This is a genomic window from Pseudomonas fluorescens (assembly GCF_000967965.1).
Lineage (GTDB): Bacteria > Pseudomonadota > Gammaproteobacteria > Pseudomonadales > Pseudomonadaceae > Aquipseudomonas > Aquipseudomonas grandcourensis.
Window position 1 is genome coordinate 58,862 of sequence record NZ_LACC01000016.1, and the last position, 57,263, is coordinate 116,124.

A 57,263-nucleotide genomic window follows, 5' to 3' on the forward strand; every position below is an offset into this window, starting at 1 on the left:
CCTTCCCTTCAAACGTGTCATCAGTCTGTTCGCCGCACCGGCCCTGGCGGGGCTGCTGGCTTTCACGGTCAACGCCGATGAGCTCAAGGAAATCCGCATCGCCGTGCCGGACCTGAGTGCGGGGACCCAGCACAGTGGTGGCGGTGTCGTGGATGTACTGCGTGATCAACAGATCTTCGAAAAGGCTTTCGCTGATCAAGGCATCAAAATTCAGTGGAGCTTCTTCAAGGGCGCAGGCCCGGTGATCAACGAGGCGTTCGCCAACGGTCAGGTTGACCTGGCCTACCTCGGCGATCTGGCGGCCATCATCGGCAAGTCCAATGGCCTGGATACGCGACTGCTCAGCGCCTCGGCGCGCGGGGTGAAGCATTACCTCGGCGTAGTGCCGGGTTCGGGGATCAAGACCCTGCAGGACCTCAAGGGCAAACGCGTGGCCATCTTCCGTGGCACCGCCAGCCAGTTGTCCTTCGATGCGGCGCTGGCCAGCCAGGGGTTGAGCGAGAAGGATGTGAAAGTCATCAACCTCGACTTCAACGCGGCGGTCGCGGCGCTGGCGGCGAAGCAGATCGACGCCTCGTGGGGCGGTTCCGGGCTGACGGCGTTGCAAGCCAAGGGGCTGGCCGAGTTGCCGCTCAATACCAAGGACCTGGGCGGCGCCGGCAGCGTGCAGGCGGTGCTGATAGGGACCGGGAAGTTTGTCGATGCGCATCCGGAGGCGGTGGCGAAACTGCTCAAGGCCCAACAGCAGGCCGTGGAGTGGCTGACCCGGGACAGCAACAAGGACGCCTACATTCAGTTGGTGTCGGGGCTGGCGAGTTATCCACCGGTAATTCTTTCTCAGGATTTGAAGGATCAGAAACTGAGTGAGGTTTTCCCCTCGACGCTTGACCCGGTGTTCCTTGGCAAATTGCAGGATGCCGTGGACCTGGCGTCGCAGCAGAGGCTGATTCGCAAGTCGTTCAAGGTGAGCGATTGGGTGGCGCCGGAGTTAGCTGCTGCCGGCCTTTAAATTATTACCTGTGGCGAGGGAGCTTGGTCCCGCTGACCGCCGAAGCGGTCCCAATCCTTGTATGCATTCAACTGAGTTCAGTTGACTGGATTGCGACTGCTGCGCAGCCGAGCGGGAGCAAGCTCCCTCGCCACAAAGACATCAAACGGCCACGGCCATCTGCTGCCTGTCCACCGCCACCAACGTCTCGATCATCGCCCGCGCCGCCGGTGACAAGCGGAACCCGGTGCGGCTGACGATCCCGCACCGTGCATTCATGCTCTCGATGTTCTGCGGCAGGTTGCGCCAATGCAGTAACGCCAGTGAACCCTGGGCGATGTCTTCAACAAACGCTTCTTCAGTTCCCACACCAATCGCATTCGATTGCAGCACCACTTTCACCAGCGCCGGGAAATGTTCGGTCTCGATGCTCGGTGAAAAATCCACCCGCCCACTGAGGTTCGCCAGCAGCTTTCGAATGCCTGGCGGGATCATCGTGGTCGCCAGCGGGTAATCGAACATGTCGTTGGTCGACAGGCTCTCCTTGGCCAGCAGCGGGTGCTCGGGGCGGCAGAAAAACACACCGCGCTTGGGCGTCAGGGCCTGGGTCTGGAAGTTCGGGTCGGATTCGAAATGGCGGATGTCGGCGATGAAGAATTCGATCTCCTCACGGCTCAGCGCACGGCTGAGTTTTTCCCAGTTATCCACCTCGAAACAGGTGCGCACTTTCGGGTGCGCGTTGATGAATTGCGCCACCGCATCCGGCACCAGTTTCACCGCAGGTGCCGGGCCGCAACCAAAGCGCAGTTCGCCGGCATCTAGCTTGGTCATCTGCGTCACTTCGGCATTCAAGAGGGCCGCGCCTTGCACCAGGCTGCGGGCATGTTGCAGCACCACCAGGCCTTCGGGGGTGGGGCGCAGATCCTTGTTGCCACGGTCCACCAGGACGCAGCCGAACTCGTGTTCGAGCCCCTGAATGCTGCGGCTGAAGGCAGGCTGGGTAATGCCCATGGCCTCGGCCGCACGCACGAAACTGCGGTGTTCGTCGAGGGCGATGAAGTAACGCAACTGGCGAAGATCCATATGCTTTTCCGGCATCCTAAAAATAGCTCGAAGGCATTTGCGACGAGGGTTGACTGAGGTTTTAAATGCAACCTCTTATTCCGTCAACGAAGCATGTAGATATCTATTAGATCCAAATAGAATATAGATAGAGCAGTGTTTCGCGGCCGGTTCAACCGCAAGCAGTCTGATGAGGGTCTACCCATGAGCAATGCCGCTTTCGCAGTACAACCCGCTGTTCACGCGCTTGAAATCCATCCGGTGGCCGGTCGCATCGGTGCTGAAATCCGTGGCGTACAGCTTTCCGGCGAGCTGGATGCCGCCACTGTTGAAGCCATTCAACAGGCACTGCTGCAATACAAAGTGATCTTCTTCCGCGAGCAGACCCAGCTCGACGATCAACGCCAGGAGGCGTTCGCCCACCTGCTCGGCGAACCGGTGGCGCACCCGACCGTACCGGTGCGCGAAGGCACGCGTTTTCTGCTGGAGCTGGACGGTGCCGAGGGCCAGCGAGCCAGCTCCTGGCACACTGACGTGACCTTCGTCGAGGCCTACCCAAAAGCCTCGATCCTGCGCTCGGTGGTGGCCCCGGCTTTCGGCGGCGACACCCTGTGGGCCAACACTGCCACCGCCTATGACGGGTTGTCGACGGAGCTGCGTGAACTGGCCGACAAACTGGTCGCCGTGCACAGCAACGAATACGACTACGCCGGCACCCGGCCTGACGTCTCGGCCGAGAAGCTGGAGCGCTATCGCAAGATCTTCACCTCGACCGTGTACGAGACCGAGCACCCAGTGGTCCGCGTGCACCCGATCAGCGGTGAGAAGAGCCTGTTGCTGGGGCATTTCGTCAAACGCATCAAGGGCTATTCCCAGGCCGATTCGGCGCACCTGTTCGGTCTGTTGCAGAGCCATGTGATCCGCCAGGAAAACATCGTGCGCTGGCGCTGGAAGGCTGGCGATGTGGCGATCTGGGACAACCGCTCCACCCAGCATTACGCGGTGGATGACTACGGGACCCAGGACCGCATCGTGCGCCGGGTGACGCTCAAGGGCGAGGTAGCGGTAGGTGTGAATGGGCAGGTCAGCCAGACGGTGAAAGGGCCGGATATCGACGGCGTCTGACCTGACGCTATCGCGAGCAGGCTCGCTCCCACACTGACCGTGTGAACACTGGAGATCCCCTGTGGGAGCGAGCTTGCCCGCGATGGCGGCCTGGCAAGCAACAAAGAATATACTTTGATCGGGAACCCCGCCTTATGAGTCCGTTGCACGTCGCTTCAACCTCTTCACCCCAACGGCTCAAACGCCTGCCACTGGCCTTGTTGCTGGCAGGCAGCGCCAGTTGGACCCAAGGCTATGCGGCCGAAAGCGCTACCCCTGAATCCACACCTGCCAAGACCGCCACGGCCGACAGTGCACAATTGGAAACCGTGACGGTCACCACTCGTCGCCGCGAAGAAAGTTCGCAGGATGTGCCGACGCCGATGAGCGTGGTCAGCGGCCAGACCCTGGAAACCCAGCGGGTCTATCGCATCCAGGATCTGCAGCAGCTGGTGCCCAGCGTCAACGTCGCCTACATGCATGCGCGCCAGTCCAGCGTGTCGATCCGTGGCCTGGGCAACAACCCGGCCAGCGATGGCCTGGAAGGCAGTGTCGGCCTGTACATCGACAACGTTTACCTTGGCCGTCCCGGCATGGCCGTATTCGACCTGATGGACATCGAGCAGCTCGAAGTACTGCGTGGTCCGCAGGGCACCTTGTTCGGCAAGAACACCACGGCCGGCGTGATCAACATCAGCACCCGCGCACCGACCTTTACCCCGGAACGCAGCATCGAATCGTCGGTGGGCGAGGATGGATACTTCCAGACCAAGGGCACGATTTCCGGCCCACTGAATGACGAACTCGCCGGACGCTTTTCCGCGTATCGCACCCGCAGCGATGGCGATATCAAGAACGAATTCGATGGTCACAATTTGAACGGCGGCTCGCGCGATGGCTTCCGTGGCCAGTTGCTGTTCAAGCCCAACGAGTCATTCAACCTGCGCTGGATCGGCGACTACAACGAGGAAGACTCAAGCGCCGGCACCCGGGTGTTGTTCAACACCGGGCCGACCATCAATGGTTTCAATCTCTATCAATCGCGGGCCAATGCGGCGGGTGCGACACTGGTTGACGGCACGCACCGCAAGGTCAACCTGAACAACGACCAGCACGTCACCGTGCATCAGGGCGGCACGTCGGTCGAGGCCAACTGGACGCTGCCAAGCGACTTCACCCTGACCTCCATCAGCTCCTATCGTTGGTGGAATTTCACCCCGCGCAACGATGACGGCCTGAACGTAACCGCCTTCCGCAACGCCGGCGTTTCGGTGGAGGATAAGCAGTATTCTCAGGAGTTTCGCCTGGCGTCGCCTGCCGGTGGATTCTTCGATTACGTGCTCGGCGCCTATTACTTCGGTTCCGATCTGGACAACAAATCCTTCACCTTTTACGGCCCGCAAGCGGACATCTGGAACGGCACGCCAAACGGTGCTTTGAACAACATCGACAGTGTTGGCAACGGACATATCGAAACCAACAGCTTCGCGCTGTTCGCCCAAGGCACCTGGCACCTGACTGAGCGTCTGGATTTCACCGCCGGGCTGCGTGGCACCTATGAAGAGAAAAACGCCAGGGTCACCCGTGATGCACCGGCCGGTGGTGCAGCGGTCACCGGTGCGGCGGCTGCGGCTCGACGTGCTCGCGCCGGCGTCTTCGATTCCGGCGATCTGAACCAGTACAGCTCCAGTCCCTCGGGCCTGTTGAACCTCAGCTACCGCCTCACCGACGACCTGCTCACTTACGCCACGTTGTCCCACGGCGAAAAATCCGGCGGGGTCAACCTGGCCGTCGGCACTGCACCGGTGGCCGGTGCCGATTCGCTGCTGATCGGCACCGAGCGCGCCAACAACGCCGAGCTCGGTTTCAAGAGCACCCTGTGGGACCGTCGACTGCAACTCAACGCCAACCTTTTCTGGACCCAGGTCAACGGCTACCAGACCAACGCCTACGACGACGTCAACCGCGTGCAGTTCCTGACCAACGCCGGCTCGGTGCGCTCTCGTGGCGTGGAGTTCGAAAGCACCCTGATCCCGCTGCGCGGCCTGACGCTGAACATCAATGGTTCGTACAACGACGTCAGTTACCTCTCCTACAAGGATGCGCCGTGCCCGCCGGAAGTCAGCCTGGCGCCGGGTGCTCCAGCGTCCTGCGACCTCAGCGGCCATCAAGTAGTCGGTGCTTCGAAATGGATCGGCAACGCCAACGGCGAATACAAATGGAACCTGAGCAACGGCTTCGAAGAGTACGTCACCGCCAGCTATGCGTTTCGCTCCAAAGCGGTGGGCACGGTGGAGGATTCCGACTTTGGGCAGATCCCGAGTTATGCGGTGGTCAACCTGTCCACCGGCCTTCGCGGCGACTTCAACCAGGGGCAGTGGGACGTTTCGTTGTGGCTGAAAAACGCCTTCGACAAAACCTACTACACGACGCTGTGGACGGCCGCCAATGGTGGTTATGAAGGCTTGCTCGGCACACCGCGAACGCTGGGCGTGACCGGTCGATACGACTTCTGACGGCGAAAAACCATGCCTTGGATGAATACTTTCAATGCGGGAAAGGCATCGGTTTTTTTCCACTACGCCGGAGCCCTTGAACGGCGGGCTCTGGCGGTGGGTTGATGGTTTTATATATTCGCTTAAGGTCTAAACATAAGTTTAAACATTACTTTAAGAACTAAGTGTTCCACCCAATGATTGCTCTACCAGGACGTCGTCGGGGGATGTTCAGTACGACGTTCCGGTAAATCGCAAAGAGACCGCAGGGAGTTAAACAATGGGCAATGTCCAGATCGCCGCCAGTGCACATGAGGTGCTGTGGCGCCAGGCACCCGGTGGTGAGTTGGTCGACCTCGGCCGACCGCACCGGGTGCCCTTGGGCCAGTTGCGTTTGCAGCGCGCGCCCAAGGGCGTCCTTCGCCGACGGGAAGCGATCGTGCTGGGCGTGCTGGCGTTGCTGGTGCATGGCGCGGTGATCTACTGGGTCAATCAACAGCCGACCACCGTGCTGCCCATCGTGCCGCCGGAGATTCCGCCGATGACCATCGAGTTCTCGCGTCCGGCGCCACCGGTGGTCGAGCCGCCGCCACCGCAACCTGTCCAGCCTGTGGTGGAGCCGCCTGCTCCCGTGGAAGACGAACTGGCGGTGAAACCACCTCCACCGAAGCCGGTTCCCAAGCCCAAACCTGCCGCCAAACCGGTAGCGAAGCCGGCGCCAAAAGCCGTTGAACAACCACCTGCGCCGCCACAACCGGCAGCGCCTGTCGCGGCCCCGGCGCCACCTGCACCGCCTGCGCCCGCACCTGTGACACCGGCCTCGGCCACCGCCGGTTACTTGAAAAACCCGGCGCCGGAATACCCCTCGCTGGCCCAGCGTAAAGGCTGGGAAGGCACGGTGTTGTTGCGCGTGCATGTGCTGGCCAGCGGCAAGCCCGGCGAGATCCAGCTGCAGAAAAGCAGCGGTCGCGATGCACTCGACGAAGCCGCGCTGAACGCGGTGAAACGCTGGAGTTTCGTGCCGGCCAAGCAAGGTGATGTCGCCCAGGACGGCTGGGTCAGCGTGCCCATCGATTTCAAGATTCATTAAACCGAAACCAAATTCGCGCGAAACGTTTACACGAGGAATACACCATGACGTTACTGGCATCTCCACTTGAATCCATCGAAAGCGCGGTGATCTGGCTGCTGGTGGTTTTTTCCGTCGCGACCTGGGGGCTGGCATTGACCAAGGGCGTGCAGTTCGCTCGCCTCAAGGCACAGGATCGAAAGTTTCATCAACTGTTCTGGGCCGCTTCGAGCCTCGACTCGGCGGCGGAACTGAGCGAAACCCGGCCCGGCGCGGCAGCCCGGGTTGCACAGGCCGGTTATGCGGCAATCCAGGTGGGCGAGACGCCACAGGCGGCGGACTTGAGCCAGGCGATCAACCATCAGGATCGTCTGGAGCGTGCCTTGCGTCAGCAGATCGTGCGTGAGCGCCGGTCGCTGGAAACCGGGTTGGCGGTGGTCGCGAGTATTGGCAGCACCTCGCCGTTCATTGGTTTGTTCGGCACGGTGTGGGGAATCATGGAAGCGTTGAAAGGCATCAGCGCGGCGGGCTCGGCAAGCCTTGAAACGGTCGCTGGGCCGATTGGCGCGGCACTGGTCGCCACCGGCGTAGGGATCGCCGTCGCGGTGCCGGCGGTGCTGGTTTACAACTATTTTTTGCGTCGTTTGAAACTGACGGCGGCGGACCTGGATGACTTCGCCCACGACTTCTACAGCCTGGCGCAGAAGAGTTCGTTCCGTGTGCTGATCCACCCGACGGTGCACAAGGCGACAGCCCAGGGCAATGCGCAGAAAGTGAAGGAGGCGTCCTGATATGGCCTTCTCCACGCAAGACACTGATGAGGTGCTCAGCGAGATCAACGTGACGCCGCTGGTGGATGTGATGCTGGTGTTGCTGGTGGTGTTCATCGTCACCGCACCGCTGCTGACCAACGCCATTCCGATCAACCTGCCAAAGACCGAAGCGGTGGCGCCGGTGGAGCAGAAAGACCCGTTGGTGGTGAGCATCGACGGTGCCGGCAAACTGTTTATCAACAAGGACGAGATACAAGCGGACTTGCTGGAGTTCAACCTCAAGTCGGCGAAGGCCAAGGACCCCGAGGTGCGTGTGCAGTTGCAGGCGGACGATGGGGTGAATTACGGCGAAGTGGCGCGGGCCATGGCGTCGATCGAGCGAGCAGGGATTACCAAGTTGTCGGTGATTACTGCGCGTTAACAGATTTTCGTTTTCCGGGGCCGTCTCCTTGGCAGGGTGCGGCCCTTTTTTTGCCTCGATTTCAGCAGCACCACTAATCCAGCAGGTTATGCGTTATATATTCAATATAGGTCTTAATAAATAGCTTCTTATTCCTTAACGAATATAAATCCTCTCCCTATACTCGACCGGGAACAGACACGCAGCAGGAGAGCTCCCCCCATGCGCAACGAATCAATTCGCTACCTGATTGTGCCGGGCTGGCAAGGATCGCCAGAAGATCATTGGCAAAGCCACTGGCAGAACAGCCTGCCGAACAGCGCACGGGTGGAACAGGCCGACTGGCTGACGCCGCGCCGTGAAGACTGGGTCGCGGCGCTGGCCGAGGCGATTGCCGCCGACAGCACGCCGGTGATTCTCATTGCCCACAGCCTGGGTTGCATCACCGTCGCCCATTGGGCAGCGAGCGCCCCGGTGCAGTTTTTGCGTCAAGTGCGCGGCGCCTTGCTCGTCGCGCCGGCAGACGTCGAACGCCCGGCCTGCGCGCCGGCTTTGCGCAACTTCGCGCCGATTCCGACGGATCTGCTGCCATTCCCCAGCCAGATCGTCAGCTCCGACAACGACAGCGCCGTCAGTGCACCGCGGGCCCTGGAGCTGGCGCGTAACTGGGGCGCCGAGGCGGGGATTCTGGCGGGGGCAGGGCATATCAACGTGAAGTCCGGTCATCAGCGTTGGGAGCAGGGTTTTGCCTATCTCTATCGCCTGCAAAACCGCATGGAACACCACGCCCTGCGCCGCGCTTGAACACTTTTTTTATTTAACGCCCCCGTCTCCCGGCGGTTTTGGGCGGGAGTCTGCCATGAGCTTTGAAACCTTCGGCCAGCCACTGCTGACCTTTCCCGATGCCGAAAAAAGTCCCCTGAGCATTCGCGCCAAGGCGCTGGTGTTTGTCGATCCACGGTCACGGCAATTACGTGAAGACCTCGAACAACTGGCCACGCGTTCAGTGTCAGTGCTTATCCGTGGCGAAACCGGCACCGGCAAGGAATTGTTGGCCCGCCATATCCACCGCGCCAGTGATCGCGGCGGGTTGTTCGTGTCGGTCAACTGCGGCGCCATCAGCCCGACCTACGCCGACGCCGAGTTGTTTGGCTATGCGGCGGGCAGCTACAGCGGCTCGGCGAGCAGCCGCGCCGGGTGGTTCGGTTCGGCCAACGGCGGCACGCTGTACCTGGACGAAATCGGCGATTTGCCGCTGCCGATCCAGATCAAATTGCTCGCCGCGCTGGAAAACCACGAAGTCACCCGCGTCGGTGCCCAGCAGCCGAGCCCGGTGGATGTGCGTCTTGTGGCGGCCACCAGCATCGATCTGGCCCAGGCGGTTGCCGCCGGAAAATTCAATGAACGGCTCTATCACTACCTCAGCGAAGGCCAGCTCGAACTGCCGGCACTGCGCGAACGCACGGGTGACATCCTGTCGCTGGCCGAATACTTCCTCGGGATCTACAGCCAGCGCCTCGACTTGCCAGTGCCGCTGATCAGCGAAGCGGCGCAGCTTGTACTGGAACGCCACAGTTGGCCGGGCAATACCCGGGAACTGGAAAACATCATTCACTTTGCGCTGCTGGTGAGTACGGGCGACGAGATTTTGCCGGAGCATCTGAACCTGGCGGAGCCCTCGATTTCACTCGAAAAAATCGAGCAACACATTGTTTATACAAGCAAAAATGGTACTGCCAGCGAGCGTTCGGCACTGAAACGCCTGCTGGAAAGCCTGACGCAGACGCTTTAACGCGCTGTATGAACAAAATGGAATATGAAGCTGAATAAACGTTATTGTTCGGGAATAAAAAATCCCGGTATTGTCCGCTTCACGCCAGCGATAGCACTTCACTGGCACTCTCATATTCAAGCCGTCGCCACAAGCGACTGTGATTTTCGATAAGGACACTGCATGAAAAAGGTTCTGTTGTTCACCGCACTGGCGGCTGCCCTGACCACGGGCCTGGCCCAGGCTGGCGAGAAACTGGTGGTTGCCGCGACCCCGGTGCCACACGCCGAGATTCTCGAGCTGATCAAGCCAACCCTCGCCAAAGAAGGCGTGGACCTGGAAATCAAAGTGTTCACCGACTACGTTCAACCGAACGTTCAGGTCGACCAGAAGCGTCTGGACGCCAACTACTTCCAGACCCTGCCGTACCTGAAGAGCTTCAACGAAGGCAAAGGCACTCACTTGGAAACCGTGATCGGTGTTCACGTTGAACCCTTCGGTGGCTACTCGAAGAAAGTCAAAACCCTGGCTGAGCTGAAAGACGGCGCGACCATCGCCATCCCGAACGAAGGCAGCAACAGCGGCCGTGCCCTGATCCTGCTGCAGAAGGCTGGCCTGATCGAGTTGAAAGACCCGAAAAACGCCCTGGCCACGCCGAAAGACATCGCCAAGAACCCGCACAACTTCAAGTTCAAGGAACTTGAGTCCGCGATGTTGCCGCGCGTGCTGGATCAGGTCGACCTGGACATGATCAACACCAACTACGCGCTGGAAGCGGGTTTGAACCCGGCTAAAGACGCTCTGGTGATCGAAGGTGCCGATTCGCCTTACGTGAACTTCCTGGTGGCCCGTCCGGACAACAAGGACAGCGTAGCCATCCAGAAACTGGCCAAGGCCCTGACCAGCCCGGAAGTGAAAGCCTTCATCGAGAAAAAGTACAGCGGCGCGGTACTGCCTGCGTTCTGATTCGCGAAGTAAACCCCTTCAAGGTTTCAAACGCCGACGGCTGATTTAGCGTCGGCGTTTTTTTATGTGTATCCCTGCGGCGAGGGCGCTTTTGTGGCGAGGGAGCTCGCTCCCGTTCGGCTACGCAGCAGTCGCAAATACCGGCAAAGCGGTGTGTCTGGAAGAGTCTGATCGCAGGTTTTGGGGTTGCTCCGCAACCCAGCGGGAGCAAGCTCCCTCGCCACAAAAAAACAATCCAGAGCCTGCTGAAAACCTTCAGGCCGGCTTGGCCTTCAAGGCCTTGCGCAACGCCATCAAGATTTTCAGAATTTCCTGCGGATCCAGCCGTTGCGGCGGTTGTACGTCTGTCATGTTCTCGTCCTTGTGAGGTTTGGCCGGGAGTCTGGCCAAAAGTGGTTCGTCCTTGGAGCGGCGTTTTGAAAAAAAGATCCTTCCTGCGGCGCAATGGAAAGTAGCTGTCCTCTCTTGTCTGGGCAAACCCGGGCGTCAGTTTTCTCTCGGCACTAACAGTTCTGCTAGGTGCCGACGCATTCAAGCGGGTGCAAACTGCTTCCCTCGCCGGGAGTTGACCCTCATGAGCGCATTGACTCGCCCCCTCAATCGCTACCGCTATGATGCCCTTGACCGGCTGGTCGAGTTGGAGCCGTTGGAGCTGGAAAAGCTGACCCGGTTCTATCGCGGCGAACATCTGGTGACGCAACTGAAAGGTCAGGATGGGTACTGTGTGCTTCAACACGACAGGCAACTGCTGGCAGTGCAATCGTTTGACGGCGCCGAGCGCAACAGCCAGTTGCTGGTCACCGATCAGCAACGTTCGGCATTGCAGATGGCCGGACCTGACGGAGTTGTGCTTCAGGTCTACGCGCCCTACGGTCATCGGCGGGTCGAAAGTGGTACCGGCGGTTTGCTCGGATTCACCGGCGAAGTGGTCGATCCGGCCACCGGCCATTACCTGCTGGGCAACGGGCATCGGGCGTTCAACCCGGTGCTGATGCGCTTCAACAGCCCGGACAGTTTGAGCCCGTTTGGTCGGGGTGGGTTGAATCCGTATGCGTATTGTTTAGGCGATCCGGTGAACTTCAGTGATCCGACGGGGCGGTTCGTCAATGTGCTCAAAATATTCACCAGCACAGGAGGCCTGTTCAGCTCGCTCCTCACTTTGAAGCCTTCTGTGTCTTTTAAAGTCGCCAACAAGGCTTTGGCGAATGGAGCCGTATTTCGAGCAAGTCCTAAGCAAATCGTTGGTGCAATGGCCTCCGCTACCGGCGGAATCATGGGTGTAGGAGTGGCTGCGACAGGCTTGGCGAGTACCATCATTGCCGCGGTTGATCCTGAATCTCCGTTGATCACACCGTTGGCTTTTGTATCTGCAGCACTGGTGACCGGTGCTGTTCTGGGCAAGGCAGGTTCGGCCTGGGTTGCGCTCGATCCAAAAGCCATCGCTGGGTTAAAAGCACTGGGTGAAAAACAATCAGGTGTGAAAGGTATCGCCGTATCCAGGAGCTCAAGGCCCTCGAACATTTTGTTGCCGCGAAATTATGAGCCATCAGCACCGGATCCATCACAGTTCACACCAGCGGCTAACGCGCCGCCACTGGACTTGTTTGATGAAAGACCTTTTAACTGGATGACACCAGAGATCGATGCTGCGTTGAGAAATCTTGGTGGTGAAGCATCATTATTTAAGTTCGGTTCGTCGCGGCGTAGTTCTATAAGCAGTATTCGCAGCACTTAGCTCTGTAAATCCTGCTTGCGGAGGTTTGCTTGACTTCACTCCGGCCAATACCAAGCCGGCTCATCCAGCATCCGCTGTCCGACAATCCCGGTCTGCCCGAGATTCCTCTCCAACACGATGCAATTGCACTCCGGGTCTTCCTGCAACGCCGAAATCAAGCGCCGGGCATGGGACACCACCCACACCTGGCACTGCTCGGACGCGCGGATGATCAAGCGCGCCAGCGCCGGCAGCAGATCCGGGTGAAGGCTGGTTTCCGGTTCGTTCAGCACCATCAGCGTCGGCGGCCGTGGCGTCAGCAGCGCCGCGACCAACAGCAGGTAACGCAAGGTTCCGTCCGACAACTCGGCGGCCGACAGCGGCCGCAACAAACCTTCCTGAAAGAACTCGATGGCGAAACGTCCACCCGGCAGTGGTTCGATGTTCAGTCGTGCGCCGGGGAAGGCATCACTGATCGCCGCCCACAATGCCTCGGGGTCGCCAATTTCGATGATCGTCTGCAAGGCTGCCGCCAGGTCGCGCCCGTCGTGGTGCAGCACCGGCGTGCGGGTGCCCAGTTGAGGTTGCCGCACCGGGGCGTCGGCATCGCTGCGAAAGTGATCGTAGAAGCGCCAGCGGCGGATGAACTCGCGCATCTCCAGTACTTCCGGCGAACCGCGCAGGCTGCCGACCTGATCGAACAGGCTGTCGAAAGTCGGTGTGTGCTGCGCCAATACATCCCACTTGCGATCGGCGCGGGCACGGATCATCGGACCGTCACGATCGACCAGCAGACTGGCCGGGCGATAGAACGCTCCGGCCCACAGGCATTCGCGCTTGATCTGCGGGTCGAGGCTGAAATAAGACGGGATGGGCGAGCTGCGCCCGGGCAGCATGAAATGGCCATTGGAGTCGGGCAGGCCGAGGCTGATCGAGTAACCGAAGTCGTCACTGGCAAACCCCAATCGCAGGCGTTTGACGCCCTGGCGCACGGTGGGCTCGATGGCGACTTCGCCGGTGCGCATGCGCCGGGAGATGTTTTCCGGCCCGGCCCAGAAGGTCGAGTCCAGGCCACCTTCACGGGCCAGGGCATTGACCACGCCGCCGTGGGCAGTTTCCGCCAGCAGGCGCAGCGCACGGTACAGGTTGGACTTGCCGCTGCCGTTGGGACCCGTGATCAGATTCAGCCGGCCCAGCGGGATCACCAGTTTGTTGATCGAGCGGTAATTGGCCACGGCGAGAGTCTGGAGCATGTGAATTCCTGAAGCGGTATGAAACGAGTCGGCCATTGTCGGGTACGTGAAGGCGTCTATGGCAAGTGTTTTAGGCTGAACCCGCTTCGAATTTTTTCTTCATAAGACGCTCGTGCAAGGTTCCCATCCTGTTCTAAGCTCTCTGTCGTGTTGTACATGAAAAAGGCCAAGGAGTTTGCATGGTGGTTCCGGGATTGAAAGTAGTAATGGCCTTGAGTGTCGTCACCCTGCTGACGGCTTGCGACGAGAAAAAACCCGTGCAGGAATACCTGCCACGGGTGTTCGTGCAAGTCGTCAAACCGGCGGATTACGCGGCTTCGGTCACCCTCACCGGTGATATCCAGGCGCGGATACAGACGGAGCTGTCTTTTCGTGTGGGTGGCAAGATCATCCAGCGTTCGGTTGACGTCGGTGATCGAGTGACAGCCAAGCAAGTGCTGGCCCGGCTCGACCCGAAGGATTTGCAGACCAGTGTCGATTCGGCCCAGGCGCAAGTCGTCGCCGAACAGGCGCGGGTGACCCAGAGTGCGGCGGCGTTCGTGCGTCAGCAAAAATTGCTGCCCAAGGGTTACACCAGCCAGAGTGAATACGACTCGGCCCAGGCAGCCTTGCACAGTAGTCAGAGTGCCTTGAGCGCTGCCCAGGCGCAGTTGGCCAATGCCAAGGATCAGCTGAGCTATACGGCACTGATCGCCGATGCACCGGGAATCATTACCGAGCGTCAGGCCGAAGTCGGCCAGGTGGTGCAGGCGACCATGCCGGTCTTCAGCCTGGCCCGTGACGGCGACCGGGATGCGGTGTTCAACGTCTATGAATCACTGCTGGCCGAGAAGCCGAAAGATCAAACCATCGTCCTGAGCCTGCTCGACAACCCGGCGATCAAGACCACTGGCACCGTGCGCGAAGTCACCCCCTCGGTGTCGGCGCAATCCGGAACCGTGCAGGTCAAGGTCGGCCTCGACAAACTGCCCGACGGCATGCAGTTGGGATCGGTGGTGAGTGCCACGGCCAGGGGATCGGGCAAGTCGGCCATCGAGTTGCCGTGGTCGGCGCTGACCAAAAACATCAGTGAGCCTGCTGTGTGGATTGTCGACGACAAGGGCAAGGCCCAATTGCATTCGGTCACGGTCAGCCGCTACCTGACCGGCAAGGTCATCATCAGCGACGGGTTGAAGGACGGGGACAAAGTCATCATCGCGGGCGGACAACTCTTGCACCCGGACATGGAAGTCGAAATTGCCGAAAATACTTACAAGGATCTGACGTGGGGAGCCAAGCCATGAAGCCTTTATGGGCGTTGTCCATCGGGCTGGTGCTGAGCGCCTGTTCCAAAAGCGAACCGCCGCCAGCGCCGGTACGGCCGGTGCTGTCGATCAAGGTCCAGACCTTGAACGAAGAGGACCTGGGCCGCTTCGCCGGCAGCATCCAGGCGCGCTATGAAACCGATACCGGCTTCCGTGTGGGCGGGCGAATCGCCAGCCGTAACGTCGATGTCGGCACCGAGGTGGAGAAGGGTACGCTGCTTGCCACCCTCGATCCTTCCGACCAGCAGAACCAATTGCGCTCGGCCCAGGGCGATCTGTCGAAAATCCAGGCGCAACTGATCAACGCCAAGGCCACGGCCCAGCGTCAGCAAGCCTTGTTTGACCGCGGGGTTGGCGCGCAAGCGCAACTCGACGAGGCCAACACCGACCTGAAAACCACCCAGGCCTCACTCGATCAGGCCCGGGCGGCCGTCAACCAGAGCAAGGACCAACTGGGCTACACCGAGCTGCGCGCCGACCATAAAGCCGTGGTCACCCAGTGGAGCGCCGAGGCCGGGCAAGTGGTGTCGGCCGGTCAGCAAGTGGTGACCCTGGCGCAACCGGACATCAAGGAAGCGGTGATCGACCTGCCCGATACGCTGGTCGATCAACTGCCCAGCGATGTGGTGTTCCTGGTCGCTGCGCAACTTGATCCAAGCATCAACACCACCGCCATCATCCGTGAGATCGAGCCCAAGGCTCAAAGCGCCACACGCACCCGTCGCGCCCGCTTGACCCTGGCCGAAACGCCGCCCGGCTTTCGCTTGGGTACGGCCATCAGCGTCTCCCTGAGCTCGGCGATCAAGCCGCGTATCGAGTTGCCGGTCACCGCGCTGCAGGAGGTCGATGGCAAGCCACGCATCTGGGTGATTGATGCACAAAGTAAAACCGTCTCCCCCCGTGACGTCACCGTGATCAGCCGCACCGACAGCACTGTGGTGCTGGCCGACGGCGTGAAGAACGGCGAGCGGGTGGTCAGTGCCGGTGTGAACAGCCTCAAACCGGGGCAACAAGTGAAAATCGACGAGGACAGTCAATGAAAGGGCCTTTCAACCTCTCGGAATGGGCCCTCAAGCATCAGTCGTTCATCTGGTATCTGATGTTCGTCGCATTGCTGATGGGTGTGTTCTCGTACTTCAACCTGGGGCGCGAAGAAGACCCTTCGTTCACCATCAAAACCATGGTGATCCAGAGCAAATGGCCGGGGGCGACCCAGGAGGAAACCCTCAAGCAGATCACCGACCGGATCGAGAAAAAGCTCGAAGAGCTCGACTCCCTCGACTATGTAAAAAGCTACACGCGCCCCGGTGAATCCACGGTGTACGTGTACCTGCGCGACACCACCAGCTCCAAGGACATCCCGGAGATCTGGTATCAGGTACGCAAGAAGATCAACGACATCAAATACCAGTTCCCGCAAGGCATACAGGGGCCGTCGTTCAACGACGAGTTCGGCGACGTCTTCGGCTCGATCTACGCTTTCACCGCCGACGGCTTGACCCTGCGTCAGTTGCGCGACTACGTGGAACAGGCGCGCATGGAAATTCGCGGCGTGCCGGGGTTAGGCAAGATCGAGATGGTTGGCCAGCAGGACGAAGTGCTGTACCTGAACTTCTCCACACGCAAACTCGCAGCGCTGGGCATCGATGAGCGTCAGGTGGTGCAGAGCCTGCAATCTCAGAACGCCGTGACCCCGGCGGGTGTGATCGAGGCCGGGCCGGAGCGGATTTCGGTGCGCACTTCAGGGAAGTTCGCTTCGGAGAAAGACCTGGCCGAGGTCAACCTCAAGCTCAACGACCGCTACTATCGTCTGGCCGACATTGCCGAAATCAGTCGCGGTTATGTCGATCCGGCCTCGCCGGAATTCCGCTACAACGGCAAGCAGGCCATCGGCCTGGCGATTGCCATGCAGACGGGTGGCAACGTCCAGGCATTCGGCAAGGCCTTGCACGCCCGTATGGACCAGTTGACCGCCGACCTGCCGGTGGGTGTCGGCATTTACAACGTCTCCGACCAGGCCGTGGTGGTGGAAGAGGCCGTCGGCGGCTTTACCAGTGCCTTGTTCGAGGCGGTGGTGATCGTGCTGCTGGTCAGCTTCGTCAGCCTTGGCGTGCGCGCCGGGCTGGTGGTGGCGTGCTCGATCCCGTTGGTGCTGGCGATGGTGTTCGTGTTCATGGAATACAGCGGCATCACCATGCAGCGGATTTCCCTAGGTGCACTGATCATCGCCCTCGGCCTGCTGGTGGACGATGCGATGATCACCGTTGAGATGATGGTCACGCGCCTGGAGTTGGGCGAGACCAAGGAGCAGGCGGCGACCTTCGCCTACACCTCCACGGCGTTCCCGATGCTCACCGGTACGCTGGTGACGGTAGCGGGCTTCGTGCCGATCGGCTTGAACGCCAGCTCCGCCGGTGAGTACACCTACACCCTGTTTGCGGTGATCGCCTGCGCGATGCTGGTGTCATGGGTGGTGGCGGTTCTGTTTGCGCCGGTGATCGGCGTGCACATTCTCAGTGCCAACGTGAAACCCCATGAAGGCGAACCCGGGCGCATCGGCAAGGCGTTCAACGGCGGGCTGCTGTGGTGCATGCGCAATCGCTGGTGGGCCATCGGCATTACGGTGCTGTGTTTTGTGCTGGCGCTGTTCAGCATGCGCTACGTGCAGAACCAGTTCTTCCCGTCTTCGGATCGCCCGGAAATCCTGGTCGACCTGAACCTGCCGCAAAACTCCTCGCTCGACGAAACCCGCCGGGCCGTCGATCGCCTCGAAGCCACGCTCAAGGACGATCCGGACATCGTGCGCTGGAGCACCTACGTCGGTCAGGGCGCGATCCGTTTCTACCTGCCACTGGACCAACAACTGCAAAACCCGTTCTACGCGCAGTTGGTGATCGTCAGCAAAGGCCATACCCGTGAAGCCATGATGCAGAAGCTTCGCGAGCGCTTGCGCAACGACTTCGTCGGCATCGGCGGCTATGTCCAGGCACTGGAAATGGGCCCGCCGGTAGGGCGTCCGATCCAGTACCGGGTCAGCGGCAAGGACATCGACCAGGTGCGCCGACATGCCATCGACCTGGCCACGGAGCTGGACAAGAACCCGCACATTGGCGAGATCATCTACGACTGGAACGAGCCGGGCAAAGTCCTGCGCATCGACATCGCCCAAGACAAGGCGCGGCAACTGGGGCTGTCTTCCGAGGATGTGGCCAACCTGATGAACGGCATCGTCAGCGGCCAGACGGTGACCCAGGTCGATGACGACATTTACCTGATCAACGTGGTCGGTCGCGCGGTGGATTCCGAACGCGGAACGCCGGAAACCCTGCAGAACCTGCAAATCGTCACGCCTAGCGGCACGTCGATTCCATTGCTGGCGTTTGCCACCGTGCGTTACGAACTGGAGCAGCCGTTGGTATGGCGTAGGGATCGCTTGCCGACCATCACCATCAAAGCAGCGATTCGTGACGAGATCCAGCCGACGGACCTGGTGAAAATCCTCAAGCCGTCCATCGACGCTTTCGCTGCCAAGTTGCCGGCGGGCTACAAGGTCGCCACCGGTGGTACGGTGGAGGAAAGCGGCAAGGCCCAGGGGCCGATTGCCAAGGTTGTGCCGCTGATGCTGTTCATGATGGCGACCTTCCTGATGATCCAGCTGCACAGCGTGCAGAAGCTGTTCCTGGTGGCCAGCGTTGCGCCGTTGGGGCTGATCGGCGTGGTGATCGCGCTGGTGCCGACGGGCACGCCTATGGGCTTCGTGGCGATCCTCGGGATTCTGGCGCTGATCGGTATCATCATCCGTAACTCGGTGATCCTGGTGACCCAGATCGAAGAGTACGAGCAGAAGGGCTACGCGCCGTGGGATGCGGTGGTGCAGGCCACCGAGCATCGACGTCGGCCGATCCTGCTGACCGCTGCGGCGGCGAGCATGGGGATGATCCCAATTGCCCGGGAAGTGTTCTGGGGGCCGATGGCCTACGCGATGATCGGCGGGATCGTCATCGCCACCTTGCTGACGCTGCTGTTTTTGCCGGCGCTGTATGTGGCCTGGTACAAGATTCGCGAGCCGAAGAAAGAGGCGCAGTAAGGGCGAGCGCTTCGCGCTCTATTCGCGGGCAAGCCCGCTCCCACAGGTTGACCGAGTTGTTCAGGAAAACTCGGTTCCCTGTAGGAGCGGGCTTGCCCGCGAAGGCGTCGGAACTGGCTACACAGCTTTACGCCAAACACTCGCCAACCAAGGCTGCTGCTCCCGCGGCAGCCCGGCCGGCCGGTAGTAATGCTCCAGCTCCACAAACCCCGCCTCGATCAACAAATGCTGCCAGGCCGCCAGGTCGTGATACGACCCATAACGCGGCCCGTTCCAGCCTTCCTGATTCTCGCCACGGGGATTGGAACTGAACAACACCCCGCCTGGCTTCAGCGTTCCCCACAATTGCTTCAACACCCGTGGTAATTCCTGACGCGGAACATGAAACAGCACCGCGTTGGCAAAGATCCCGTCGAAACGCTCGGCCAGCAGATCAAGCTTCAGGAAGTCCTGCTGCCACACCTCGCAACCGCTGTCCTCACGGGCCATCTGCGCGAACTTTTCCGAACCGTCGAGGCCGACTGCCTTGTGGCCCATATGGGTGAACGTCTGCAGATCGCGTCCAGGCCCGCAGCCAAAATCGAGAATGTCGAAAGGTGCCTCGCCCTGAATGTGCCGCAGCAGGGCATCGATGTTCTGGCTGACGTCGTGATCGCGCGTGCCTTCTCGGAAACTTTCGGCCGTCGAGTTGTAGTGGCCCAGGGTCGTGGTGGTGATCTGTTCGAGGTCGTCGGGTGTTTGCTTCATGGTCGGCTGCGCAGGCAATTTGGATTCACCGAATATACGCCATGGCGTCGGGGGCTGCTGCGCAGCCCATCGCGAGCAGGCTCGCTCCTACAATGATTCGCGTCGTGCATAAATATTGTGTGCACTGAGGATCAACTGTAGGAGCGAGCCTGCTCGCGAAGGCGATATCACTGAAAACAGAAGATTCAGCCCTTTTTCATCCCCAAACACTCAATGGAGTGATCCACCATCGCCTTGGCAATTTCCAGCAAATGCCAGATCGAGTACACCATCGCACGGTCGGCGCCCTTGAGTTGATCGCCACACTGATACGCCGTGACCGAAGCACAGCGCAGCAGGTCGGCGACATAGAGTTGGGTGTCTTCAAAACTCACGTCCTTGCTGACGTTGTAGAAGCGCATTTCATCGGGTGGTGTGGGTTGTTTGCCGGTGAGGTGGAAATCAATGGCGCGGTAAAGCGCGGAACGATCTCTGAGCAAATCATCGGTGACGGTTTCGTTGGTGGGATTTTCGGGAGGCGGATCGGGAACGGATTTTTTCATGAGTGTTGCTCCTATTGCTGCATGGGAGCCATCACTTATCGCCTACTAAACGATTGGGTGGCGGCTGTACGCAGGTTAGTAGGCCGGTCAATAGGAAAACCGGTGCACCCGAAGGTGCCCCACGCACAGCCACCATATTCTGCATGCGGCAAAATTTGCCGGACATGAGCATGGAATCGCTATGCGCCTATTGTTCCGGGCTACTAAACCCGATCACTGATGAGCAGTGACGGACCGAGACTAGCCACCGGATTTGGCAGGCGCAAGCGAGCGAAATGATCTAGGAAATGTCCTGCAAAGGAAAGGGAACAGGCCTGCGGAACGGCTGATTTCCCTGTACGAAAACTTCCCTCTGGAAGTATGTGATCACCTGTGGCGAGGGAGCTTGCTCCCGCTCGATTGCGCAGCAATCGTAAAATCTGTCCCCCGAATTTCACTGACACACCGCACTGAATGGTTTGGGGCTGCTTCGCAGCCCAGCGGGAGCAAGCTCCCTCGCCACAAAAGCATGGTGACCTTCAGCTCGTCAGCGCTTGTTCAACCCCCGCGCCAACCGGTCCCCACCCAACTGAATCACCGCCACCACCGCCACCAGCAACACAATCACCGTCAGCATGATCTGGCTATCAAAGCGCTGATACCCATACCGATAGGCAATGTCCCCCAACCCACCCGCGCCAATCGCCCCGGCCATGGCCGATGAGTTGATCATGGTGACCAAGGTGATGGTGAACCCGCCGACAATCCCTGGCAGCGCTTCCGGCAACAACACATGCCAAACGATGTGCCAACGCCGGCAACCCATGGCTTGCGCTGCTTCTATCAGTCCATGATCGACCTCGCGCAAGCTGACCTCGGCAATGCGTGCAAAGAACGGCGTGGCCGCGATGGTCAGCGGCACTACGGCCGCCCACACGCCGTAGGTGGTGCCGACGATCAATCGGGTGAACGGAATCAGCGCCACCATCAAAATCAGGAACGGAATCGAGCGAAACAGGTTCACGAACGCGCCCAGTGCGCGGTTCAACGCCGGGGCTTCGTAGATGCCGCCCTTGGAGCTGGTGACCAGGATCACCGCCAGCGGAATGCCCGCCAACAGCGCGATCAACGACGACACGCCGACCATCAAGAATGTGTCGATAAAACCCTGCAGCAAGCGATCAAACCACATAGCCCAGTACCTCCACCTGTTGCGCCCAATGGGAGGCGCGTTGACGCAACTCTTCGGCACCGAGAGTCGAGCCGGTCACCGCCAGTAGCAGTTGCCCGAGGGCATGGCCCTGAATCCGTTCCACGCCGCCTTGCAGCAATCGCACACGGCCTCCGAGGGCACTGAACAATGCCGCCAGGTCCGGTTCGTCGCGTTGGCTGCCGGTGAACTGCAAGCGCAGGACCACGGCGGCGTCCGATGACTTTGGCTGCGGCTGCAAACGGCTTTGCAGCTCTTTCGGCAGTGCGTATTGCAACGGTGCCAGCAATGTCTTGCTGACCTCATGCTGCGGATTGCCGAACACTTCCCACACCGGCCCTTGCTCGACGATGCGCCCGTGTTCCAGGACAACCACGCGATCACAGATCTCACGGATCACCGCCATCTCGTGGGTGATTAGCACAATGGTCAGGCCCAGGCGCTGATTGATCTCGCGCAGCAGGCCGAGGATCGACTGCGTGGTCTCCGGGTCCAGCGCTGAAGTGGCTTCGTCGCACAGCAGAATTTCCGGGTCATGCACCAACGCCCTGGCAATGCCCACGCGCTGTTTCTGCCCGCCGGACAACTGCGCCGGGTAAGCCTTGTGCTTGGCCTGCAAACCCACCAGTTCCAGCAGTTCACGGACCTTCTGCTCGCGTTGTTCCTTCGGCACGCCAGCGACTTTCAACGGCAACTCGACGTTCTGCCAAACGGTCTTGGCCGACATCAGGTTGAAGTGCTGGAATATCATGCCGATGCGCCGACGTAGCGCCACAAGGCGGTCTTCGTCGAACTCGCCGATGTCCACTTGATCGATCAGCACCCGACCGCTGCTCGGCTGTTCCAGTCGATTGATGGTGCGGATCAACGACGACTTGCCAGCGCCGCTACGACCGATGATGCCGAACACTTCGCCGCGCTGGATCGCCAGGTCGATGCCGTGCAACGCGGCCACCGGGCCTTGCTGGCCGTTGTAGGTTTTGCCCAGGCCGATGAAGCGAACATGGGCATGGTTCAGTTCGGGATGCAGTTCAGTGTGCTCGGCGCTTTGCGGCTCTGGAATCTCCAGTCGCCGTTGGATGGCGGCGGTCATGTTCAGCTTTCCCAACCGGCTTGATAGAGCTTGCCGTGAGCTTTATCCAGTGCGGCGCGCACAGCGGGTGAGTGCTGGTAGATGTCGACGAACTTGATCAGGCGCGGATCGGTTTTGCTCTTGGGCTGGATCACGAACTGAATCACGTACTCCTTGTGATCGAGGCCGTCGAACAGCAATGCGGCGCCGGCATCGAAGGTTTTCGACAAGCGAATGTAGGCCGGGTAGCCCTGCACCAGATCGGCATCGTCATAGGCGCGTACCAGTTGCACGGCTTCGACCTGGAGGATCTTGATCTTCTTCGGGTTGGCGATGATGTCTTCTTCGGTGGCCTTGTAGCCGACGCCGGGCTTGAGGGTGATCAGGCCGGCCTTGGCCAGCAGCTGCAAGCCACGACCACTGTTGATCGGATCGTTGGCGATGGCCACGCTGGCGCCTTGCGGCAGTTCGTCGAAGCTTTTGTATTTCTTCGAGTAGAGGCCGACGTTGTTGATGATGCCCGGTGCGAACGGCACCAGGTCGAAACCCGACGCAGCCTTGGCGTTTTCCAGGAACGGGATGTGCTGGAAGTAGTTCACGTCGATGTCGCCTGAAGCCAGGCTTACGTTCGGCGCGATCCAGTCGCTGAACTCCACCAGTTCGACTTTCAGGCCTTGTTTGCCAGCTTCTTCAACCGCCGCTTCCAAAGGAATGGCGAAGGCGGCGGTGGTGCCGATTTTCAGCGGTGCGTCGGCGGCGAAGGTCACCGAGCTGAAGAGGCCGAGGGCCAGGGCCAGTGCTTTGACTGGGTGGGAGAAGTAGTTCTTTTTCATGATGAGTTATCCAGTCAATTATCAGTATTGGGTTCACATTTGTGGCGAGGGAGCTTGCTCCCGCTGGGCTGCGAAGCAGCCCTGAAGCATCCGATAAGGTGCGACAGATAAATCGGATCAGCAGATTTTCGACTGCTGCGCAGTCGAGCGGGAGCAAGCTCCCTCGCCACAGGGTTTAGTGTCGGTAGTGCGAGCCGGTGTGCTGTTCAGGCAAAAACGCCTCCTCGCGGAACAGCTTTTCTCGCAAGGTGCCGCTGTCATACGCCGTCTTGTACGAGCCCCGCCGTTGCAACTCGGGAATCACCAGCTCGATGAAATCCTCATAGCTTTCCGGCGTGACAATCCGCGTCAGGTTGAAACCATCGAGACCGGTTTCGGCAATCCAGGATTCCAGTTCATCCGCCACCTGCTGCGGTGAGCCGACCACGGTGATGTAACGCCCGCCGAGGGCGTGTTGGTCCAGCAGTTTGCGTCGTGTCCAATCATTGTTCTGAAGGTGTTTGGTGGCAGACTGGATCGCGTTGCTCTTCACGTACTGGATCGGCTCGTCGATTTCATATTGGGAAAAATCGATCCCGGTGGACGCCGAGAAGTGCGCAACGCCGGCTTCGGCACTGGCGTAGCTCAGGTATTCGGCGTGCTTGGCCCAGGCCAGCTCTTCGGTGGCGCCAACGATCACGTTCAGCCCCATGAACACCTTGATGTCCTCGGGATTGCGCCCGGCTTCGACGGCGCTGGCGCGCACCTTGTCCACCTGCGCCTTGGTCGATGCCTTGGTCTGGCCACTGATGAATACGCACTCGGCATGTCGCCCGGCGAACAGCAAGCCGCGATCCGAACTGCCGGCCTGGAACAGCACCGGCGTGCGCTGCGGCGAGGGTTCACACAGGTGATAACCCTCGACCTGATAGAACTCGCCCTTGTGCTCGACCTTGTGCACTTTGTCCGGCTGCGCGTAGATCCGCTGCTGCGGATCGTTCAGCACCGCGCCGTTTTCCCAACTGCCCTCCAGGAGTTTGTAGAGCACTTCCAGGTACTCGTCGGCCTGGTCATAGCGGCGGTCATGCTCGACCTGTTCACTCAGGCCCATGGCCTTGGCGGCGCTGTCGAGATAGCCGGTGACGATGTTCCAGCCAACCCGCCCACGGCTCAGGTGATCCAGCGTCGACAGGCGTCGGGCGAACAGATACGGCGCTTCGTAAGTGAGGTTGGCGGTCAGGCCGAAGCCAAGGTTTTTGGTCACCGCCGCCATCGCGGAGACCAGCAACAACGGATCGTTGACCGGCAACTGGATCGACTCTTTCAACGGCACGTCCACCGAGTTCTGGTAGACGTCGTAGACCCCGACGATGTCGGCGATGAACAGGCCGTCGAACAGCCCGCGCTCCAGCAGCTGCGCCAGTTCGGTCCAGTATTCGATCGTGTTGTAGCGGGTGGACGTGTCGCGCGGGTGTGTCCACAAGCCATGGTTGATGTGCCCGATGCAGTTCATGTTGAACGCGTTGAGCAGGATCTTTTTCTTGGCCATTCAGATGGTCCCCCGCAGTGGCGGGTTTTCATCGTTGAGGTAGTAATTGCCCACTGCGTGATACTTCCAGCGCACCGGGTCGTGCAGGGTGTGCACCCGGGCGTTGCGCCAGTGGCGGTCGAGGCCGTGTTCGATCAAGGTTGCCTGGCTGCCGGCCAGTTCGAACAGCGTGCTGCCGGCGGCCAGGGAGATTTCGGTGCTGAGGGCGCGGGCTTCGGCGACGGCAATCGACGCGGCGGCGACCGTCTCGGCCTGGGTGTCGTCCTGGGCCTTGTCGAGGTATTCACCGGCACGCTCCAACAGTGCTTCGGCGGCGTGCAGGCGAATGCTCAGGTGGCCGAAGCTCTTGAGGGTCAGTGGATCGTCCGTGGCTTTTTCGTGGGTGGCGTCGATCCACGGCCGGGTTTTGGTGCGCACGAAATGCAGCGCATCTTCATAGGCAGCGCGGGCGATGCCGGTGTCGATGGCGGCATGGAGAATCTGCGCCAGCGGGCCGACCGGGGTCGGGCGTTCGAAAGCGCTCTGAAAGGGGATGACATCTTCGGCAGCGACGTAGACATCTTCGAACACCACCGAACCGCTGCCGGTGGTGCGCTGGCCGAAGCCGCTCCAGTCGTCGATCACACTCAGGCCCTTGCTGTCGCGTGGGACGAACGCCAGTTGCTGCACGCCGTTTTCATCCACCACCGAGGTGGGAATGCGCTGGGCGTAGATCGCGCCCGTGGCGTAGAACTTGCGACCATTGATGCGATAGCCGCTGCCGTCACGAGTCAGGCTGGTGACGCGATCGTGTGCGGTTTTGGTGCCGAGTTCGGCCAACGCATTGCCGAAGCGCTGGCCGGCCAAGACTTCGGCGTACAGGCGTTGCTTCTGCTCGTGGCTGCCGTTCACCCGCAGTACTTCGAGGGCATAGAAATGGTTCTGCGGAATCTGCCCCAGGGAGCCGTCGGCCCGGGCGATCAAGGCGATGACCTTGGCCAGGGTGACGTTGGAAACACCGGCGCCGCCGTATTCCTTTGGCACGCTGATGCCCCACAGGCCCGAGCGGGAAAACACTTCCAGTTCCGGGTGTGGCAAACGGCGCTCGCGGTCGCGTGTGGCGCTGTCGCGTTTGAAGTCTTCGGCAAGGTCGCTGGCGACGATCAGGGCTTGCTCATCGCTGGTGATGACAGCGACGTGGTGAGAACTTGTCATGTGTTTCTCCAGAGCTCTGGCAAAAAGTGTTCTGGTCGTCAGATCCAGGAATGGCGATTAGGCAGCGTGCCGTTGAGGCGATAGGCGCCGACCGCGTGATACTTCCAGCGCACCGGGTCGTGCAGGGTGTGTACCCGGGCGTTGCGCCAGTGGCGGTCGAGGTTGAATTCGGCGAGGGTCGCGCGGCTGCCGGCCAGTTCGAACAGTTTTTCGCTGGCCAGCAACGAAATCTCGGTGGTCAGCACTTTGGCTTCGGCCACCGCAATCGAGGCGCGGGCGGCAGACTCGGCGGTGAGTGGTGCGGCGCTGACTTCATCGAGCACTTGTCCGGCCTTGCGCAGCAGCGCTTCGGCGGCGTGCAATTCGATTTTCAACTTGCCGATATCGGCGATCACGTACAGGTCATCGCTGGCCCGTTCGGCCTTGGCGTCGATCCACGGCCGGGCGCGGGTTTTCACGAAGTCGATGGCGTCGTCGATGGCGCCTCGGGCGATACCGGCGTCGATGGCCGCTTGAATCAGCTGCGAGACAGCACCCTGGATGTTCGGCGTGTCGTTGATCCGCCAGTTATCCACCACCAGTTCGGGATCGGCCTGCACGTTGTTGAGCAAAATCGTGCCGCTGGCGGTGGTGCGCTGACCAAACCCGGACCAGTCATCGACGATGCGCAATCCCGGTGTGCCGCGCCGGATGAACGCCAACACTTGCTTGCCATCATCGTTCAACGCTTTGACCGCGACCCAATGGGCGAACAGTGCGCCAGTGGAATAAAACTTCTGGCCATTGAGGACGCCGTCAGCGGTGATGCGTGCCTTCAGTTCCAGGGTGTTTTTGCTGCCGCGTTCCGGCCCGGCATTGCCGATGCGCCAGCCATCCAGGACGCTTTTGAACAGCTGTTTTTTTTGCGCTTCGGTGGCGCTGCCGAGCACCAGGTTAAGAATGCCGAACTGGTTTTGCGGGATCTGCCCAAGCGCCGGGTCTGCCGCGGAAATGATCGCGAAGACCTCGGCCAGGGTAACGAACGAAACCTGCGGGCCACCGTACTCGCGGGGGATGGAAATGCTGCCCAGGCCGCTGCGGGTGAACTGTTCTATTTCCGCCCACGGCAGCTTGCGCTGACGGTCCCGTTTGGCCGCTTGCAGGCTGGCGACTTGCGCCAGTTCGTGGGCCGCCTTGATGGCTTGAGCGTCATTGCGCAAGACTTTTGCGGGCAACAACAGGGGGGCGATGTCCAGGTCACTCTGGACGTTTGCATCTGCCAGACTGGACATCAGTGCCGCTCCTTGGCTGCACGCAATGCCCTGGCGATCTGCACTGGGGTGATTGTGTTCCGGACCATACCTACCTCACATCTTATGGAAGCGCCGCTTGTGGCCGCGCATGAAAACAAGGATGTCCGGTGGTCCGGTGTATATACCCTAAACGTGTATAAATATTTTATGAACTAACTTTTAGGAATATACATAGAAGGATGATCCCCCACAGAGGCTTCTTCATCGTCTACGGGGTTCAGCAGCCTTGAGGGGCTGTTTCTTCGGGACTTTCAGATAGGTATTTGCACACCCGATCTTCAGCGTACGGGCTGGCGCCCAGCGGGAGTTATTACCCACCCGGTCGAGAATGCAGTACGTCACTTCCAGCCGCAGGTCTTCGCCGGCTTCGAGGATGATGGCCGGCGGTATCCAGACCTGAACCGGCTGACCCACATCGGCGGACTTGAGCCGTGGCAGATCCATGCGCACATCGCCCCAGCGCAAGGTGATTTCGTCGTCGACGGCCATGTTCAGGTACGGTTCGATGGTCAAGGGAACACCGCGTTTGACCTGGCTCGGATTGACCCCCTGACGGCGAATCGCCTCGGGAATGCCCACCGGTGCCAGGCACTGGTTTTCATCGCCGCACAACGCGGAGGGTTGGCCGCCGGGGCAGTCGAGTTTGATCTGCACGTTTCGGCCGGCCGAAACCACCGGGTCTCGACCAACCTGCATGACCCGGTAGTGAATGTGCGAGGTACCGTTGGCGACAAAACTTTCAGGCACCCGCAGTTGCACCGGTTGGCCGGCATCGCTGGCCGTCAGCACGCGGGAGGCTACGTAGCAGTTGTCCCAGAACAGTTCGATCAGGTCGCCTTCGTCCATGGCGGGGTAGGGCGCCACATCGATGAGCAGGTGCGCCGCGCAAGTGACGTTGATGCCGGTCTTGTTGGATTGCGCCAGGGTCGGGGCCACAAGCCCGGATTTGTTCGAGGTGCTTTTCATGAAGTCTCCTTGAAGTCTTGCAACGAAGTCCGTTTCTGGGAATTCAAAAACTAAATATCGAGCAGCAAAACCATTCATTATTTTTAATTGAAATAATGGACTGGGCGTGATGAGTGATGTAGGTCGGAGACTAGATAAGAGTCAGGGTGGGCAAGTGTCAATGAGATTTGTTAGTTATGGCTGAAGTGTGATGTTATTCAGAAAGTTCCTACGGTGCTAAGTAAGTAAACCATGCCGGTGTGTCGAATTTGTCCGCTGAAAGTGGCTGTAAATTGGCAGTTTGGCGCGCGTGGTCGGCTAGGATCTGCGAAAGGAACCGGGTGGTGAGATGGAGTTTAATTGTTGCGACGCATATATATGTACCGCGTTCGCGTACAAAATATGTATATCGAATAGAGGGGGTTAGTTTGGTATTGGTAAAATATTTTTTCGGGGGGCGTCACTTCCGTCCATGGAAGGTGACTATTGTTGAGCGGGCTTGTTAGTTGTGGCTGTTGTTCAGGAATTTGCTGAGAAATTGTTTTGTCCGCTCTTCTTTCGGGTTGGCAAACAACGCCTTCGCTTCGCCTTGCTCGACGATCACACCCTTGTCGAAAAACACCACACGGTTGGCCACGTCCCGGGCAAAGCCCATTTCGTGGGTGACGATCACCATGGTGCGCTTCTCTTCGGCCAGGCCGCGGATGGTTGCCAATACCTCGCCCACCAACTCCGGGTCGAGGGCCGAGGTCGGCTCATCGAACAGGATCACTTCCGGTTCCATCGCCAGCGCCCGGGCAATCGCCACGCGCTGTTGCTGACCACCGGAGAGGCGACGCGGGTAGGCGTCTTCCTTACCCGCCAGGCCAACCTTGGCCAAGAGCTTTTTACCCAGGGCAACGGCATCGGCGTGCGCGATCTTCTTCACGATGATCGGGCCTTCGATAACGTTTTCCAGAGCGGTGCGATGGGGGAACAGGTTGAAGTTCTGGAACACGAAACCTACGTGCTGGCGCAAACGTCGCACCAGGCTCTGCTGCTGGTTCAGTGGGCGGCTGGTATCGATCTCGATATCGCCGACCTTGATCCGGCCGCTGGTGGGTTCTTCCAGAAAATTCAGGCAGCGCAGGAAGGTGGTCTTGCCCGAACCGCTAGGGCCGATGATCGCGACCACCTCACCTTCCTTGACCTCAAGATCGATGCCATTGAGCACGACTTGACCCTTGAACTGCTTTGTCAGTTTTTCCACGACAATCATTGGGTCAGGACTCCTGGTCGTGCCGATTGACCCGCGCTTCCAACTGGTTCTGCAGGTGCGAAAGCACCGTGGCCAGGACCCAGTAGATCAGTGCGGCGGCAAGATACATGGTGAAGATTTCGAAGGTGCGGGCGGTGATCAGCTGCGCCTGACGGAACAGTTCTGGCACCTGGATGGTAGCGGCCAGCGCGGTGTCTTTGACCAGCGAAATGAAGCTGTTGCCCAGCGGCGGCAATGCGGTGCGCATCGCCTGCGGCAGGATGGCCCGGCGCAGGGTCTGCGCGCGGGTCATGCCGATACTGGCAGCGGCTTCCCACTGGCCGCGCTCGATGGAGCTGATCGCGGCACGCAGGATTTCACAGGCGTAGGCGGCCATGTTCAGCGAGAAGCCGATCAGGGCCGCCGGCAGCGGATCCAGTTCCAGACCCAATTGCGGCAAGCCGTAATAGATCACGAACAGTTGCACCAGCAACGGCGTGCCGCGAAAGAACGACACGTAGATGCGGGCGATCCAGCTCACCAGTTTGAAGCGCGACAGGCGCATCAGCGCAAGACCGAACCCCATCACGAGGCCGAAGAACATCCCGCCCAGGCTGAGGATGACCGTGTAATACGCGCCCTTGAGCAGAAAGGGCGCGGAGTCCAGTGCGAGTTGGAAAGCTTCTCCCATTATTGAGTGACGTCAGCGTTGAAGTATTTTTCCGAGAGCTTTTTCAGGGTGCCATCGGCGCGCAGCTTATCGATTGCCTTGTTCACCGCGGCCAGCAGTTCAGGCTCGCCTTTACGCAGGGCGATGCCGGCTTCCTGACGGGAGAACGCATCACCGGCGGCGGTGGTGTCCTTGGCCTTCTTGGCGTATTCGAGTGCGGCCAGACGGTCGATCAGAATGGCGTCGATACGGCCGACACGCAGGTCCTGGAACTTGGTCGGATCATCTTCGTAGGTGCGGATGTCAGCGGTCGGCACATTGGCTTTCACCCACTCTTCGTAGTTGGTGCCCAGGCCTACGCCGACTTTCTTGCCGGACAGGTCAGTGGCGGACTTGATGTTCAGCTCGGCGGCCTTCTTCGTCAGCACCAGCGCCTGAATCCCGGAAACGGTGTACGGCTCGGAGAAGTCATACTTTTTCTTGCGCTCTTCGGAGATGGTCACCTGGTTGATCACTGCGTCCAGACGCTTGGATTCCAGGGCCGCGAGGATGCCGTCCCATTTGGTCGGTTGCAGTTTGACCTTCACGCCCAGCTCTTTGGCCAGGGCTTCGGAGAACTCGACTTCGAAGCCGGCCAGTTTGCCGTCGGCGTCGACGAAACTGAACGGAGGGTAAGTGCCTTCCAGACCGACGTTGATCACGCCAGCGTCTTTGATTTTTTGCAGTTGCTCACCGGCAACGGCTTGGCCAATCAGGCCGGCGCTCAGAGCCAGGCCCAGCGAGCCCACCAGCAGATTGCGACGTAATGCGGAAAAATTCATGACAAGCCCCTGTGTTTTCTTATGGAAGACGCTTAAGGAAAGTTGGCAAATTCGGGATTCGGACGACTGCGATATCCTGCCCTAATGCAGCTTATGCGTCTCGCTGCAAATTCGCCTGCGGCGTGACTATAAGATGATGCCGTTAGATAGGAAAATAATAAATATTCTATTTGTTATTCAATAATTGAATATGAAGGCGATCCATTGTGGCGAGGGGGCTTGCCCCCGTTCGGCTGCGCAGCAGTCGTAAAATTTGTTAGCCCGGTTCCACTGAAACTACGCGGTTGCAGGTTTTAGGGGCGCTTCGCACCCCAGCGGGGGCAAGCCCCCTCGCCACAGGTATTGCGACTTGTTCACAGGCAAGCTCTCTGCCGCTCAAGCGTGTCAACCCGTCAGATAATCCTTATAGGCAAACAACGCCGGCGCCCCGCCGGTGTGCAGGAATATAATCGGACCCTCGTCGAAACGCTGACGCCCGATCCCGTCCAGCAAGCCCGCCATGGCCTTGCCAGTGTAGACCGGGTCCAGCAGCAAGCCTTCCTGACTCGCCAGCAGCTTCACCGCCGCCAGTGTGCCGGCATTCGGCTCGCCATAACGCGGGGCGAAATACTCGTCCCACAACTCGACCTTGAAAGCCTCCGGCAGATTCACGCCCAGCAACTCGGCGGTGCGTTCGGCCAGGCCTTGAACCTTTGGCCGCTGGTCTTCATCGCTGCGCGAAACCGTCACGCCGATTACTGGCAGATCCGGCAGTGCTTCACTCAGGGCCAGTGCCAGGCCGCTGTGGGTACCGGCGCTGCCCGAGGCCAGGACCACGGCGGCGAAAGTCAGGCCGGTGTCCTTGATCTGCTCGGCCAGTTCCAGCCCGGCGCGCACGTAGCCCAGGGCGCCCAGCGCATTGGAGCCACCGATCGGCACCAGGTACGGCTTCTTGCCGTTGCTGCGCAGTCGGTTGGCCAAGGCTTGCAGTTGCTCGTCGGCGTTGTCGAGGTTTTCCACCAGTTCGACCTTGACATCGAACAGGTCGAGCAGCAGCCGGTTGCCGTTGCCGGTGTAATTGCTGTCGTCAGTGCCGAGAGGGTTTTCCAGAAGGGCTACGCAGCCCAGACCCAACTTGGCGGCAATGGCGGCTGTCTGGCGCACGTGGTTCGATTGCAGCGCGCCCGCCGTGATCAAGGTGTCAGCACCCTGGGCCAAGGCATCGGCGGCCAGGTATTCGAGTTTGCGCAGCTTGTTTCCGCCCATTGCCAGCGGTGTCAGGTCATCGCGCTTGACGTACAGGTCTCGGCCCAGCCAGGTCGACAGGCGTTCGAGTTTTTCGAGGGCGGTGGGCTGACCGAGCAGGTCGAGGCGGTTAAAGCGGGCGAGCTGTTGTTTGATCATGAGTCCGTACTGGCGGTTGAAGATCTCAGGACTATAGGCACGCCAAAAAGTTGGGGCAACCGCCAATCGCTTATAGCCAATCGAACTGAGCACAGCACTATTGGTTCTTAATTTGCCTCGTGACCCTTGCCGTAAAGTAATCGCCGTCAGTGCGGCCAGACAGTCCGGCCGCCCGTGAGGAGTTTTTTACCGTGAGTGAGCGTTCCAGCCATTGGCAATTGCAGACCATCGTCAGCCAGCTGCGCACGGCACGTGAACAGTGGCGTGCACAAAACGGCCGGGCCAGCGGCGAGCAGGGCGGTCGAGAATTACCGTCCCGCGCAGCCATGGCGGACATTCTCGAGGCCCTGTGTGGTGCGTTGTTCCCGATGCGCCTGGGGCCGGTTGACCTGCGCGAGGAGAGCGAAGACTTCTACGTCGGCCACACCCTGGATGTGGCGTTGAATGCGCTGTTGGCCCAGGCGCGACTCGAATTGCGCTACGCCGCGCGCCACAGTGACCAGGCCGAAACTGAAGTCGAAGCCCGGACCATCCAGATCATTCAGGACTTTGCCCTCGCTTTGCCTGGGTTGCGCAGCCTGTTGGACACCGACGTGCTCGCGGCCTATCACGGTGACCCGGCGGCGCGCAGTGTCGATGAAGTATTGTTGTGCTACCCAGGGATTCTGGCGGTGATTCACCATCGTCTGGCCCATCATTTGTATCGCGCCGGGCTGCCGTTGCTGGCGCGGATCAGCGCGGAAATCGCTCACTCCGCTACCGGCATCGACATCCACCCCGGAGCGCAGATCGGCCGCAGTTTTTTCATCGACCACGGGACGGGTGTGGTGATTGGCGAGACGGCGATCATCGGCGAGCGCGTGCGGATCTATCAGGCGGTGACCTTGGGCGCCAAGCGCTTCCCGGCGGACGAAGACGGTCAGTTGCAGAAAGGCCAGCCTCGGCATCCGATTGTCGAGGACGACGTGGTGATTTATGCCGGGGCGACGATTCTCGGGCGGATCACCATCGGTCAGGGTTCGACCATTGGCGGCAACGTCTGGCTGACCCGCAGCGTGCCGGCGGGCAGCAACCTGACCCAGGCGAATCTGCAGCATGATGATGGGGCGCAGAAGTAGGCCTTTGGATCTCCGTTGACTGGTCTGGCCTCATCGTCGGAACGCCGCCCGGAGCAAGCTCGCTCCCACAGGGTTTCCTGGCGTTCACAGCTTTTGTGTTCAACCCGGATCCGCTGTGGGAGCGAGCTTGCTCGCGATTGGATTTCAAGCCGAATCGAGTTGTTGGTCTTCAGCAAATTTCCTCCCTTGAGCTAGCGTAAGAACACCACCGCCGAGCCCTGCGATTAGTCCTTAGCCCCCTATTCATGTTTAACTTGAACGTTCATTCAAGTTAAACCGGCGGTTCGCTGCCCGCTCACAACAGGAGGCTTGCCTTTGCTGAGTCCGATTTCTACAGCCACGTTTTACCCCTTCGAGGTGCACCGAACATGAGTGCATCGTCCATCCCTCCAAGCGGTCTGATCCGCATGAATCCGCCGGTGTTCTGGTTCTCGGCGAGTTTCATCCTGTTGTTTGGTGTCGTTGTCATCGCCATGCCCGAGCACGCCGGTGCCTGGTTGCTGGCGGCGCAAAACTGGGCGGCCAACACGGTCGGCTGGTATTACCTGCTGGCGATGACCCTGTATCTGGTCTTCGTGGTGGTCACCGCCTTGTCCGGCTACGGCAAGATCAAGCTCGGTGCCGACCACGACGAACCCGAATTCAGTTATTTGTCCTGGGCCGGCATGCTGTTCGCCGCCGGGATCAGCATCACCCTGTTTTTCTTCTGCGTGTCCGAGCCGCTGACCCACATGCTGCAACCGCCCCAAGGCGAGGCCGGTACGGCGGATGCGGCGCGCCAGGCGATGCAGATTCTGTTTCTGCACTGGGGCCTGCATGGCTGGGGCGTGTTCGCCTTTGTCGGCATGGCGCTGGCCTACTTCGCCTACCGGCATAACCTGCCACTGGCCCTGCGCTCGGCGTTGTACCCGCTGATCGGCAAGCGCATCAATGGCCCCATCGGCTACGCGGTGGATGGCTTCGGCATCATCGCCACGGTGTTCGGCCTCGGTGCCGACATGGGCTTCGGCGTGTTGCACCTCAACTCGGGCCTGGACTACCTGTTCGGCATCGCCCACACCCAATGGATTCAGGTCGGCCTGATCACCTTGATGATGGGCGCGGCGATCATCGTTGCCGTATCCGGCGTCGACAAGGGCGTGCGGGTGATGTCCGACATCAACATGCTGCTGGCCTGTGCGCTGCTGCTGTTCGTGTTGTTCGCCGGCCCCACGCAGCACTTGCTCAACACCCTGATCCAGAACCTCGGCGATTACCTCGGCGCCTTGCCGATGAAGAGTTTCGACCTCTATGCCTACGATAAACCCAGCGACTGGTTGGGCGGTTGGACGGTGTTCTACTGGGCCTGGTGGATTGCATGGTCGCCGTTCGTGGGCCTGTTCATCGCACGGATTTCCCGTGGTCGGACCATCCGCGAATTCGTTTTCGGCGTGCTGTTGATCCCGCTCGGCTTCACCCTGGCGTGGATGTCGATCTTCGGCAACAGCGCCATCGATCAAGTGCTCAACCACGGCATGAGCGCGCTCGGCATGTCGGCTATCGATAATCCGTCGATGACGCTCTACCTGCTGCTGGAAACCTACCCGTGGAGCAAAACCGTGATCGCGGTCACGGTGTTCATCAGCTTCGTGTTCTTCGTCACCTCCGCCGACTCCGGCACCGTGGTGCTGTCGACGCTGTCCGCCAAGGGCGGCAACCCCGATGAAGACGGGCCGAAATGGCTGCGGGTGTTCTGGGGCGCGATGACCGCATTGGTGACCAGCGCTTTGCTGTTTTCCGGCAGCATCGATGCGTTGAAGTCGGCGGTGGTCCTGACTTCGCTGCCGTTCTCGTTGATCTTGCTGTTGATGATGTGGGGGCTGCACAAGGCGTTTTATCTGGAATCGCAGAAGCAGATTGCGCAGATGCATTCACTGGCACCGGTCTCGGCATCCCGGCGTGGCAAGGGTGGATGGCGCCAGCGCCTGAGTCAGGCGGTGCATTTCCCGTCGCGGGATGAGGTTTATCGTTTCCTCGATACGACGGTGCGCCCGGCGATTGAAGAAGTGTCTGCCGTGTTCATCGAAAAGGGTTTGCACGTAGCGACACACCCGGACCCGGCCAATGACAGCGTCAGCCTGGAAATCGGCCACGGCGACCAGCATCCGTTCGTGTATCAGGTGCAGATGCGTGGCTACTTCACGCCGTCGTTTGCCCGTGGCGGTATGGGTTCCAAACAACTCAACAATCGCCGCTACTACCGGGCCGAAGTGCATTTGAGCGAGGGCAGTCAGGACTACGATCTGGTGGGCTACACCAAGGAGCAGATCATCAACGACATCCTCGATCAGTACGAACGGCACATGCAGTTCCTGCATCTGGTGCGTTGATCAAGGCCCTCACGTCTCGGTGGTCAACACCATGAACAACACCAGCGCCGCCACCGGGACACCGAACACGGCGCTACCGACCACCAGTTCGGTGCTCAATGGCTGGCCGGCATGCACTATGCCGACTGCGGCATTGATCAGCGTCAGCGCCAACCACAGCACGATAAAACTGTAGGCCAGGGTTTGGCGGGTGAAGCCGATGTTCTCGCCGATGTAGAGCATCAGCGCCAGGAGGATCAGGCCGAAGGTGGTGATGATGGTGGTGTGCATGGTGAGTGCTTCCGCTGGATTTTTTGCCTGACAAACCGCTATCGCGGTGTCTGTTTGAGCATAGTTAAACCAACCCACCATTGACCCGCAAAATCTGCCCATTGACCCACGCTGAATCCGGCCCGGCGAGGAAGGACACGACACGGGCAATGTCTTCTGGCTGACCGAGACGCTCCAGCGGCGCCATCTTCGCGAAATTCTGAATCTGCTCCTCACTCTTGCCGTGCAAAAACAGCTCAGTCGCCACCGGCCCGGGAGCCACCGCATTGACGGTAATGTTGCGCCCGCGCATCTCTTTGGCGAACACCTGGGTCAGGGATTCCACTGCCGCTTTGCTGGCGATGTACACCGCGTAGCCCGGCAGGTTCATGCCGACGGTACTGCTGGAGAAGTTGATGATCCGGCCACCGCTGTTCAGGCGGGCCGCCGCTTCACGCAGGGTATTGAAGGTGCCGCGAGCGTGGATGTTGAAGTTCTGCTCGAACAGTTCATCGCTGTGTTGCGCCAGCGGCAGGACCTTGAGGATGCCGGCGTTGTTCACCAAAACATCGACCTTGCCGAACTGGGTTTCAACCTCGTCGAACATCCGGCGCACGTCGTCGGCATTGGCCACATCGGCCTTGATCGCTATGGCCTGGTGGCCGGCCTGACGTAGCTCCACCACCCGCTTCGAGGCTTCGGTGGCGCTGCTGGCGTAGTTGATGGCAACGGCGAAACCTTCGCTGGCCAGTTGTTTGGCGATGACCGCGCCGATGCCGCGGGAGGCGCCGGTCACGATGGCAACTTTCGGTGTTTGATGAGTCATGTTGGTGTTCCTGTCGATGGGGTGTGAAGTCAATTTCACATGTTTACTCAGGGCGATAAATGCACGAGAGTTGCCTTGACTGTTCAATAATCGCCAACAATCGAGTGCCTGGAGTGAGCTGTGGACCAAGTCAAAGCGATGAAGGTTTTTGTGCGGATCTACGAGCGCAGCAGCTTCACGCAGGCTGCCGATGACCTGAACCTGCCACGCGCGACGCTGACCCACACCCTGAATCAGTTCGAGGCCTGGCTGGGTACGCGTTTGTTGGAGCGCAGCACGCGTAAAGTGCGTCCGACGCTGGACGGCGAGGCGTATTACCTGCGTTGCGTGCAACTGCTGGCAGAGCTGGAAGAAGCGGAATTGGCGTTTCGCGGTGTGGCACCGAAGGGGCGGCTGCGGGTGGACTTGCACGGGACATTGGCCAAGCATTTCGTGATCCCGGCATTGCCGCAATTCATGGCGCGTTATCCCGACATCGAGCTGTCCATCAGCGAGGCTGACCGTCAGGTCGACCTGATCACCGAAGGTATCGATTGTGTGTTGCGCGCAGGAACATTGGGCGACTCCACGCTGATCGGCAAACGTGTCGCCAACCTGCGTCAGATCACCTGCGCCAGCCCCGCCTATTTGCGCAAATACGGCGAACCGAAAAGCCTTGCCGACCTGAGCCAGCACCGTGCGGTGAACTACGTTTCGCGCACGACGGCCAAATTGTTTCCCTTTGAATTCATGGTGGACGGTGAACTCAAGGAAGTGGCCATCGACGGTGCGGTCTCGGTGTTCGGCGCAGAAATCTACGCCGCCTCGGCGATTGCCGGACTGGGCCTGATCCAGTGCCCGCACTACCGGATGGAAACGCAAATTGCCCAAGGGTTGGTCAAGGAAATCCTCACCGACACCCCACCGCCATCAATGCCGGTTTCAGTGCTGTACCCGCACAACCGACACATGTCGCCCAGGGTCCGGGTGTTTGTGGATTGGTTGGGTGAGGTGTTTGCGGGGGCGCGGTAGCTTGTCAGCGGGAAATATGTGAAACGTTTCAGCAATTAGTCGAATCAGGGGTTTTCTGGCGTTTGTCCGGGCGTATGCTGGGCGACTGGCGAAGCAGTCGATACCAGATTCAAGACAGACAAGAGAGGATTCGATGACTTACACCGCTGCCGAAAACCGCTACGACTCCATCCCCTACCGCCGCGTGGGCCGCAGCGGGCTGGTGCTGCCGGCGCTGTCGTTGGGCCTGTGGCACAACTTCGGCGACAGCACGCCGATCGATACCCAGCGCGCGTTGTTGCGCACGGCGTTCGACCTGGGCATCAACCACTTCGACCTGGCCAACAACTACGGCCCGCCGTATGGCAGCGCCGAGATCAACTTCGGCCGTTTACTGCGTGAAGACTTCAAGCAGTACCGCGACGAACTGATCATCTCCAGCAAGGCCGGTTGGGACATGTGGCCCGGCCCTTACGGTCAGGGTGGCGGCTCGCGCAAGTACGTGCTGGCCAGCCTTGACCAGAGCCTGCAACGCCTAGGCGTGGACTACGTCGACATCTTCTATTCTCACCGTTTCGATCCGGACACTCCGCTGGAAGAAACCGCCAGCGCGCTCGCCACAGCGGTGCAGCAGGGCAAGGCGCTGTACATCGGCATCTCGTCCTATTCCGGGGTGAAAACCCGCGAAATGGCGGCGTTGCTCAAAGAGTGGAAAGTGCCGCTGCTGATTCACCAGCCGGCCTACAACCTGCTCAATCGCTGGGTGGAAAAAGACCTGCTGGATACCACCGACGAACTCGGCACCGGCGTGATTGCCTTTACCCCGCTGGCCCAGGGTTTGCTGACCGACAAATACCTCAACGGCGTGCCGTCGGATGCGCGGGTCAACCGTCCGGGCGGTGGTTCGTTGCAGGCGTCGCATTTGTCCGAGGCCAACATTGCCCAGGTGCGGGCACTCAACGAAATCGCCAAGCGTCGCGGCCAGAGCCTGGCGCAACTGGCGCTGGCCTGGACCCTGCGCGATCCTCGGGTCACTTCGGCCTTGATTGGCGCGAGCCGGCCGGAGCAGATCATCGAGAACGTCGGGGCGTTGAAGAACCTGAGCTTCAGTGCGCAGGAACTGGCGGAGATTGACCGGTTTGCCCAGGAGGGCGGGATCAATCTTTGGGAGAAGCCATCTACTGCGGAATAGGTGATCGGCACTGGATTTCTGGTGCCTGTTCCTGCCTCATCGCGGGCAAGCCCGCTCCCACAGGTTCAGCTGTGTTCACAGATTATGTGTACGACTCGGACCCTGTGGGAGCGGGCTTGCCCGCGATGGGGTCAGATTGGTCAATAAAGAAATCAGGGTTCAGCGAAAGAAAGGCACATCCCCCAATACCGTTGCCCGCTGCATCACCCGCCGCGCCGGGCGGTAATCGTCCACCGCGTAATGCTGGGTCACGCGGTTGTCCCAGAACGCGATGTCGTCCTGCTGCCAGCGCCAGCGAATGGTGAACTCCGGTCGCGTTGAATGGGCGAACAGGAACTTCAGAATCGCCTCGCTCTCGGTTTCCGACAGCTCGTTGATCTTCGAAGTGAAGCCTTCGTTGACGAACAGCGAGCGGCGCCCGCTGACCGGGTGCGTGCGGATCACTGGGTGCGACAGCGGCGGATTCTTGCGCCGTGCTTCCTCCCACTGGGCCAGTGCCTCGGGCGTATTGCCATAGCGTTCCAGCGGAAACGAACGAGTGAAGTCATGGGTAGCGGTCAGACCTTCGAGCAAGGTTTTCAGCGGCGCCGACAGAGCTTCATACGCTGCAATCCCGCTGGCCCACAACGTGTCGCCGCCAAACTCCGGCAGCAGCTTGGCACTGAGCACCGCGCCCATGGCCGGGGTCGGCAGGAAGGTCACGTCGGTGTGCCAGATCGCGTTGTCGCGCACGTCGGTGACGGCGGTGTCGAGGATCAGCACTTCGGGTTGCTCCGGCACATTCGGGTAGATCGGGTGAATGTGCAGGTCGCCGAAATTCGCGGCGAATCGCGCCTGTTGCTGTGGCGTGATCGGCTGGTCGCGAAAGAACAGGACCTGATGCTTGAGCAGGGCCTGTTCGATGGTATCGCGCTGCTCCAGGTTCAGCGGCTGGCTGATGTCGACGCCGCTGATCTGTGCGCCGAGGGCGGAGCTTAGGGGGACGATGGTCAAGTCACTCATGGTGGTTCTCTTCAATCTGGAGGTGCCAACTGTGGGTGCGAGTAATCAGTGAGTTTGGCCATGCCACGGCACCAATTTGCGTTGCAGGGCACGCAGGCCCAACTCCATCGCGAAGGCGATCAGTGCAATCACCAGAATCCCCAGTACCACCACATCGGTGACCAGAAACTGCGCGGCCGATTGCACCATGAAGCCCAAGCCGCTGGTGGCGGCGATCAGTTCGGCGGCGACCAGCGTCGACCAACCCACGCCGAGGCCAATGCGCACACCGGTCAGAATGTCCGGCAAGGCACTCGGCAAAATGACGTGGCGAATCAACTGCACGCGTGTTGCGCCCAGCGACTGCGCGGCACGCAATTTGGCCGGGTCGACCGTGCGCACACCGGTGGCGGTGGCGATGGCAATCGGGGCGAAGATCGCCAGGTAGATCAGCAGCACTTTCGACAATTCACCGATGCCGCACCAGATCACGATCAGCGGCAGATAAGCCAACGGCGGAATCGGCCGGTAGAACTCGATCAGCGGGTCGAGCACACCACGGGCGATACGGTTGGCGCCGATGGCGATTCCCACCGGCACGGCGGTGAGAATCGCAAAGCCGAGGCCCAGGCCGATACGACTCAGACTCGCGCCGAGGTGCTGCCACAGGGTTGAATCCATATAACCCGAGGTCGCCAGCAGCCAGCCTTTTTGCAGCACGGCGGAGGGCGGCGGCAGGAACAGCGGCTCGATCAAACCGGTCGCCGTCACGGCCCACCAAATAGCAACGAGAACGACCAGCGTCAGCACACTGATCCAGCGAGTGCTCAAGCGGCGACTTACCGGAATCACGGCTGAGCCAGGCGTTATCGCGGCGACGGGAATTTCGTAGCTGCTCATGCGCGCTCCTGCCGCTGGGCGGCGCTGCGTTGGGAGAACACTTTGGCGAGTACGTGTTCGCGGGTTTCGATAAAACGCGGGTCGGACTTGATCGAGCGAGCCGACTCACCGGCGGCATAACGCTGACCGAAATCGAGGCTCAGGCGCTCGACGATTTGCCCCGGGTTGGGCGCCAACAGAATCAGGTCGGTGGCGAGGAACACGGCTTCTTCGATGTCGTGGGTAATCAGGAACACCGGCTTGGCGGTGCGTTGCCAGACTTGCAGCAACAGCTCCTGCATCTGCTCGCGGGTGAAGGCGTCGAGGGCACCGAAAGGTTCGTCCATCAGCAACACACGCGGATCGGCGGCGAGGGCGCGGGCCAGGCCGACACGTTGCTTCTGGCCGCCCGAAAGCTGCCAGATGCGGCGTTGTTCAAAACCGGAAAGATCGACCAGGGCGAGCATTTCCTGGGCGCGAGCTTCGCGTTTGTCCCGGGCGATACCGGCCAGCTCCAGGCCGAACCCGACGTTGGCCAGAACGTCTTGCCACGGCAGCAGCGCGTCGTCCTGGAACACCACGCCGCGCTCGGCGCTCGGGCCTTTGACGGGCACGCCGTCGAGGGTGATACGCCCGGCGCTGGGTTCGACGAAACCGGCAATCAGGTTCAACAGCGAAGTCTTGCCACTGCCGGACGGGCCAAGGGCGACCAGCAATTGCCGGGGCCCCAGGCTCAGTGAGACATCCGCCAACACCGGTTCCGGATTGCCGGGGTACTGTGCGCTGATGCGCTCCAGCTGTAGCAAGGCCATCGCATTGACTCCCGATCAGTTGGTGATGAACTTGGCGCTGACGTACGGCGCGTAGTCCGGCAGTACCGCCTCGACCTTGCCTTGCTCCTTGAGGAACGCCGCGGTGTCGGTGATGGCTTTGGTGGTCGGCGCGCCGAGGGTGAGCACCTGGTCAGCCGCCAGTGGGTAGACGTTGCCTTGCAACAGCAATGGAATGTCGCTGGCCTTGGCGCCAGACAGTTTTACAAGCTTGTCGACGTTGCCCTGGTTGGCCAGCCAGGCTTGCGGGTCTTTGCGGTAATCGGCGTAGGCGTCCAGGGTCACTTTGGCGAACGCGGTGACGATCTCCGGGTGCTTCTCGGCGAAATCCTTGCGCACGATCCAGGCGTCGAAGGTCGGTGCGCCGAACTTGGCCAGCTCGCCGGAGGTGATCAGTACCTTGCCGTTTTCCTTGGCGACACCGAGGGCCGGATCCCACACGTACGTGGCGTCGATGTCACCGCGTTTCCAGGCGGCAATGATCGCGGGTGGAGCCAGGTTGAGAACGGTGACTTTCGACGGGTCGATGTTCCAGTGCTTCAGCGCGGCGAGCAGGCTGTAGTGGCCGGTGGAAACGAACGGCACGGCGATCTTCTTGCCGATCAAGTCTTGCGGGGTCTTGATCCCGGAGCCGTCGCGGGCGACCAGGGCTTCGGCGGCGCCGATCTGGGTGGCGATGAGGAAGGTTTCGACCGGGACTTTACGGGTGATGGCGGCGGTCAAAGGGCTGGAACCCAGATAGCCGATCTGCACGTCACCGGAGGCGATGGCGGCGATGATGTCGGCACCGTTGTCGAATTTGCGCCAGCTGATATCGGCCTTGGTGGCCTTTTCGTAAGCGCCGTCAGCCTGGGCGACTTTCGCCGGGTCAACGGTGGTCTGGTAGGCGACGGTGAAGTCGGCCGCCTGGGCAAAAAAACTCGCGGTAGCCAAGGAAGCGGCCGCCAGCAAGCGTAGAGGGAAAGTCAGTTTCATCAGAAAGCTCCTTGTCAGGCGACCGATTGTCGGCGTGAGAAAGAGACTAAATGATCTAAGAATTCGAAAATAAATAACTTTTTCGAATTAGCTTATGAGGGGAATATTGAGGAGCGACAGCTGAATTGTGGCGAGGGGGCTTGTCGGAGCGCCGAACCGCCCCGTTCGGCTGCGAAGCAGTCGTAATGCAGGCAACTCGGTTTACCCTAAATACTGCGGTGTCGGTCTGATCTGGGACTGCTGCGCAGTCCAGCGGGGGCAAGCCCCCTCGCCACAGGGGACCTGTGTTTGACGGTTAGTTACTGATCGCCAGAATGCTCGCCTGGTACGCCCCGACGAACACATCGAAATCACCGACTTCGTTCTGTTCCAGCTCAGCCTGCTGAGCCAGCGACGAACGCGCCCGCTCTTCAAACTTCGCCTGCTCCTCAGCCGGCAAAGGCTCGCTGCGGAAGAACTCGGCATGGGCCTGGCTCTGGCGCAGGGAGAACTGGGCGAAGCTTTCCTTGTGCTCGGCCATCGACGCCAATACCTGGGCCGACGGCGTCAGGGACGGGTCCTGGACCTTGGTCATCTGGGTGTCCAGCGCCTTGCTGTGGGCATCGCCGCCATGGCACTGGTCGAGCATCGCCGCCAGAGGGGCGATTTTTTCCAGCAGCTCGCCGGCCCATTCCTTCAGGTCAACCGGCTGGCCATCCCGTTGCAGTTGCAGGCCCGGACGACGACCTTCCTTGACCACGCTGAGGAAGTTCGAGGTCGCGTTGCCGCAACTGGTGTTGGTCAGCAGCGGGCTGTCATTGAGCGCGCAGTACAGCAGGAACGCATCGAGGAAGCGCGACTCGGTAAGGTCGATGCCCATCGGCAGGAACGGGTTGATGTCCAGGCAGCGTACTTCGACGTACTGGATGCCACGGGCCATCAGCGCCTGGATAGGACGTTCGCCGGTATAGGTCACGCGTTTCGGGCGGATGTTGGAGTAGTACTCGTTTTCGATCTGCAGGATGTTGGTGTTGAGCTGTACCCACTCGCCATCCTGGTGGGTGCCGACTTCGACATACGGCGCATACGGCGTGGCCACCGCTTTGCGCAGGCTGTCGGTGTAGCTGTTCAGATCGTTGTAGCACGGCGTCAGGCCAGCCTGGGCGTTGCTCTGGTAACCCAGGTCGCTCATGCGCAGGCTGGTGGCGTACGGCAGGTACAGGGTATGCGGGTCCAGTTGTTCCAACTGGTGCGAACGACCGCGCAGGAAGCCGGCGTCCAGTGCGGGTGAAGCACCGAACAGGTACATCAACAGCCAGCTATAGCGGCGGAAGTTGCGGATCAGCGCGATGTAGGACGACGACTGGAAATCGCGGTCGGTGCCGACAAAGCCTTCGGCCTGCTTGAGCAACGGCCAGAGTTTTTCCGGCAGGGAAAAATTGTAGTGGATGCCGGCAATGCATTGCATGGTCTTGCCGTAACGCAGGGCCAGACCCTTGCGGTAGACGTACTTGAGCTGCCCGATATTGGACGTGCCGTAATAGGCGATCGGGATATCTTCCTCGGCCGGCAACGGGCACGGCATCGATGGGCTCCACAGGTACTCGTTACCGAGCTTGCTGTAGGCAAAGCGGTGAATGCTGTCCAGGCTCGCCAGCGTATCGGCAGGATCGGGCAGGGCCGGGGTGATGAACTCCAGCAGCGACTCGGAGTAGTCGGTGGTGATCTGTTCATTGGTCAGCGCGGAACCCAATTCTTCCGGGTGCGGCGTTTGCGCCAGGCGACCTTCATCGGTCACGCGCAGGCATTCACGTTCGATGCCGTGAAGGCACTGTTCGAGCAGAGAGAGGTTAGCGCGCTCGCCGAGCAGAGCCAGGCGGCGGTTGAGAAGTTCGCTCAAGTTGGATTCCTTCACGCGTCAGTCGCCCCAATATGGGGGTGGGCAAGACGGTCTACAAGGGTGAAGTTAAAACTGGCGTTTTCGCCTGGTTTTGGAGCCGCACTGAACCGGTAAATAACTGATTGCAGTAATCCCTGTGGGAGCAAGTCTGTGGCGAGGGGGCTTGCCCCCGTTGGGCTGCGAAGCAGCCCCAAAGTCTCTCATATACCAGGATTTTGTGAGTGCTACGCACTCAAACGGGGGCAAGCCCCCTCGCCACAAGCCCGCTCCCACAGGTTGCGTACTGCCGAAATTAACTCAAATTGATGACGACTAGCTACAGGACAGCGAACGTGCCTTGTGCTTTTGCGACCAGTTTGTCGCCCTGCATCACATCGGCCTCGACCACCAGTGTGCGGCGGCCCGGGTGGATCACCCGCGCCGTGCACATCACCTCGCCATCTGAGACGGCTCGGATGTAGTTGATCTTGCACTCGATGGTCGCACTCTGCTGGTCAAAGCCGTGGGTGCTGGAACAGGCCAGCCCCATGGCAATGTCCACCAGGCTGAACAAGGCCCCGCCGTGCAGCTTGCCGCCGCGATTGCGCAGCTCCGGTTCCAGCGCCAGGGCGACTTGCGCCACCCCGGTTTCCAGACTGTGCAAGCGGCAGCCCAGCAGCTTGAAAAACGCGCTTTCGGTCAGCCCGGCGGGAATGTCCATCAGCGTTTCTTCAACTGCTTGGCATTGGCGAACAGCGAAGCCATGGCATTGTTGCTCGGTGCTGCCGCCGTGGTTTCCTTGCGCGGTGCGGTGTTCTGGGACTGGCGTGGCGCCGACCCCGGACGCGCGCCGCGAGCGCCGTCGATCTTCTCGCCCGGGGTGTCGCTCATGCGCATCGACAGGCCAACGCGTTTGCGCGGGATGTCGATTTCCATGACCTTCACTTTCACCACGTCACCGGCCTTCACCGCTTCCCGTGGATCCTTGATGAACTTCTCCGAAAGTGCAGAGATGTGCACCAAACCGTCCTGATGCACGCCGATATCGACGAAGGCACCGAAGTTGGTCACGTTGGTCACCACGCCTTCGAGGATCATGCCCAGTTGAAGGTCCTTGAGGTCTTCGACGCCTTCCTGGAACTCGGCGGTCTTGAACTCGGGACGCGGGTCGCGGCCGGGTTTTTCCAGTTCCTGGAGGATGTCGGTCACGGTCGGCAGACCGAAGGTTTCATCGGTGTACTTCTTCGGATCGAGGCGCTTGAGGAACGCGGCATCGCCAATCAGCGAGCGGATGTCACGGTCGGTTTCGGCGGCGATGCGCTGAACCAGCGGATAGGCTTCCGGGTGAACCGCCGACGAGTCCAGCGGGTTTTCGCCATTCATGACGCGCAGGAATCCAGCGGCCTGTTCGAAGGTTTTCTCGCCCAGGCGCGCGACTTTCTTCAGCGCAGCGCGGGTCTTGAACGCACCGTGCTCGTCGCGGTGGCTGACGATGTTCTGCGCCAGGGTCGCGTTGAGGCCGGAGATCCGTGCCAGCAGCGCCACGGACGCAGTGTTCACATCCACGCCGACGGCGTTCACGCAGTCCTCGACCACCGCATCCAGGCCACGGGCCAGTTTCAGTTGCGACACGTCGTGCTGGTACTGGCCGACGCCGATGGATTTCGGATCGATTTTCACCAGCTCAGCCAACGGGTCTTGCAGGCGACGGGCAATCGACACGGCGCCACGGATCGACACGTCGAGGTCCGGGAATTCCTTGGAGGCCAGCTCCGATGCCGAGTAAACCGATGCGCCGGCCTCGGAAACCATGACCTTGGTCATCTTCATGGCTGGGTATTTTTTGATCAGCTCAGCGGCCAGCTTGTCGGTCTCGCGACTGGCGGTACCGTTGCCGATGGCGATCAGGTCCACCGAGTGCTTGGCGCACAGGGCGGCGAGCACGGCGAGGGTCTGGTCCCATTTGTTGTGCGGCACGTGCGGGTAAACCGTGGCGTGATCCAGCAGCTTGCCGGTGGAGTCGACCACGGCGACCTTGCAACCGGTGCGCAGGCCCGGGTCGAGGCCCAGGGTGGCGCGTGGGCCGGCCGGGGCCGACAGCAGCAGGTCGTGCAGGTTATGGGCGAACACGTTGATCGCTTCGGTTTCCGCGCCATCGCGCAGTTCGCCCAGCAGATCCGTCTCCAGGTGGGTGTAGAGCTTGACCTTCCAGGTCCAGCGCACCACTTCGCCCAGCCATTTGTCGGCGGCACGGTTCTGGTTCTGGATGCCGAATTGCTGGCCGATCATGCCTTCGCACGGGTGCATGGTGCCCGGCAGTTCGTCGCCGACTTTTAGCGCTGAGCTGAGGATGCCTTCGTTGCGACCACGGAAAATCGCCAGCGCGCGGTGCGACGGCATGCTTTTGAGCGGTTCGTCGTGTTCAAAGTAATCGCGGAACTTGGCGCCTTCCTCTTCCTTGCCGGCAATCACGCGGGCACTGAGGGTGGCTTCCTGCTTCAGGTAGTTGCGCAGCTTGTCCAAGAGGCCTGCGTCTTCGGCGAAGCGTTCCATCAGGATGTACTTGGCGCCTTCGAGGGCAGCCTTCACATCGGCCACGCCTTTTTCCGCGTCGATGAAGCGTGCGGCTTCGGTTTCCGGGTTCAGGGACGGGTCGTTGAACAGACCGTCGGCCAGCTCGCCCAGGCCGGCTTCCAGGGCGATCTGGCCCTTGGTGCGGCGCTTCTGCTTGTACGGCAGGTACAAGTCTTCGAGACGGGTCTTGGTGTCGGCGAGCTTGATGTCGCGTTCAAGTTGCGGGGTCAGCTTGCCCTGCTCCTGGATGCTGGCGAGGATGCTGATACGCCGTTCGTCGAGTTCTCGCAGGTAGCGCAGGCGCTCTTCCAGATGACGCAATTGCGTATCGTCGAGGCTGCCGGTCACTTCTTTCCGGTAACGGGCGATGAAGGGAACGGTAGAGCCTTCATCGAGTAGCGCGACGGCCGCTTCGACCTGTTGTGGGCGTACACCGAGTTCCTCGGCGATGCGGCTGTTGATGCTGTCCATAAAACCACCTGACAAATTGTGAAAGCAGGCTCGCAGGCGCAGAGATAGGACCTGGGCGAGTCTGGTTGAGCGGCCTGGCCTGCGCCGCTACCTGGATCAAAAGGTATCCCGTTGACCCGTGAAATCGAACAATTACTGCCGACGCCATGAAAAAAAACGCGTCCGTCTGTAGTACCTGTCTGACGTTGCCTGACACAAAAGGCCGCGCATTATAACCAGCGTTCCGGCATTCGGGGACATCGCGGATTGCAGGTGCAATGGCCGGTTTTCTGGCGCTGGAGGAAAAATCTGCTAACAATGCACACGGTGCGTATAACGGCAGCTACGCCATAATGCGCGCCGAGATCAAAGGAGCATCCAATGAGCAGCACTGCACAAACTGCTGAAGGCGAAAAAATTCTTATCGTTGACGACGATCCGGGGCTCAGCAGCCTGCTGGAACGTTTTTTCGTCAGCAAGGGCTACCGCGCCCGCGCCGTACCGAACACCGAGCAAATGGATCGCCTGCTGGCGCGCGAAGTGTTCAACCTGGTCGTCCTCGACCTGATGTTGCCCGGCGAAGACGGCCTGACCGCCTGCCGCCGCCTGCGCAGCGCGAACAACCAGATTCCGATCATCATGCTCACCGCCAAGGGCGACGAGCTGAGTCGTATCAAGGGCCTGGAGCTGGGCGCCGACGATTACCTGGCCAAGCCGTTCAACCCCGATGAGCTGATGGCTCGCGTCAAAGCGGTATTGCGTCGCCAGTCGGCTCCGGTGCCTGGCGCCCCGGGCAGCGAAGACGAAAGCGTGACCTTCGGTGACTACGAGTTGTCCCTGGCCACCCGCGAGCTCAAGCGCGGCGAAGAAGTGCACATGCTCACCACCGGTGAGTTCGCTGTACTCAAGGCTCTGGTGATGAACGCACGTCAGCCGCTGACCCGCGACAAACTGATGAACCTGGCTCGTGGCCGCGAGTGGGATGCTCTGGAGCGTTCCATCGATGTGCAGATTTCTCGTCTGCGCCGGATGATCGAGCCCGATCCGTCCAAACCGCGTTACATCCAGACTGTCTGGGGCGTGGGTTACGTGTTTGTACCGGATGGTACCGCCACCAAGTGATTGGCGATTTGTAGGAGCGGGTCATGCGGACAGCGGATCAATCGATCCTGTCCGCAGACTCGCGATCCGCAATATGCGAGCATCGCTCGCTCCTGCAAGTGTTTAACGGTTATCCATGAAAACCCCCGTTTGGTTCCCCCAGAGCTTCTTCTCCCGCACCCTTTGGCTGGTGCTCATCGTCGTACTCTTCTCCAAGGCACTGACCCTGGTTTATCTGCTGATGAACGAAGACGTATTGGTGGACCGCCAGTACAGCCACGGTGTCGCCCTGACGCTGCGCGCCTATTGGGCGGCCGATGAAGAAAGTCGCGGCAAGATCGCCGAGGCCGCGACCCTGATACGGGTGGTGGGTGCCGGCGTGCCGGAAGGCGAACAGCACTGGCCTTACAGCGAGATCTACCAGCGGCAGATGCAGGCGGAGTTGGGTGCCGACACTGAAGTCCGGCTGCGCATGCATTCGCCACCGGCGCTGTGGGTCCGGGCGCCAAGCCTGGGCGATGGCTGGCTGAAAGTACCGCTTTATCCCCATCCGCTGCGCGGCCAGAAAATCTGGAACGTACTGGGCTGGTTCCTCGCCATTGGCCTGCTGTCCACCGCTTCGGCCTGGATCTTCGTCAGCCAGCTCAATCAACCTTTGAAGCGTCTGGTGTATGCCGCGCGGCAACTCGGTCAGGGTCGCAGCGTACGCCTGCCGATCAGCGATACGCCGAGTGAGATGACCGAAGTTTACCGCGCCTTCAACCAGATGGCCGAAGACGTCGAGCAGGCCGGTCGCGAGCGTGAACTGATGCTGGCCGGGGTGTCCCACGACTTGCGCACGCCATTGACCCGCTTGCGCCTGTCCCTGGAGCTGATGGGCGATCACACTGACCTGACCAATGACATGGTTCGTGACATCGAGGACATGGATGCGATTCTCGATCAGTTCCTGGCGTTCATTCGTGACGGGCGCGATGAGTCGGTGGAAGAGGTTGACCTGAGCGACCTGGTCCGTGAAGTTGCCGCACCGTATAACCAGACCGAAGAAAAAGTGCGGTTACGCCTGGAGCCTATCCAGCCGTTCCCACTGCGTCGTGTGTCGATGAAGCGGCTGCTGAACAACCTGATCGGCAACGCGCTGCATCATGCTGGCAGCGGTGTGGAGGTGGCGGCGTATGTATCCGGGGATACCAGCGCACCGTATGTGGTGCTGAGTGTCATGGACCGTGGTGCCGGTATTGATCCATCGGAACTGGAAGCGATTTTCAACCCGTTCACTCGCGGTGATCGTGCCCGGGGTGGCAAAGGTACCGGATTAGGTCTGGCGATCGTGAAGCGGATTGCTTCGATGCATGGCGGGAATGTTGAGCTGCGTAACCGCTCGGGCGGTGGGCTGGAAGCTCGGGTGCGGTTGCCGTTGGGGTTGATGTTGCCGCGGGATGCTGTTTAGCAAACACAGAGGCCTTTGTGGCGAGGGAGCTTGCTCCCGTTCGGCTGCGCAGCAGCCGCAAAACCAGACAACCGTGTCCGAAGTGCAAGAACACGATTGTGGGATTTGGGAGTCCTTCGGCCTGGAGCGCCAGCCCGGTCCAACGGGAGCAAGCTCCCTCGCCACAGTAGATGAGCCTCAGCCCTTCCCTTTGGTCCGCGTCATATTCGGCCCACCATTCTTCTCCAGATGCTCGATGATGATCCCCGCCACATTCTTCCCGGTGGTGGTCTCGATCCCCTCAAGACCCGGCGACGAGTTCACCTCCATCACCAACGGCCCGTGATTGGAGCGCAGGATGTCGACGCCTGCCACCGCCAGCCCCATGACCTTCGCCGCACGCAACGCCGTCATGCGTTCTTCCGGGGTGATCTTGATCAGGCTCGCGCTGCCACCGCGATGCAGGTTGGAGCGAAACTCGCCGGGTTTGGCCTGGCGCTTCATCGCTGCAATTACCTTGTCGCCGACGACGAAGCAGCGAATGTCCGCACCACCGGCTTCCTTGATGTACTCCTGAACCATGATGTTCTGCTTGAGGCCCATGAACGCCTCGATCACCGACTCCGCGGCCGTGGCGGTTTCGCACAGCACCACGCCGATGCCCTGGGTACCTTCCAGGACCTTGATCACCAACGGCGCGCCGTTGACCATTTCGATCAGGTCGGGAATGTCATCGGGGGAGTGGGCAAACCCGGTCACCGGCAAACCGATCCCGCGACGGGACAGCAATTGCAGCGAACGCAGCTTGTCCCGGGAACGGGCAATGGCCACCGATTCGTTGAGCGGAAATACCCCCATCATTTCGAACTGGCGCAGCACTGCGCAGCCATAAAAGGTCACGGAAGCGCCGATCCGTGGAATCACCGCATCGAAATCCTCCAGCGGTTTGCCGCGGTAGTGGATTTGTGGCTTGTGGCTGGCGATGTTCATGTAGGCGCGCAAGGTGTCGACCACCACCATTTCATGGCCACGCTCGGTACCGGCTTCGACCAGACGACGGGTGGAATACAGACGCGGATTCCGCGACAGCACAGCGATCTTCATGCAACACCTGTGGAGGAGGTAGATACCGGGAACACCGGCTTGTCTTGTACATACTTGATGCCCGGATTGACCACCAACTGGCCGTGGATCAGGGCTTTGGAGCCGAGCAGCAGGCGATAACGCATGGACTTGCGGCAGGCGAGCGTGAACTCGACCCGCCAGACCCGATCACCAAGGGCCAGGGTGGTGCTGATCACGTATCGCACCTGCGCGTGACCGTTTGAGCTTTTAATGGTTTTCATCGTCACCAACGGAGCTTCGCAGCGTCGGTGGCGCAGTTGTACGACGGAACCCAGGTGGGCGGTAAAACGCACCCACTGCTCACCATCGCGCTCGAACGGCTCGATTTCGGTGGCGTGGAGGCTTGAGGTGCTGGCACCGGTGTCGATTTTTGCCCGAAGGCCGGCGACTCCCAAATCCGGGAGCGCCACCCACTCGCGCAGACCGACAACGGTCAAATGGTCAAATGTCTTCAATAGTGCTCAACCGGTAAAACCGCTCGGGCCGCATACGGCCGGATTCGCGGTATTCACGCAGAATAATGATTAAAAGGCGACAGATATCTACGGCCCGGATTTCCAGCCTCCCAAGGAGGTTATGGAATGTCAGCATTGTAATCCGAGCCGGTGAAATTCTTGGTACGTCAGAAACGGTAGTACAGTTCACCAATATTTCAGAATGAGGAAATTCCATGGCACAAAAAAACGAAGAGGACGACAAAGTCCGCCTCGATAAATGGTTGTGGGCTGCACGATTCTACAAAACCCGCGCCCTGGCCAAGGCGGCGATTGAAAGCGGCAAGGTGCATTGCCGGGGCGAACGCTGCAAGCCGGGCAAGGAGCCGCGTATTGGCGACGAATTTGTGATTCGCACAGGTTTCGAAGAGCGCACGGTGGTAGTCCTGGCACTGTCGATCGTTCGTCGCGGCGCACCGCAGGCGCAAACCTTGTATGCCGAAACCCTGGCCAGCATCGCCAAGCGCGAAGAGGCCGCGGCGCAAAGAAAAGCCGGAGCCCTGGGCGTGAGCACCGACGGTAAGCCGAGCAAGAAGCAGCGGCGGGATTTGTTCAAGTTTCGTGGCAGCAGTAACGACGACTAATACAGATATTTCTTGGGCGAGTGCCAGACCGCTATCGCGGGCAAGCCCGTTCCCACAAGGGTTTGTGCCGTTCCTGTGGGAGCGTGGCTTGCCCGCGATCGAGTGCGCAGCACTCGCCAGGTTTCACCGCGCCTTCAGGCCAAGACTTGCAATTGACCCGGTGCGCATCCATATCTGTGCCTGGCCAGCAGTGCATCGCAAGGACGATATCGCCGCTCGTCGAAAATCACACACAGTCTCTGACCTGTAGGCCATAACCACATTGCCAGCAGTGCAGGACGGGAAACGACCCGGAACCCATCAGCGCTTGTTCCACCTTGCTTGGATCAGGCCCGGATTGTTCATAAAATGCCTTTCATGGCTGAACGTTGCGCACCCGAGGGGTGGCGCAAGGGCAATTTCTTGTTTCCTGTAACCTTTTTCACTACTTCAGATACCCAGACCTATGACCGATCACGCGGATAACGACTTCACACAACGCTTCATCTTCGATGACAGCGACACCCGTGGCGAGCTGGTCTCGTTGGAGCTCAGCTACGCCGAAGTCCTGGCCAAACACGCCTACCCGCAGCCGGTCGCGCAACTGCTCGGCGAGCTGATGGCGGCCGCATCGTTGCTGGTCGGCACGTTGAAGTTCGATGGCTTGCTGATTCTGCAGGCACGCTCCGAAGGCCCGATCCCGCTGCTGATGATCGAGTGCTCCAGCGAGCGTGACATCCGGGGTCTGGCCCGTTACGAGGCCGACCGCATTGCCCTTGACGCTACCCTGGCTGACCTGATGCCGGACGGCTCGCTGACATTGACCGTCGACCCGAAACGGGGCCAACGCTACCAGGGCGTCGTCGATCTGGATGGCGAAACGTTGTCCGACTGCTTCACCAACTACTTCGTCATGTCCCAGCAGATTGGCACCCGCATCAAGCTCTGTGCCGATGGTCGTCGCGCCCGTGGCCTGTTGCTGCAGCAACTGCCGGCCGACCGTTTGAAAGACGATGACGAACGCGCCGCCAGCTGGCAGCACATCACCACCCTGGGTGGTACGCTGACCGCCGATGAGCTGTTGAGCCTGGACAACGAAACCGTGTTGCATCGCCTGTACCACGACGAGCAGGTGCGTCTGTTCGATGTGCAGAAGCTGCGCTTCCGTTGCAGCTGCTCGCGCGAACGTTCGGCCAATGCGCTGGTCAGTCTGGGTATGGAAGACGCGCAGCAATTGGTGGTCGAACACGGTGGCAACATCGAAATCGATTGCCAGTTCTGCAACCAGCGCTACCTGTTTGACGCGGCCGATGTCACTCAATTGTTCGCCGGCGCGGGTATCGAGACGCCGTCAGATACCCGTCACTAAAACGGTTCAGCGCAGGTAAATTCACTGCCTTGCGCCGGATTAACGCCGTTACGACAGGAGGGGTCTACTTTTTTTGGGCTTTTCTGGCATAATCCGGCCCACTTTTTCCACGGTAGTAGTGCACGACTTTCTACTACAAAAACGTTTGGAGCACTCGGCCACTGGCCGACGGGGAACCTCATGACGCAAGCCAACAATGCCGTGTACACCGATCTGAGTGTTGATGATCTGGTTAAAGAAGCCCTCAACCGTGGTGAAGGCGAGCTTGCCGATACCGGCGCACTGGTTGTTCGTACCGGTCACCGTACCGGCCGTTCGCCAGTCGATCGTTTCATCGTTGAAGAGCCTAGCACCCAGGCCGCCATCGCCTGGGGACCGATCAACCGCAAGTTCCCGGCCGACAAGTTCGACGCCCTGTGGGCTCGCGTTGAGGCATTCAACAACGCGCAAGAGCATTTCGTTTCCTACGTACATGTAGGTGCGGCTTCCGAGCACTACCTGGCTGTGAAGATGACCACCCAGACTGCCTGGCAGAACCTGTTCGGCCGTTGCCTGTTCATCAACCCAGCTCAGTACAACCCGGCGGGTCGTGACGAGTGGCAAGTCCTCAATGTTGCCAACTTCGAGTGCGTACCAGAGCGTGACGGCACCAACTCCGACGGCTGCGTGATCCTCAACTTCGCACAGAAGAAAGTGCTGATCGCCGGCATGCTTTACGCCGGTGAAATGAAGAAAGCCATGTTCTCGGTGCAGAACTTCCTGCTGCCGGCTGCCGACGTACTGCCAATGCACTGCGCCGCCAACATCGGCGAAGAGGGCGACGTGACCCTGTTCTTCGGTCTGTCCGGTACCGGCAAGACCACCCTGTCGGCCGACGAAAGCCGTTACCTGATCGGTGACGACGAGCACGGCTGGGGCGAAGGCGTTGTGTTCAACATCGAAGGCGGTTGCTATGCCAAGTGCATCGACCTGTCCGAGAAAAACGAGCCGGTTATCTGGAAAGCCATCAAGCACGGCGCGGTATTGGAAAACGTCGTTATCGACGATGCCAAGCACGCCGACTACGCTGATGTCAGCCTGACCCAGAACAGCCGCGCCGCCTACCCGCTGGAGCACGTTGCCAAGCGCTCCGAGAAGAACCTCGGTGGCGAGCCGAACGCTGTGATCTTCCTGACCTGCGACCTGACCGGCGTACTGCCGCCAGTGTCGATCCTCAACGAAGAACAAGCGGCTTATCACTTCCTGTCCGGTTACACCGCTCTGGTCGGTTCGACCGAAATGGGTTCGGGCAGCGGCATCAAGTCGACCTTCTCCACCTGCTTCGGCGCACCGTTCTTCCCGCGTCCGGCCGGTGAATACGCTGAGCTGCTGATCAAGCGCATCCGCGGCTTCGGCTCCAAGGTCTACCTGGTCAACACCGGCTGGACCGGCGGTGGCTACGGCGTCGGCAAACGCTTCAACATCCCGACCACTCGTGCCGTGATCGCAGCGATCCAGAGCGGCGCGCTGATCGGTACCGAGACCGAGCACCTGGACACCATCAACCTCGACGTGCCAGTGGCCGTACCGGGCGTTGAGACTGGCCTGCTGAACCCACGCAACACCTGGGCCGACAAGCCATCCTACGACGAAGCCGCCAAAGCACTGGCCGGCCTGTTCATCGAGAACTTCAAGAAGTTCGAAGTGAGCGACGCGATCAAGGCTGCTGGTCCAAAGCTGTAAGCGCTGGATTGAGCTAACGAAGAAGCCGCCCCTCGGGGCGGCTTTTTTGTGCGCAAAATTCAGTTTTTCGTGGGCAAGTCAGAATGCGTAGGACCGTTACAGGCCCTCGAGCTCATCCGTGTCCCAGCGTTGGGCCTTGATGGCCCGGTAGAGCATGCCGATGGTCAAAGGCACCTTCTCGCCGCGACCCTTGGCTTTTCGCTTTAGATTCACGTCAAAGCCGTCGGGCTGGAAATAGCGATAGCTGTCGAAATCCACGAAATCGATGGCGAAGTGGTCTTCCAGGGTTTCGATCAAATGCCGGGCGTCTGCACCGTTGCAGCCCAGGTCGAAGTTGATCGAGGTGCCGAGGCTGATGGTTTTGCGTTCGGGGAAGCCGAGTTCTTCATGCAGCAGTTGCATGAGTTGCTGCATCAAGTGGTCGTCGGGGAGGTTGGGGGCGAGGTTCATTGAGGGAGATCCGTTTGGGCCTGAACGGATCTTATTGGTCGTCGGACTTGAGAGGAAGGGCCGGCTGAGTTGATTGCTTCTGGCTCAGCGTTTTCAGTTTGCACGGAGGACCGACGTTCACCCCGCAGGATCTCGCTCATTTGTTGCACGCTTTCCATTAGCTCATCAAAAAAACTGCTCATGGTTTCCTTCTGTATCCGATGAGGGAATTGAGTGGTTTGTTTCCATCGGAGCAATTCTTGTTTCTTGATCGCTCCTGCGCAGTGCGTGGGAGCGATCTCCATTAAAGATCAGACCGGGGCTTTCCAGTTGAGCATGCGTTGCTGGGCGACTTTGAGCAGGTCGCAGCCGTCCTGGGTCAGCAGGTAGAGGGCGTGGGTGATGTGCGGGATGTCTTTGATGTCGCCGTGTTTGAAGCATTGGCAGTGCAGGGTTTGCAGCAGGTCACTGGAGGCCCGGATGCGCTGGAGGGCGGCTTCGAGGATGTCTTGCGGGTTGGCCTCTGTGTCGATGATCAGGGGCGGGGTGTCGGTTAAGTTCGTTTTGAGTGGACGATATCGATTTGGAAATGGATTTGGTGTGGCCACTGAAGAAAACCTCTAGTAAGTGGAAATGTGCGTTCTCTCTTATTCGAGTGACCAAGCCCGAGTCGCTGATTTGGCAGCGACAGTCCGGACTATATGTTCGAGCCACTGGCTGGCGATAGCCGACAAGTTGTCTTGTTTTGTAGGACCTTGCCGAAGCTTTGATAGGGCGTTGCTGACAGACTTATCCACAAGTGCACCGCGTTATCGTTCTTCGCGAGCGGGCTCGCTCCCACAGGTGGTGGTGCTTCAGCCGGTGAATTTCGGCAAGCGCTGGCGGGCGATGTCGAGCAGGTCGTTGCCGTCCTGGGTCAGCAGGTACAGGGCGCCGACGATCTTGGGGATGTCGCTCGCTTCGGCCTGTTTGAAACACGTGCAATAAAGGGTTTCGAGCAGGTCGCTGGCGGCGCGGATGCGTTGTCGGGCGGCGTCGAGGATCTCGAAGGGGTCAGCCTCGGTATCAATGACCAGCACAGGGGTTTCGCTGTAGCGGGTCTTGAGCGGGTGATAGCGGGCTGTCAGCGTGTCGGTTTTTTTCATCGAGTGGGTCCTGTGCGAAATCGGCAAGTGTTCCCGGGCAGGCCGAGACACTGTTTTCAGCCGCGCCGGAAACTATAGAAGGGTGTGGCGTTGCGGGACAAGACGGCTGAAATGGACAGGCTTTGTAGGGTATTTATCGTGCTCCGAGGATAAGGC

At 60.2% G+C, this 57,263-nt stretch carries 51 protein-coding genes (1 of these 51 cut by a window edge); 22 read left to right on the top strand and 29 right to left on the bottom strand.

Annotated elements, in window-relative coordinates:
- Positions 1-1,009: the 3' portion of an ABC transporter substrate-binding protein gene (locus VC35_RS13645; RefSeq protein ID WP_046040737.1), read on the top strand. 5 nt of this gene lie to the left of the window's left edge; the window shows 1,009 of its 1,014 coding nt (coding positions 6-1,014); its start codon lies beyond the left edge, outside the window; its stop codon occupies positions 1,007-1,009.
- Positions 1,010-1,150: 141 nt separating this feature from the next.
- On the opposite strand, the gene VC35_RS13650 is transcribed toward VC35_RS13645, so the two are convergent.
- Positions 1,151-2,071: a LysR family transcriptional regulator gene (locus VC35_RS13650; protein ID WP_046040738.1), complete on the bottom strand. Its 921-nt coding sequence runs from the start codon at positions 2,069-2,071 to the stop codon at positions 1,151-1,153.
- A 183-nt stretch (positions 2,072-2,254) separates the two neighbouring features.
- Between VC35_RS13650 and VC35_RS13655 the strand changes: the two genes are divergently transcribed.
- The 9 genes from VC35_RS13655 to VC35_RS28400 all read left to right on the top strand — a co-directional run bounded on the left by VC35_RS13655 (position 2,255) and on the right by VC35_RS28400 (position 12,363).
- A complete protein-coding gene (locus VC35_RS13655; protein ID WP_046040739.1) occupies positions 2,255-3,175 on the top strand; it encodes a TauD/TfdA dioxygenase family protein in 921 nt (306 codons plus the stop codon).
- Between the two features lie 134 nt (positions 3,176-3,309).
- Entirely contained in the window at positions 3,310-5,670 is a 2,361-nt protein-coding gene (locus tag VC35_RS13660; RefSeq protein WP_046040740.1) for a TonB-dependent receptor, read from the top strand.
- A gap of 259 nt (positions 5,671-5,929) precedes the next feature.
- Complete coding sequence (locus VC35_RS13665) at positions 5,930-6,739, top strand: energy transducer TonB (protein ID WP_046040741.1); 810 nt, start codon at positions 5,930-5,932, stop codon at positions 6,737-6,739.
- 44 nt (positions 6,740-6,783) lie between these two features.
- On the top strand, positions 6,784-7,509 hold the full coding sequence (locus tag VC35_RS13670; protein WP_046040742.1) for a MotA/TolQ/ExbB proton channel family protein: 726 nt from the start codon (positions 6,784-6,786) through the stop codon (positions 7,507-7,509).
- 1 nt (position 7,510) lies between these two features.
- On the top strand, positions 7,511-7,912 hold the full coding sequence (locus VC35_RS13675) for an ExbD/TolR family protein (protein WP_046040743.1): 402 nt from the start codon (positions 7,511-7,513) through the stop codon (positions 7,910-7,912).
- Positions 7,913-8,113: 201 nt separating this feature from the next.
- On the top strand, positions 8,114-8,695 hold the full coding sequence (locus tag VC35_RS13680) for an alpha/beta hydrolase (RefSeq protein ID WP_046040744.1): 582 nt from the start codon (positions 8,114-8,116) through the stop codon (positions 8,693-8,695).
- Between the two features lie 55 nt (positions 8,696-8,750).
- A complete protein-coding gene (locus tag VC35_RS13685) occupies positions 8,751-9,683 on the top strand; it encodes a sigma 54-interacting transcriptional regulator (protein ID WP_046040745.1) in 933 nt (310 codons plus the stop codon).
- A 162-nt stretch (positions 9,684-9,845) separates the two neighbouring features.
- Positions 9,846-10,628 carry a MetQ/NlpA family ABC transporter substrate-binding protein gene (locus VC35_RS13690; RefSeq protein WP_046040746.1) on the top strand — a complete coding sequence of 261 codons (783 nt, stop codon included), beginning with the start codon at positions 9,846-9,848 and terminating at the stop codon, positions 10,626-10,628.
- 574 nt (positions 10,629-11,202) lie between these two features.
- Entirely contained in the window at positions 11,203-12,363 is a 1,161-nt protein-coding gene (locus VC35_RS28400; RefSeq protein WP_052960562.1) for an RHS repeat-associated core domain-containing protein, read from the top strand.
- A 35-nt stretch (positions 12,364-12,398) separates the two neighbouring features.
- Here VC35_RS28400 and VC35_RS13700 read toward each other — a convergent pair whose 3' ends face one another.
- Positions 12,399-13,595 carry an AAA family ATPase gene (locus VC35_RS13700; RefSeq protein WP_046040747.1) on the bottom strand — a complete coding sequence of 399 codons (1,197 nt, stop codon included), beginning with the start codon at positions 13,593-13,595 and terminating at the stop codon, positions 12,399-12,401.
- 179 nt (positions 13,596-13,774) lie between these two features.
- Between VC35_RS13700 and VC35_RS13705 the strand changes: the two genes are divergently transcribed.
- From VC35_RS13705 to VC35_RS13715, 3 genes are read left to right on the top strand one after another with little or no spacing between them, the layout of a single operon-like run.
- Positions 13,775-14,878, top strand: coding sequence for an efflux RND transporter periplasmic adaptor subunit (locus VC35_RS13705; protein WP_046040748.1), 1,104 nt, complete (start codon positions 13,775-13,777; stop codon positions 14,876-14,878).
- Positions 14,875-15,939 (top strand): efflux RND transporter periplasmic adaptor subunit, encoded by a 1,065-nt coding sequence (locus VC35_RS13710; RefSeq protein WP_046040749.1) that lies wholly within the window; start codon positions 14,875-14,877, stop codon positions 15,937-15,939. Before VC35_RS13705 ends, VC35_RS13710 begins: the two co-directional genes overlap by 4 nt.
- Positions 15,936-18,986, top strand: a complete 3,051-nt coding sequence (locus tag VC35_RS13715) for an efflux RND transporter permease subunit (RefSeq protein WP_046040751.1) — start codon at positions 15,936-15,938, stop codon at positions 18,984-18,986. Before VC35_RS13710 ends, VC35_RS13715 begins: the two co-directional genes overlap by 4 nt.
- Positions 18,987-19,103: 117 nt before the next feature.
- On the opposite strand, the gene VC35_RS13720 is transcribed toward VC35_RS13715, so the two are convergent.
- From VC35_RS13720 to VC35_RS13780, 13 genes are all read right to left on the bottom strand, one after another.
- The gene (locus VC35_RS13720; protein WP_046040753.1) at positions 19,104-19,733 is read right to left on the bottom strand and encodes a class I SAM-dependent methyltransferase; all 630 of its coding nucleotides are present in this window, start codon (positions 19,731-19,733) and stop codon (positions 19,104-19,106) included.
- Between the two features lie 185 nt (positions 19,734-19,918).
- On the bottom strand, positions 19,919-20,275 hold the full coding sequence (locus VC35_RS13725; protein WP_046040755.1) for a DUF6124 family protein: 357 nt from the start codon (positions 20,273-20,275) through the stop codon (positions 19,919-19,921).
- Between the two features lie 526 nt (positions 20,276-20,801).
- On the bottom strand, positions 20,802-21,446 hold the full coding sequence (locus VC35_RS13730) for a methionine ABC transporter permease (protein WP_046040756.1): 645 nt from the start codon (positions 21,444-21,446) through the stop codon (positions 20,802-20,804).
- Entirely contained in the window at positions 21,436-22,557 is a 1,122-nt protein-coding gene (locus VC35_RS13735) for a methionine ABC transporter ATP-binding protein (RefSeq protein ID WP_046040757.1), read from the bottom strand. The genes VC35_RS13730 and VC35_RS13735 overlap by 11 nt, the downstream gene beginning before the upstream one ends.
- A gap of 2 nt (positions 22,558-22,559) precedes the next feature.
- Positions 22,560-23,369, bottom strand: a complete 810-nt coding sequence (locus VC35_RS13740) for a MetQ/NlpA family ABC transporter substrate-binding protein (RefSeq protein ID WP_046040758.1) — start codon at positions 23,367-23,369, stop codon at positions 22,560-22,562.
- A 175-nt stretch (positions 23,370-23,544) separates the two neighbouring features.
- On the bottom strand, positions 23,545-24,897 hold the full coding sequence (locus VC35_RS13745; RefSeq protein ID WP_046040759.1) for an LLM class flavin-dependent oxidoreductase: 1,353 nt from the start codon (positions 24,895-24,897) through the stop codon (positions 23,545-23,547).
- The gene (locus tag VC35_RS13750) at positions 24,898-26,091 is read right to left on the bottom strand and encodes an SfnB family sulfur acquisition oxidoreductase (RefSeq protein ID WP_046040760.1); all 1,194 of its coding nucleotides are present in this window, start codon (positions 26,089-26,091) and stop codon (positions 24,898-24,900) included. It abuts the gene before it with no gap.
- A 38-nt stretch (positions 26,092-26,129) separates the two neighbouring features.
- A complete protein-coding gene (locus VC35_RS13755) occupies positions 26,130-27,362 on the bottom strand; it encodes an SfnB family sulfur acquisition oxidoreductase (RefSeq protein WP_046040761.1) in 1,233 nt (410 codons plus the stop codon).
- A 222-nt stretch (positions 27,363-27,584) separates the two neighbouring features.
- Positions 27,585-28,349 carry a hypothetical protein gene (locus VC35_RS13760; protein ID WP_046040762.1) on the bottom strand — a complete coding sequence of 255 codons (765 nt, stop codon included), beginning with the start codon at positions 28,347-28,349 and terminating at the stop codon, positions 27,585-27,587.
- A gap of 481 nt (positions 28,350-28,830) precedes the next feature.
- Entirely contained in the window at positions 28,831-29,586 is a 756-nt protein-coding gene (gene tcyN, locus VC35_RS13765) for an L-cystine ABC transporter ATP-binding protein TcyN (protein WP_046040763.1), read from the bottom strand.
- A 4-nt stretch (positions 29,587-29,590) separates the two neighbouring features.
- Positions 29,591-30,256, bottom strand: coding sequence for a cystine ABC transporter permease (gene tcyL / locus VC35_RS13770; protein WP_046040764.1), 666 nt, complete (start codon positions 30,254-30,256; stop codon positions 29,591-29,593).
- On the bottom strand, positions 30,256-31,056 hold the full coding sequence (gene tcyJ / locus VC35_RS13775; protein ID WP_046040766.1) for a cystine ABC transporter substrate-binding protein: 801 nt from the start codon (positions 31,054-31,056) through the stop codon (positions 30,256-30,258). The genes tcyL and tcyJ overlap by 1 nt, the downstream gene beginning before the upstream one ends.
- A 384-nt stretch (positions 31,057-31,440) precedes the next feature.
- Positions 31,441-32,439: a D-cysteine desulfhydrase gene (locus VC35_RS13780; RefSeq protein WP_046040768.1), complete on the bottom strand. Its 999-nt coding sequence runs from the start codon at positions 32,437-32,439 to the stop codon at positions 31,441-31,443.
- Positions 32,440-32,630: 191 nt separating this feature from the next.
- Between VC35_RS13780 and epsC the strand changes: the two genes are divergently transcribed.
- Positions 32,631-33,557: a serine O-acetyltransferase EpsC gene (gene epsC / locus VC35_RS13785; protein ID WP_046040769.1), complete on the top strand. Its 927-nt coding sequence runs from the start codon at positions 32,631-32,633 to the stop codon at positions 33,555-33,557.
- Positions 33,558-33,964: 407 nt separating this feature from the next.
- Complete coding sequence (gene betT / locus VC35_RS13790) at positions 33,965-35,926, top strand: choline transporter BetT (protein ID WP_185754786.1); 1,962 nt, start codon at positions 33,965-33,967, stop codon at positions 35,924-35,926.
- Between the two features lie 9 nt (positions 35,927-35,935).
- On the opposite strand, the gene VC35_RS13795 is transcribed toward betT, so the two are convergent.
- Positions 35,936-36,196 (bottom strand): hypothetical protein, encoded by a 261-nt coding sequence (locus VC35_RS13795; protein ID WP_046040773.1) that lies wholly within the window; start codon positions 36,194-36,196, stop codon positions 35,936-35,938.
- A gap of 64 nt (positions 36,197-36,260) precedes the next feature.
- Complete coding sequence (locus tag VC35_RS13800) at positions 36,261-37,001, bottom strand: SDR family oxidoreductase (protein WP_046040774.1); 741 nt, start codon at positions 36,999-37,001, stop codon at positions 36,261-36,263.
- A 120-nt stretch (positions 37,002-37,121) separates the two neighbouring features.
- Between VC35_RS13800 and VC35_RS13805 the strand changes: the two genes are divergently transcribed.
- Complete coding sequence (locus tag VC35_RS13805) at positions 37,122-38,012, top strand: LysR family transcriptional regulator (protein ID WP_046040775.1); 891 nt, start codon at positions 37,122-37,124, stop codon at positions 38,010-38,012.
- 133 nt (positions 38,013-38,145) lie between these two features.
- Entirely contained in the window at positions 38,146-39,183 is a 1,038-nt protein-coding gene (gene mgrA, locus VC35_RS13810; RefSeq protein WP_046040777.1) for an L-glyceraldehyde 3-phosphate reductase, read from the top strand.
- 159 nt (positions 39,184-39,342) lie between these two features.
- Here mgrA and tauD read toward each other — a convergent pair whose 3' ends face one another.
- The 7 genes from tauD to VC35_RS13845 all read right to left on the bottom strand — a co-directional run bounded on the left by tauD (position 39,343) and on the right by VC35_RS13845 (position 47,751).
- Entirely contained in the window at positions 39,343-40,185 is an 843-nt protein-coding gene (gene tauD / locus VC35_RS13815; RefSeq protein WP_046040778.1) for a taurine dioxygenase, read from the bottom strand.
- 45 nt (positions 40,186-40,230) lie between these two features.
- Complete coding sequence (gene tauC / locus VC35_RS13820; protein WP_046040780.1) at positions 40,231-41,064, bottom strand: taurine ABC transporter permease TauC; 834 nt, start codon at positions 41,062-41,064, stop codon at positions 40,231-40,233.
- The gene (gene tauB / locus VC35_RS13825) at positions 41,061-41,855 is read right to left on the bottom strand and encodes a taurine ABC transporter ATP-binding subunit (protein WP_046040781.1); all 795 of its coding nucleotides are present in this window, start codon (positions 41,853-41,855) and stop codon (positions 41,061-41,063) included. Before tauB ends, tauC begins: the two co-directional genes overlap by 4 nt.
- A 15-nt stretch (positions 41,856-41,870) precedes the next feature.
- Positions 41,871-42,848 carry a taurine ABC transporter substrate-binding protein gene (tauA, locus tag VC35_RS13830; RefSeq protein ID WP_046040783.1) on the bottom strand — a complete coding sequence of 326 codons (978 nt, stop codon included), beginning with the start codon at positions 42,846-42,848 and terminating at the stop codon, positions 41,871-41,873.
- 295 nt (positions 42,849-43,143) lie between these two features.
- The gene (gshA, locus tag VC35_RS13835; protein WP_046040784.1) at positions 43,144-44,727 is read right to left on the bottom strand and encodes a glutamate--cysteine ligase; all 1,584 of its coding nucleotides are present in this window, start codon (positions 44,725-44,727) and stop codon (positions 43,144-43,146) included.
- Positions 44,728-45,043: 316 nt separating this feature from the next.
- Positions 45,044-45,427, bottom strand: coding sequence for a PaaI family thioesterase (locus VC35_RS13840; protein ID WP_007972875.1), 384 nt, complete (start codon positions 45,425-45,427; stop codon positions 45,044-45,046).
- On the bottom strand, positions 45,427-47,751 hold the full coding sequence (locus VC35_RS13845) for a Tex family protein (protein ID WP_046040786.1): 2,325 nt from the start codon (positions 47,749-47,751) through the stop codon (positions 45,427-45,429). The genes VC35_RS13840 and VC35_RS13845 overlap by 1 nt, the downstream gene beginning before the upstream one ends.
- Positions 47,752-48,111: 360 nt before the next feature.
- Between VC35_RS13845 and ompR the strand changes: the two genes are divergently transcribed.
- Together ompR and VC35_RS13855 are read left to right on the top strand one after the other, a co-directional pair.
- Positions 48,112-48,852: an osmolarity response regulator transcription factor OmpR gene (gene ompR / locus VC35_RS13850; RefSeq protein ID WP_046040787.1), complete on the top strand. Its 741-nt coding sequence runs from the start codon at positions 48,112-48,114 to the stop codon at positions 48,850-48,852.
- Positions 48,853-48,967: 115 nt separating this feature from the next.
- The gene (locus VC35_RS13855; protein ID WP_046040789.1) at positions 48,968-50,281 is read left to right on the top strand and encodes an ATP-binding protein; all 1,314 of its coding nucleotides are present in this window, start codon (positions 48,968-48,970) and stop codon (positions 50,279-50,281) included.
- 177 nt (positions 50,282-50,458) lie between these two features.
- Here the strand turns inward: VC35_RS13855 and rimK are convergent, their stop codons facing one another.
- Both rimK and rimB read right to left on the bottom strand, forming a co-directional pair.
- A complete protein-coding gene (rimK, locus tag VC35_RS13860; RefSeq protein ID WP_046040790.1) occupies positions 50,459-51,364 on the bottom strand; it encodes a 30S ribosomal protein S6--L-glutamate ligase in 906 nt (301 codons plus the stop codon).
- Positions 51,361-51,840, bottom strand: coding sequence for a retropepsin-like aspartic endopeptidase RimB (rimB, locus tag VC35_RS13865; protein WP_007983163.1), 480 nt, complete (start codon positions 51,838-51,840; stop codon positions 51,361-51,363). The genes rimK and rimB overlap by 4 nt, the downstream gene beginning before the upstream one ends.
- A 215-nt stretch (positions 51,841-52,055) precedes the next feature.
- Here rimB and VC35_RS13870 point away from each other — a divergent pair, with 215 nt between their 5' ends.
- From VC35_RS13870 to VC35_RS13880, 3 genes are all read left to right on the top strand, one after another.
- Positions 52,056-52,463, top strand: a complete 408-nt coding sequence (locus tag VC35_RS13870) for an RNA-binding S4 domain-containing protein (protein ID WP_008045331.1) — start codon at positions 52,056-52,058, stop codon at positions 52,461-52,463.
- 445 nt (positions 52,464-52,908) lie between these two features.
- Positions 52,909-53,811 carry an Hsp33 family molecular chaperone HslO gene (gene hslO, locus VC35_RS13875; protein ID WP_046040793.1) on the top strand — a complete coding sequence of 301 codons (903 nt, stop codon included), beginning with the start codon at positions 52,909-52,911 and terminating at the stop codon, positions 53,809-53,811.
- A gap of 180 nt (positions 53,812-53,991) precedes the next feature.
- Entirely contained in the window at positions 53,992-55,533 is a 1,542-nt protein-coding gene (locus VC35_RS13880) for a phosphoenolpyruvate carboxykinase (protein ID WP_046040794.1), read from the top strand.
- Between the two features lie 96 nt (positions 55,534-55,629).
- Here VC35_RS13880 and VC35_RS13885 read toward each other — a convergent pair whose 3' ends face one another.
- The 3 genes from VC35_RS13885 to VC35_RS13900 form a co-directional block, all read right to left on the bottom strand.
- Positions 55,630-55,983, bottom strand: a complete 354-nt coding sequence (locus VC35_RS13885; RefSeq protein ID WP_046040796.1) for a DUF1493 family protein — start codon at positions 55,981-55,983, stop codon at positions 55,630-55,632.
- 290 nt (positions 55,984-56,273) lie between these two features.
- Positions 56,274-56,570, bottom strand: a complete 297-nt coding sequence (locus VC35_RS13895; RefSeq protein ID WP_046040799.1) for a hypothetical protein — start codon at positions 56,568-56,570, stop codon at positions 56,274-56,276.
- 246 nt (positions 56,571-56,816) lie between these two features.
- The gene (locus tag VC35_RS13900; RefSeq protein WP_046040800.1) at positions 56,817-57,107 is read right to left on the bottom strand and encodes a hypothetical protein; all 291 of its coding nucleotides are present in this window, start codon (positions 57,105-57,107) and stop codon (positions 56,817-56,819) included.
- Positions 57,108-57,263 lie beyond the last annotated feature (156 nt).

Excerpts from the sequence above, each read along its gene's own strand:
- VC35_RS13900 (WP_046040800.1), bottom strand. The coding sequence starts at position 57,107 with ATGAAAAAAACCGACACGCTGACAGCCCGCTATCACCCGCTCAAGACC.
- VC35_RS13780 (WP_046040768.1), bottom strand. The coding sequence starts at position 32,439 with ATGATCAAACAACAGCTCGCCCGCTTTAACCGCCTCGACCTGCTCGGT.
- VC35_RS13800 (WP_046040774.1), bottom strand. The coding sequence starts at position 37,001 with ATGACTCATCAAACACCGAAAGTTGCCATCGTGACCGGCGCCTCCCGC.
- ompR (WP_046040787.1), top strand. The coding sequence starts at position 48,112 with ATGAGCAGCACTGCACAAACTGCTGAAGGCGAAAAAATTCTTATCGTT.
- VC35_RS13680 (WP_046040744.1), top strand. The coding sequence starts at position 8,114 with ATGCGCAACGAATCAATTCGCTACCTGATTGTGCCGGGCTGGCAAGGA.
- tcyN (WP_046040763.1), bottom strand. The coding sequence starts at position 29,586 with ATGATTGTCGTGGAAAAACTGACAAAGCAGTTCAAGGGTCAAGTCGTG.
- VC35_RS13710 (WP_046040749.1), top strand. The coding sequence starts at position 14,875 with ATGAAGCCTTTATGGGCGTTGTCCATCGGGCTGGTGCTGAGCGCCTGT.
- VC35_RS13705 (WP_046040748.1), top strand. The coding sequence starts at position 13,775 with ATGGTGGTTCCGGGATTGAAAGTAGTAATGGCCTTGAGTGTCGTCACC.
- VC35_RS13660 (WP_046040740.1), top strand. The coding sequence starts at position 3,310 with ATGAGTCCGTTGCACGTCGCTTCAACCTCTTCACCCCAACGGCTCAAA.
- VC35_RS13745 (WP_046040759.1), bottom strand. The coding sequence starts at position 24,897 with ATGGCCAAGAAAAAGATCCTGCTCAACGCGTTCAACATGAACTGCATC.
- VC35_RS13650 (WP_046040738.1), bottom strand. The coding sequence starts at position 2,071 with ATGGATCTTCGCCAGTTGCGTTACTTCATCGCCCTCGACGAACACCGC.
- VC35_RS13885 (WP_046040796.1), bottom strand. The coding sequence starts at position 55,983 with ATGAACCTCGCCCCCAACCTCCCCGACGACCACTTGATGCAGCAACTC.
- tauB (WP_046040781.1), bottom strand. The coding sequence starts at position 41,855 with ATGGCCTTGCTACAGCTGGAGCGCATCAGCGCACAGTACCCCGGCAAT.
- VC35_RS13715 (WP_046040751.1), top strand. The coding sequence starts at position 15,936 with ATGAAAGGGCCTTTCAACCTCTCGGAATGGGCCCTCAAGCATCAGTCG.
- VC35_RS13870 (WP_008045331.1), top strand. The coding sequence starts at position 52,056 with ATGGCACAAAAAAACGAAGAGGACGACAAAGTCCGCCTCGATAAATGG.
- VC35_RS13740 (WP_046040758.1), bottom strand. The coding sequence starts at position 23,369 with ATGAAAAAGAACTACTTCTCCCACCCAGTCAAAGCACTGGCCCTGGCC.
- VC35_RS13725 (WP_046040755.1), bottom strand. The coding sequence starts at position 20,275 with ATGAAAAAATCCGTTCCCGATCCGCCTCCCGAAAATCCCACCAACGAA.
- VC35_RS13665 (WP_046040741.1), top strand. The coding sequence starts at position 5,930 with ATGGGCAATGTCCAGATCGCCGCCAGTGCACATGAGGTGCTGTGGCGC.
- VC35_RS13750 (WP_046040760.1), bottom strand. The coding sequence starts at position 26,091 with ATGACAAGTTCTCACCACGTCGCTGTCATCACCAGCGATGAGCAAGCC.
- mgrA (WP_046040777.1), top strand. The coding sequence starts at position 38,146 with ATGACTTACACCGCTGCCGAAAACCGCTACGACTCCATCCCCTACCGC.
- VC35_RS13795 (WP_046040773.1), bottom strand. The coding sequence starts at position 36,196 with ATGCACACCACCATCATCACCACCTTCGGCCTGATCCTCCTGGCGCTG.
- VC35_RS13840 (WP_007972875.1), bottom strand. The coding sequence starts at position 45,427 with ATGGACATTCCCGCCGGGCTGACCGAAAGCGCGTTTTTCAAGCTGCTG.
- tcyJ (WP_046040766.1), bottom strand. The coding sequence starts at position 31,056 with ATGAATTTTTCCGCATTACGTCGCAATCTGCTGGTGGGCTCGCTGGGC.
- VC35_RS13700 (WP_046040747.1), bottom strand. The coding sequence starts at position 13,595 with ATGCTCCAGACTCTCGCCGTGGCCAATTACCGCTCGATCAACAAACTG.
- VC35_RS13845 (WP_046040786.1), bottom strand. The coding sequence starts at position 47,751 with ATGGACAGCATCAACAGCCGCATCGCCGAGGAACTCGGTGTACGCCCA.
- VC35_RS13670 (WP_046040742.1), top strand. The coding sequence starts at position 6,784 with ATGACGTTACTGGCATCTCCACTTGAATCCATCGAAAGCGCGGTGATC.
- VC35_RS13690 (WP_046040746.1), top strand. The coding sequence starts at position 9,846 with ATGAAAAAGGTTCTGTTGTTCACCGCACTGGCGGCTGCCCTGACCACG.
- tauD (WP_046040778.1), bottom strand. The coding sequence starts at position 40,185 with ATGAGTGACTTGACCATCGTCCCCCTAAGCTCCGCCCTCGGCGCACAG.
- VC35_RS13755 (WP_046040761.1), bottom strand. The coding sequence starts at position 27,362 with ATGTCCAGTCTGGCAGATGCAAACGTCCAGAGTGACCTGGACATCGCC.
- VC35_RS13720 (WP_046040753.1), bottom strand. The coding sequence starts at position 19,733 with ATGAAGCAAACACCCGACGACCTCGAACAGATCACCACCACGACCCTG.
- tauC (WP_046040780.1), bottom strand. The coding sequence starts at position 41,064 with ATGAGCAGCTACGAAATTCCCGTCGCCGCGATAACGCCTGGCTCAGCC.
- tcyL (WP_046040764.1), bottom strand. The coding sequence starts at position 30,256 with ATGGGAGAAGCTTTCCAACTCGCACTGGACTCCGCGCCCTTTCTGCTC.
- VC35_RS13730 (WP_046040756.1), bottom strand. The coding sequence starts at position 21,446 with ATGTGGTTTGATCGCTTGCTGCAGGGTTTTATCGACACATTCTTGATG.
- VC35_RS28400 (WP_052960562.1), top strand. The coding sequence starts at position 11,203 with ATGAGCGCATTGACTCGCCCCCTCAATCGCTACCGCTATGATGCCCTT.
- betT (WP_185754786.1), top strand. The coding sequence starts at position 33,965 with ATGAATCCGCCGGTGTTCTGGTTCTCGGCGAGTTTCATCCTGTTGTTT.
- VC35_RS13880 (WP_046040794.1), top strand. The coding sequence starts at position 53,992 with ATGACGCAAGCCAACAATGCCGTGTACACCGATCTGAGTGTTGATGAT.
- VC35_RS13735 (WP_046040757.1), bottom strand. The coding sequence starts at position 22,557 with ATGACCGCCGCCATCCAACGGCGACTGGAGATTCCAGAGCCGCAAAGC.
- VC35_RS13760 (WP_046040762.1), bottom strand. The coding sequence starts at position 28,349 with ATGAAAAGCACCTCGAACAAATCCGGGCTTGTGGCCCCGACCCTGGCG.
- VC35_RS13655 (WP_046040739.1), top strand. The coding sequence starts at position 2,255 with ATGAGCAATGCCGCTTTCGCAGTACAACCCGCTGTTCACGCGCTTGAA.
- tauA (WP_046040783.1), bottom strand. The coding sequence starts at position 42,848 with ATGAAACTGACTTTCCCTCTACGCTTGCTGGCGGCCGCTTCCTTGGCT.
- VC35_RS13675 (WP_046040743.1), top strand. The coding sequence starts at position 7,511 with ATGGCCTTCTCCACGCAAGACACTGATGAGGTGCTCAGCGAGATCAAC.
- hslO (WP_046040793.1), top strand. The coding sequence starts at position 52,909 with ATGACCGATCACGCGGATAACGACTTCACACAACGCTTCATCTTCGAT.
- rimK (WP_046040790.1), bottom strand. The coding sequence starts at position 51,364 with ATGAAGATCGCTGTGCTGTCGCGGAATCCGCGTCTGTATTCCACCCGT.
- VC35_RS13685 (WP_046040745.1), top strand. The coding sequence starts at position 8,751 with ATGAGCTTTGAAACCTTCGGCCAGCCACTGCTGACCTTTCCCGATGCC.
- VC35_RS13855 (WP_046040789.1), top strand. The coding sequence starts at position 48,968 with ATGAAAACCCCCGTTTGGTTCCCCCAGAGCTTCTTCTCCCGCACCCTT.